This is a genomic window from Candidatus Poribacteria bacterium, from assembly GCA_026706025.1.
In the GTDB taxonomy this organism is placed as follows: Bacteria; Poribacteria; WGA-4E; order WGA-4E; family WGA-3G; genus WGA-3G.
Genome location: JAPOZO010000081.1, coordinates 1 through 57,671, shown reverse-complemented (window position 1 = coordinate 57,671; position 57,671 = coordinate 1). Strand labels below are relative to the sequence as shown.

Here is a 57,671-nt window from a genome sequence, read left to right as displayed (position 1 = left end):
GGACAGGCTCAGGGGTTGGTTTCAACGTCCATACAAGGACACCGGCAATCGCTGCAACGATAATGATTACCAGTATGTTGGTTAGGATACGCGATCCGGATCGATCGCTTGATGGTGTTGTTTGAGCCACAATAAAAACCTCCCTTGGAAATTACAAATATGTACGAGAGTTTCGCACATTTAGATTTTGGCCGATTGGTATTAATGAAGGGAACGTCAATCGCCCTGGTAGTGTTCTTGCGTTAATCACCAAATTTTGGACAATTCGTTTGTGTTTGTAGCGTTTTCAAGTGACTCGATATTTTTCTACGAGTTCCATATCCAGAGCAAACCCTGAGAAAAATATAACAAGCTCTGCTACAGATGCACAGACTAACAATCTATGCTACGGAAGAGGGTATCCAAGCGGCCCCTTGGTCTCTTTTAAAATTGTCCAAACTTTAGTTTAATCACTGGAGCATATTAAATTCCTTAGCAAGTGCAGCTGGCATGCCTCGTCTTTTATCAATAAACGTTACAAAGGTTAAAGCCAGTACCGCAAAAATATAAGGCAAAGCTGCCAAAATATAAGGCGAGATTGTAATCCCTGAAGCCTGTAGATTGAGGTGCAGCACAATTAACATACCAAAGAGATACGTCGTCAATAGCACACGTAAAGGATGCCATCCGGCAACAATCACTAAACCTATGGCAATCAGACCTTGGCCAGCAGTCATCCTTTCAGCCCATAGTTGTGTATAGGCTAAGGAAAGGTGTGCACCGCCTATCCCCGCGAGAAAACCACCTAGGATAACTGCAAGGGTTCGGCTTCGTTGAACGGGGACACCCTGAGCATAGGCTGCGTTGGGTTCTTCACCGACTGCCCGAACCTGTAGACCAAAACGAGTCTTGTAAAGTAGGAACCACACCGCAGCAGCAACAAATACTGTCAGATACACAAGGATATCATGCTGAAAGAGCACCTTGCCTAAAACAGGTAGATCTTTAAGGAATGGGATACCCCAGTTGTCTATTCCGGAAAAACGGACACCCACATAGGGACGACCGAGGAAGCCGGAGAGCCCCGTTCCCACGATGGACAGTCCGATACCGCTGACAAGCTGATTTCCATTGAGATAGATCGTTATGAAAGCGTGAACTGCTGCGAGTGTAGATGCTGCGAGTCCGGCGGCAAGTAAGGCGAGTGCCGGAATCCCGGTTTTCACTTGTACCACTACACCGACCATTGCCCCCATCAGCATCATTCCTTCAACCCCAAGGTTCATTACCCCGGATCGCTCTGAAAGCGTTTCCCCAATCGCAGCAAAAGCGATTGGTGTGCCGCTACGAATAGCACCAGCGAGTACTGCCAACAATAAGCCGCCCCATGCGATCTGATCGTTCATCTCGCCTCCTCTGCAAACGTTCTTTTGGTTCGCCAGAAAGACTCACCGACAAGAAAGGTCAGGAAAGCTAAACCTACAAAGATGTCCACTGTTGATGACGGAAGACCAGCAGTGAGTTGCAACGCATCAGCTCCTGAATAGAGCCCTCCTACAAAGAAAGCCACCGGTATGATAACTATAGGGTTATTTCTTGCCAACCACGCCACCAGAAACCCTGTATAACCATAGCCAGGGGAAATTCCAGGACGTAGGCGATTTTGAACGACAGACACTTCACCGAGTCCCGCGAGTGCTGCCATCGCTCCGCCAACTGCCATGAGTACTACGATATATTTCGCTGCATTAATGTGCGCGTATCTTGCTGTTCTTGGATTTGCTTCAATCAAACGGATGGATCTCCCCCAAGTGGTATATTGCCAAATAAAATAAACGATACCCACTGCAACGAAGCCTAGCAAAATACCGAGATGGATGTTTGATTTACCAAAGGTTGGGAGTACTGCCCACTCGGGGAAAGGTGCAGAATAGGGCCAGCCAAAGGCATTGGGATCTTTCCACGGCCCGTGAACCAAGTGTTCAACAAAAAAGATTGCTACGTAGTTTAGCATCAGGCTAACCAGAATTTCATTGACTTGAAAACGGGCCCGCAGGAGTCCGGGAATCATCCCCCACAACGCTCCTCCAACCATTGCGGCTATTATAATGAAAGGAATCATCATAACATGCGGCAACCATGGGGCATAAAGGACTAAAGCAGTAGCCGCGATGGCACCGCAATGGAGTTGACCTTCACCACCAATATTATAAAGTCCCGCTCTTGTTGGAATAGCGACTGCTAAAGCACACAAGAAAATCGGTGTCATTCGTGTAATTGCTTCTGTAAGTCCGAGGGGATTACCGAAGCCGCTTACGATAACTGCCCAGAAGATAGAAACAGGATTCTTGCCTACTGCACGAAGTAGGATGGCCATCAACAACGGAGCTACCAGCAACGAAACTATCGTAAAAACCCGCTGCCTATCCCAACGATTTATCCAGCCACTCGGTTGCATTCTGAAACTCCATGATAGGTTTTGGTTGTCCTGGCAAGGCCCCTTGTTTAGAGAACGTGTCTATTCCGCTCATTGCAAGACCAATTGAATTTCGGACATCAAGGGCAGCGTTAAAGGTCCCCACGATATGTCCCTCAAATAGCACAGCAATTCTATCGCATAAGACAAGTAGTTCATCCAAATCTTCTGATACGAGAAGGACAGCGGCACCTGCGTCTGCTTGCTGTGTTATCTCTCGATGCACAAAATCTACAGTCGCAACGTCTAGGCCCGCGGTGGGATTTACTGCGATAATAAGATTGGGGTGATTCGCCAACTCGCGAGCGAGCAATATTTTTTGAATGTTGCCGCCAGAAAGCGTCGAAGTTTTGACGTTAGGATCAGATGGTTGGATGCCGAATTTTTCAATCTTTTTTTTCGCTTCGGATTCTAATCGAGGCTTGTTCATTAGTGGCCCGAATGAGAAACCGTCCTGTCGAAAATCACGCATGTTCAGATTTTCTTCAACAGTAAGGGGCAGCGCGACTCCAACGCCTCGACGATCCCCTGGTATAAATCCAATTCGGTGGTCTTGGGTTGGCGGTAAATGGAGATCCCCATCAAATTGAGTTGTTCCTGTTAAAGCGGCAACCAGTTCGTCTTGTCCATTGCTGCTAATTCCAGCAACACCTAGAATTTCACCAGCTTGGATTTTGAAGGAGGCATCAGTCAGCCCGGCTGGACAAGATATTGGGGCAACCGTAAGGTTCCGAACCTCTAAGGCGAGCTCGCTTTCGTACCTATCATTCTTCTTTCGACGATCAGGCACACCTATTTCAAAGGGACGACCGACCATAAGTTCCGCCAAATCTGCTTCGCTTAGTTCGGCTGCTTCTTGTGTCGCGACAACTTGGCCACGCCGCAGAACGGTGACTCTGTCAGCGATTGCTTTCACATGGTCAATTTTGTGAGTGACAAGGAATATAGTGTGTCCAGACTCGGCAAACTCTTGCAGATGTACAAAGAGACGTTCAGCTTCTTTTGGGGCGAGAATAGAGGTCGGTTCATCTAAGACTAGGACCTTTGCACCTTCCAATAGCAATCGGAAAATCTCAACGCGCTGCCGCTCACCCATAGAAAGTTGTGAAACATTCACATCTGGGCGAATATCAAAACCTAAATGATCTGCTGAATCCATAAGATGCTGGTTCCACTGTTTTGACTTCAAAACCCAAGGTGTACTGGAGGAACCTAAGGCAAGGTTTTCACCAACAGTCAACGCCGGAATCAACGAAAAGTGTTGATGTACCATACCGATGCCAGCTAATTTAGCATCCTTAGGACTATGAAATACCATTTCTTGACCATCAATTTCAATCCGTCCGGTATTTGGAGTGTGGAAACCAGCGAGTATTTTCATCAAAGTAGTCTTCCCTGCCCCATTCTCACCCAGAATAGCATGAATTTCACCCGCCTTTGCTTCACAAGTGATTCCCTGATTGGCGATGACTCCGCCGGGAAATTGCTTGGTTATGTTTAGAAGACGAACGCTCATTTCACTAATGGAGATAACCGTTTTCTTAACATGTGGTAATTCCTTACCGTTAAACTCCATTACATGGGATTCACGTGGCGTTTCTTTTATAATTGTTTGCGGTTTAACACGGTTCATTTACTTTACTCCAACCAGCATTTTCCAGCAATTCATCAAAATCTCAAGCACATCTATATTTTAATTTTTACACTGTCCATATTGTAGCAAAAAACATGCCATAACCAAAAGCAATTGTGCTGCATATATGTAACAAGTAGAATCTTTTTATTAAGTCTGATGCAATAAGTCTGTTGTCACATAATGTTTTGAGGAGTCTACCACATGAAAATATAGAAATAATTAGGCGAAAATCGCATAAGCAACAAATATCAAGACGAAAACAGATATGTTATTTATGGTGTCTAATTTGATACCACAGATAACAAATTGGGAAATATGGGAGGATAGCAATAGGTAGGTAGGAAAATTTTGGCGCAAATATAGGGGCGATGAAGCGCCCTACTACGAACGCTTGTCTGTTATGACATAGGTATATAGGTTATCATCAGCTTTGCTATATATGAGTGGCTAAGATGCTCGCTCGACCTGTTCCATCAGTTGTACCAATTTTTGCGGGTCTTTGACCCCTTTCGAGGCTTCAACACCGGAACAGAGATCTATACCGTGCGGACGGATCGTCTCAATCGCGGTCTTGACGTTCTCTGGACGAATCCCACCTGCAAAGAAGACCGGTAACGGACTTTCCGCGATGAGTTCAGCGGCGATATTCCAATCACAAGTTTTGCCGGTACCACCATATCTCGGTTTCTCCAGACTCATGTCAACACTATCAAATAAAAGGAAGTCAGCACCGGCATCCCTATAGGCTTGCATCTCAGCACGGACAGCAGGCATATCCACATTCTCAGGACTCCCTGCAGGTAGATAAACCGACTTCCAGAGTTGACATGCCACAGTATTTTTAAGTGCTTCAACCTGTTGTGGCGACTCTTGCCCAAGAAGTTGAACGGCGAACGGGTGAACCTGCGACACCACCGCTTGGATGTCGGATGTCGTACGATTGTATAGTAAAAGAACGGTTGGGATAGGGCTCTCGCTTGCGATTTCGACGGCTTCGGCAGTGGCGCGTGTCCGTTCAGATACGGCAACATCAACTAACACACCGGCATAATCCGCGCCCGCGTCAGCGGCAAGTCGAGCATCATGGATAGAGGTTATGCCACAGATTTTGACACTGCAGCGGGATTCCTTAGACATTTTTTAATTTTACCTTGCGGTTAAGCGGAGTGGACTGGAACTTTGACGTTCTTTTCTCAAACTCGCTCTCCATTTCATTACGAGCTACGCGCTTTGGACATCTTTTAATTATTCCTTGCGTAGGATAGGATCGGGATTACAAATCCCTCCTACAAATACATGTTCTTACTCTTCAAAGATGGTTTGTCGGTCAGCATCCGAATAGCAGATGATCATCGTCACAGGTTGCCAACCGGTGTTGACAGCATTATGTTTGACATTGCGCGGAATACGCAACATCATGCCAGGTCTGAGCGGAATAACTTCATCTCCGAGCTTGTGGTCGCACTCACCGGAGAGTACATAGATGAGTTCCTCACAGTTCGGATGGTAGTGGGTAGGATTCCCTTCGCCAGCGTTAATGTAGACGACTCCGAAAGTCATCTCGGCTTCTGGGTCAATTTGGTCATTGCAGAGCCATTTAATCGCTCCCCAAGGGAATTCGAGGGCACCTGCCTCGTTGCTATTAGTTAAGGTTATTTCCATAACGACTTCCTTTCTATCTCCCGAATTTAATCATACCTCGAAACAAGCTAAACATTGCGTTGCATAATCCTGCAATCCTACCGTCGGTTCTTCTTGAAGATAGCCGACAGGTGCACAAATAGCTCGCAGATTGCGAATTTGCATATCAAGTGCCTGATGCGTATGCCCGAAGAGGACATGCGTGACCCGCGGTTCTTCCAAACAGAGCATCCCCAAGTGTTGACTTCCCATGAATGCGCGAAAGAAATCCCACGGCAATTCGCCACGGTACTGGATACACTCTTGGAACGGAACATGGTGTGTAACAACAATAATCCGTGACACATCGCCTCGAACGGCGGTAATCTGCGCCTTCAGTTCTGCCTCAAAACGTCGAGCAACAACACAATCCGTCCCTGACCACTTGGCATAGCGTTTATCGTTCCAGACTGCCCCCATCAATTCTTTCTCGGCATATTGGGCATCGGAGAAGTCATACCCGTCTGGTGCGAAACTATAATCGTACCAACCGATAGTCCCACAGAAACCGATCTGTTCATTGACAAAAGGTTCATCCATGAGCGGGTGAAACCCACACTCATAACAGAGTGTTGAAATAATCTCACATTTCCGTTCGCTTGTGACATCAGGTGTCTCAATTGCCCAGATGTCATGGTTGCCGGGGACAAATAATTTCTTACACGCTAAATCTGCAAGTTGAAATGCGTTAAGTGTTTCAGAAAGTTGAACTAAATGGCGGGCAATATCGCCCGCAAGCACTAATACATCAAGTTGTGCCGCCTTCACCGCGTCAATAAGATGTGGAAGGATTGCTCTGTTCAAAGGCGTAACGTCTGTGTGCAAATCTGAAATGAGTCCAATTTTCATTAGCAGCTCACACGGTGTTATAAAACAGAACCATTCAGTTTTTGAATTTTCGTCAATTTTATCGGAGCAGTCGCGATTCGGAGATCGCTCCTACAAATTGAATTACATTGATTCCTGTGTTAAGTTTTTGAAGACCTCGTCCAAAAAGATGCGGATACCGCTGTCAGCATCACCTTGGTACTGCTGACGCTGGCGTTCCAGTGCCTGCATTGAAGGGGCATCGCCGATCTTAGCAATTGCATCAACAAGTGTGAGTTGGATCGCGGGTTCGCTGGTAGTTTCCAACGCCTTAATCAGACGGTCCCGTGCCTTAACGCCGCCGATACCGCCGAGTGCGGAAGCCGTAATGTCTTTCGTGCTGGTATCCTCACTTTCAAAAGCAGTAATGAGTGCATCAACAGCAGGTTCACCTATCTGTCTGAGTGCTACACCCGCTTGGAAACGGATGCCCGGAATTTCTGCCGAATTTTCGAGAACAGCCACGAGTGGATTAATCGCAGAAACAGGTTTAAGGATTCCGAGTATAGCGAGGCAAGCGCGCCGAATTTCCTGTTCGGGTTCCACCGTAATTTGGATGTATTCCTGAGCGAGTTCTGAGAGCTGTCCTTCGTTAATTTTCTGGTAGAGTGCCTCGGATCTGTGTCTGAACTGGGTTCCGAAAGGTGCTTTGAGGGTAGCAGTATTTTCGGCTCGGTCTACGGTAAGCAAGCCAAGGATCGCAGCAGATTCCATTTGCTGCGCCTGAAGACTATCGGCAGGGAGTTGGTTCACATTCGCGCGCTGAAATTGCTGAAAGAGATCGTTGAGAACACTCAATTCGACGAGACGTTGTAAGCTGCTAATTGAGGATTTTCTGAGAGAGAGCTCAGTGCTATTCCTAAAAATATCGACAAGTGGTTCAATAGCGCGGGTATCACCCAATTCACCAAGCGCGTTTACAGAGGCAATTTTCACACCTATTAATTCAGTGGTTCGGAAAGTAACTTGCTGTTTAGAGAGTTTACCAACCGTTTCCTTATAATCATTAAGGCTATAAATTTTTCGTTCATCAACAATTTTTTCGACAACGTCTCCGACCTGAATATCGGCGTTTGCAGCGGGAGTCCCGGGCTGAATTTGTTTGACGCGCAGGGTGCCATTTCCTTCAACACTTAATCCGACCTTATCTCCGCGTCTACGGAGGGCAATGCGGAGCGGCGGTTTATCTTTCAGATGAAGAATAAGGTTATTGTCTTCTTCCAATCCCTTTTTCAGTGCGCTGTTAAAGTCGCTGGTGCTTCGGATAGGATATTCGGCAATCACATAAGAGATCAGTTCGCCTCTCTCAAGTTGGGCTTGATGTGCAGGACCATTCGGGGTGGTTTCTAAAACAACGACCCCGCTTGTCGACCAACGGTCTTTGAGGTCGCTATCTAACTGCTGTAACTGCATTTGCAGACGTTCATCGTAATACTGATTTTCACAACCGAGTCCTACTATGAGTAGGAAAAGTGGCACGCTAAACATCAAGTATCGGGGTTTGTCGAACCTTGTTATTCTTTTTAGCATACAGGCTTCCTTCCAATTTAAAAGCATGTTTCGACTTGCAAGCTGCGACTCGCGATTCAATTAAGAGGAATAGCAACATCTCGACTGCTCTGTTCTTTCAAAGCATCTAAGAGCGGTTCCACAACTTTCTCGTCGCCGAGTACCGCCAATGCGCGGATCGCATCAACGCGCAGCGATGACCCTTTGTTTTCCACAATTTTGACTAACACAGGCACAGCAGTCCCACCGATTTTCCCAAGGGCTTCCACAGCGAGTTGTCGGACCTCAGGTTCTTCTCGGTCGCGTTTCCACTTAGCGGAACCGGATTCAATAAGTACAGCGAGTGCGGGGATAGCGTCTTCACTACCGACCTCCCCAAGTGCCTTGACAGCATTCAAGCGGGTCTCCGTGCGTCCGTGTTCCAGAAGTTTCACCAAAATAGGCACAATCGTGCTGGGGTCATCTTTGCCAAGATGCCCGAGGACCCAATGCGCATTGTGTCTATCGCGATTATCACTGGACTTAATCGCTTTTTGGAGCTGGCTGAGGAGCCGTTTCCTATCACCTTGCTTATAGACACGTTTTAGCGCGTCAAGCGCAGCGTTTTGGATATCCAGATCATCATCGCGCAGCGTCTCAAAAACAAGTCTCTCAAGGTATTTACCTTTTTCTTCTTCATAGGCAAGGAACATCTGTTTACCACGCTCAGCGATCGATGCCGTCTCCCAATCAGGTGTATTCGGCTCGTAAAACTCCTGAGAGTTATAAAGCCCGAGCAGATAATGTGCTTCAGCGTTATCCGTCGGTTGCTGCAGCGCGAGTTTAAATTCTCGGACAGCGCGTTCTTCTTTCCGCCGTTTATCCGACTTAATCAATTCTTTGCCCTTCGCGAGATTTTCGTTCTGCGTGCCGCATCCAACACTAAAAAGAACGAGTACAAAAGCGAACCAGATTCTTTTCATATTCAATTCCCCTACGCGGTTCAAACTTCGCTTAATTAGAAAGTTTGTAGAGACAACTGTCCCGCAATTCCCACTGAAGGTTTTTGCAAATTCTCCGGTTTGTAGGCACAATGTGCGGGTGAGTGCCTTCTAAAGCGAGTGTGTTTCACAAAGTGTGCCTACAACGAAGCGAGATGCTTAAGTTCTTCTAACATTCTTAAGTATCAAGCAGCTCTTGCTGCTCACCACCTGCGTCGACAGCTTCGTTTTCCTCTCCATTTTCGGCTGTTGCTTCTTCATCTTCACCATCATCTGCTTCCGGTGCCGAGTCAAGTGCCTTCTGAAGAACAACAAGGGGTTTTTCAGTGAAACCCCAATCCTTATACCTCTCTATAACAGATGTCTCGGAAGACGGAAGTTCAATTTCGAGCGTTTTCACACCATTTTCTGCTGCTGTGACCTCAGCAGCCGCTATGAGGTGGTCAGCTACCCCCAATGGACGGAAAGGCGCAGACACAGCAAGACCACCTACTTCTGCGACTTCAGGATCAACGGCATCTCGCGTTATGGAAATTTGTCCAATCGGGTACCCGCCGACCTCCGCAACAAGTCGGTGTGTTTGACTCTCCTCCGCCAAATCTGCATCCAATTCTTTCGTAACCTGCGTCTTGGTTTTTTCAGGGAAACAATATGAGTGTAAATGCGTTGCATCTTCTTTTTCAGCCGATCGCACTTTAAGGGCACCAGCCAGATTGAAGTCTTGATTTGCCATGTAACTCTCCTTTGTTTTTATCAGGCTGCCGATATCTCCAGACCCTGTATGGCAGGACATCTGCATATCCGGCATCTATATATGTTATCGAACCATCTTACTACAGATTATCTTATACTACAAGTATTTTCTTAGAGGCACTCAGTTACCAACTGTCGGTTGTTGAGGTTGGCAACCTCTCCAGCGAAACGGGGTGTGCAAGTTCTGTTTCCAACACACTACCATCTGAAAACAGACTTACAAAGAAGGCAATATCTCATCTTCCACTTCAGTATTATCCAGATCCTCACGGACTACAGACGGCGACGCATTGACATCAACAACGTCTGCTGCCCTCACTTCATCGAGATTTTCCTGCCCGATTCGCAATTGTCGCTCGGCATCAACAACATCTCTGTTAATTTTTCCGATGCATCGGTTGAGTTTATCAACGAGAGCCGTATGTCCAGCCATAGCACGGCGAATTTGACGGAGTTGATCAATAACGAGTCGGAAGGTTCGGACAAAGTCACCAGCATCCAAACGGGCATATTTTTCTAATCTATCAAATTCACAACCGCGACTCCACGCCAGCATCGCAGTACAAAGGCGAAGTTCCAGCATCGGTGTAACTTCTGTCACGTTATGCTTAACCTCTAAATACTGGATAAATGAAATTTCAGAATTGACAGCATAGAGTATCTCTAATAAACGTTCATTCTTGAGTGGCTTAAAGTAACCGTCCTTACGCGGTTCAGAGACGATCGCTACCATGAGGCAGTTAATTTCGTCTTCCGTAAGTTTTTCAAAAAAACCGCTAAACAGCAATTGGGTCAACTGGACTTCATACCCATAAATATGCGCGGCGGTGCTCCCACGTGGCAGAAGCGTCTGCGCTTCAGTATAGCCCAATTCTTCAAGGACTTTAAGACGTGCGGCTATTTGCTGCCTCGGATCATTTTCAATAAATGTGGATCTCTTTTTAAGTTTCTGAAGTCGCTCTTCCTCTTTGCGGATAATCTTATATCTGCTTGTGCATGTTTGCAAGTGCTGACATTCTTCACAAATGCTCTGATCGCCACCCGTCCGTAAACGATTTATCTCCCGGTGAACAACTTTTAATCTCCTTACGCGCTCCTTTTTTCGTTTCTTTCCCCTTGTCTGCGATTTGATTTGTGACATCTCTACATGCAAACGCTGGAGATTTTTCTCTCGCTTCCGCTTTTGCCGATAATGCTTCTGAATTTGTTCAGTCCCATCAATACCGTCGTGAATGCATTCGGGCTCCGGTAGTATTTGTAGTTTCTCAGTTTTATCCTCAATCTGCTTGTTGAGTTTCGTCACACGTACACGATTTTGGTGGTTGCTTAAACTCATCGTGTAAACATCGTAAATATCATCACCATATTTCTGATAAAGATTAAGAATACTGGAATAGGAGAGATTAAATTGGCTCTCAATCGGCTCGACCTTATCAGCGACAACGGCTTTAATCTCAGCTGTATCAGCGTAAGCAGGAACAATTTGGGAGTAGACGTAACCGATCGTGTCAATACCGCGTCTGCCTGCACGTCCTGACATTTGGTGATACTCACGCGCCTTGAGATAGCGAAAACCGATACCATCAAATTTTTCAAGGCTATCAAAAACAACAGAGCAAGCGGGCATATTAATACCAACAGCAAATGTCTCTGTAGTAAAGAGGAGTTGAATCAATCCAGAAGTAAATAGCCGTTCTACGACCTCTTTGAGCGTGGGTAACATCCCCGCATGATGATAGGCGATCCCGCAGCTGACCAACTTACGAAACTCTGCGACCTTTTTTTCTGCAGCGATGTCAAACTGAACGCAAAGTTCGTCAAATTGCTTTACAATCTCCGCTTTCTGCTTTTTATTAAGCAACGCTACCTGCGATCCGAATACCAATGCGGATGCGTTTTCCTCACACCCTTTTCGGCTAAAACAGAAATAGAGGCATGGCAGCTGCTTCTCTTGATGGAGATATGGAATAAGCCGTGTCTCCGTAAAATCAGTCGGAAGCGGCTTTATAGGTTTATCGTCAGGCAGATCGGGTCTTCGTTTACGCGTTTCGCGGTGCGCTCTGTTGCGAAGCGTAGTGATATGCTTTATACCACCAATACCGTAACCTTTAAAATAGAGGTGATGTTCCAAGGGGACAGGACGCTCTAATTCCTCCACGATCTCAATATCAATATCTCGGACGCTCTGCATCCACTCCGCGAAGGGCTTAATGTTCGGAATCGTGGCACTCAGGCAGACAAATTTAATATGTTGGGGTGCGAAGATGATGCTCTCTTCCCAAACAGTGCCACGCTCAATATCGTTAATATAGTGGATTTCGTCAAAAATGACGTAGGAGACATCCTGTAACCGTTCAATGTCATCAAAGATGGTATTTCGGAAAATTTCGGTCGTCATCAATAGGACTTGGGCATACGGATTTAGCACCACATCGCCTGTAACAATGCCAATTTTGTCGCCGTATTCAGCATAAAAGTCCCGATATTTTTGGTTGCTGAGGGCTTTGATCGGTGCGGTATAAATAACACGGCGGTTTTCTTGAAGGCACTTTTCGACAGCGTACTCTGCGATAACAGTTTTGCCAGCTCCTGTAGGAGCAGTGACAATAACCGAAGTATCCCGATTAATTGCCGCGATCGCTTCCTCCTGAAACCGATCCAATTCTAACCCTTTGTAGCGCATTCAGTCCTTCCTTGCATTCGAGAGCCTCTCCGTGTAATGTCCAAGCCGTTTGAGGCGTAATATTATAAGTAATTTTAATAGATACAGCGTTTTTTGTCAAGGGGAAATTGTTTTTATTTTGGGAGTCGGAAACCATCAGCAGTCAGCGATCAGACGGACAGTTATCGGTGAGAATAGTTGTCAGAGTATTAGTCGTCAGTTTCCATGAGTTGTCAGTGAGCATGGTTCTTTAGGTTTTGTCTTGACATCCTCTAACTGCCGTGTTATCATGATATAGGTAGATTCAGAGCATGTTCCATATTTAAAGTCGGAGGAAAATCATGCAAGACGGTAAACGGATACAAAAGCGACACATTTGGACCCAGCGCGCCGTTGGGATATTGGTATGCGCTGCCCTCTGCACTGTTATCGCCTCGGCACAAAAGAGTGAAAATAAAAATGAGCAGGCAAGAACTTGGGCGGACCTTGGCGTAACATCGACACATCAGACCCAACTTGAAGCGTTATGGGAGTTAAAACGTCAAAAAGAGATTCAGTCAGTCAAAGACTTGAAAACCTTAAACCGCTTCGCAAAAGATTCACTTGTTGAAGATGCGGAGATTCAAGACACTCTGGACGCATTTCGGGCGAAACGCAAAGAAGCACAGGAACAAATCGAGAAGATCGAGGAAGAATTGCTCCAGACATTGCCGACGCAAGCTCAACTCCATTTAACGCTTTTCGGCATCTTGGATAACGGTGTCCCACGCAGAATAACGAAGTCGCAAACCAGCAAGAAAACAGAGACAACGTCCGAGCAGGGAAAATAAAAAAGTGGAGGATACCAGACTTGAACTGGTGACCTCTTGCATGCCATGCAAGCGCTCTCCCAGCTGAGCTAATCCCCCACACTCAAGATGCTTTAATTATACTACACATTTCCGAGAAATGCAAGAAAAATTTGCCTTTTTTTAGAAAAATGACGAAAAACCCGAAAAGCGATCCATTTTTCTCCTTCGCGCACCTTGATAATGATGAAATACAGCTTGCGACAGGCGCGCTCCTTATCGCCCAAAGCGAGTATCCCGACCTCAACATTGAGACGTGCCTCCGCCAATTAGATAAAATGGCAGAGGCTGTTCGGGAACAGATCCAAGGCGCAACGCTGCCGGAGCAGCACATCGCTGAACTCAATCGCTACCTCTTTGAAGAAATAGGGTTCACAGGAAATATTGATAACTACTACGCTTTAGGAAATAATTTTCTTAATGTTGTGTTAAAAAAGAAGACAGGTATCCCGATTACGTTAGGCGTTGTCTACATTGAAGTCGGCAGGCGCGCCGGACTCCCGCTCGTTGGTGTAAATTTTCCAAGTCATTTTCTTGTTAAATATCAACGTGAACATTTAGATATTCTGCTTGACGTGTTTGAAAATGGGATGTTCATGGACGACGATAGACTCCATGCAAAACTCCAAGCGAACTTCGGTGAAGAGGTACTATTAGAACGGAATATGTTAGCGGAAACCACGGATAAGGAAATTTTAGCACGTATTTTGCGGAACCTGACACGTGCCTATACACTCCTTGAGCAGTATGACAAAGCCCTCACAGCGGCTGAGCGCATCACATGGCTGTCGCCCAAAGCTGCGGGTGATTACCGTACACTCGGTTACTTATATTACAAGAATCATGCGTATGGCGAGAGTATCACCGCTTTTGAGACATATCTTCAACTTGCGGGGAAAACACCGGACACCGCAGCGGTCGAGCAAAATATACAACATCTCCAAAAACTGCTTTCTCGTCTGAATTAAATTAAAAATTATTAGAGGAATTTATGAAGCAATGTCATAAGTTCTAAATTATTTAACTTCATTAAGGCTCTTTTTAGATATAATTGATGAAAATCTTAGGTATTGATACTTCAACGCCAATTGGCAGCGTCGCCTTAATAGACGGCGATAACTTAGCCGCTGAACATACACTCAATATCGTCCAAGCACACTCTTCCAGACTCATGCCTGCGATCGACACGGTCTTAAAGTGGAGCGACATTACAACAGACGACTTAGACGGATGCGCTGTCGGCATCGGGCCCGGATCGTTTACGGGCATCCGTATCGGCGTTGCGACGATTAAATCGCTCTGTTATGCCCTCGACAAACCGATCGTCGGTGTCTCAACATTGGAAGCGGTCGCGTACAACCTCCGATGGACAAACGGCATCATTTGCCCGCTTCTCGATGCTCGCCGGAGTGAAGTCTACGGTGCTATTTTTCAAGGCGGCACGGAATGGCAACGTCTCAGCGAGGATCTCTGCCTATCACTTGATGCTTTCCTTGATCGTCTTGATACACACACTTCTCCAGAGCACACTATTAACTTCGCTGGTGATGGATTGTTGACGTATGGAGACGCAGTCCGTGAAAGGCTCGGCAAGCGTGCCGACTTTGCTGATGCTATTTTCAATGTTCCACGCGGTGCAACGATCGCGCATCTCGGCAGGCAACGTTTACAAAACGACGATGTTGACGACTACTGGACATTAGTGCCGAACTACGTTAGGGTTGGACTCTATTGACGGCAACACTTAAGGAGATTCACCATGCCATTTTCACATTTTCATAGATACTTACACACCGTGCTTCTCGTTGTGATGCTCTTGGCAGGCGTTGTTGCCGCTGCACACAGTTTAGAAGTCGGCGATCGCGTGTTCGGTTCTCAACTTGCGATAGATATCGGCTTCGCTGAGCATTGTCACGGCAAAGCCAATGTATACGTCATAAATTATGTGCCACCTATCTTAAAGTTGTATCCTCCGCCAATACTTGAGGAATTTAAGACAAAATATAACATAAGGGTCGCGTGGCGGCAAGCAGCCGAGGATGAAGAAACAGCACTGTTCATTATTGATAAATCGGGATACGTGCGCTGGAAGCACACCGATGAAACAACAAATCTAACAATAGACGCGTTGACAACAGAATTCGCCAAACTCAAGCGTAACACGCCTTTACCTATCGGCTCACCTGCCCCGGATTTTAACCTCACCGAAGCAGACGGAGAAACGGCATTCAGACTCTCTGATTATAAGGGAAAAAAGAATGTACTTGTTAGTTTGCTGCTTCAAACTTACTGACCGGTCTGTGCTAATTATACGGCGCAGTTTGCGACCCATCAAAAACTATTCGACGAAAAATACGATACCGTCGTTGTAACGATTAAACCGGAACCGATCTCAGTCATAACGAAATTTAAGGACACCGAAACAATGGACATCCCGTTGCTTGCGGATCCGGGTTCCTCTGTCCATGAGGCTTATGGCATCGTTAAACCTTATCACTTCCACCGTCGGGATATGTACCTGCCAGCAACGTTCTTAGTGGATAAAGCGGGTACCCTGAAATGGCTCTATATCGGCAAGCGAAATTCGGATCGTCCCGCTCGGGACCTGATTCTTGAACAACTCTCGCAGCTGCAGCATAGATGAACCGTATCCTTAAAAACACGTCCAGTCTCTTTAGTGCGCACCTTATCGGTCGCCTCGGCTCACTGGTGATAACAGTCTGGCTGATGCCACGTTATTTCACCGAAAGTGAACTTGGCGGCTATTTTGTTGCAATTGCGCTTACCAATCTGATTGCGATCCTAACAGAACTCGGCATACAAAACCCACTCATCCGAGAGATGACGCTACATCTCCATCAGACACGACACTATCTCGGGAACGCGCTCATCGTTCGCTGTATTCTGTCAATCATTGCATACAGCATCATGCTTATCAGCGGTATCTTCTTCTACACCCCCATAATTGTAGAGATGATAATTTTCTTAGGGTTAGCAGAGATCACCAATTCCATTGCGCAGCTGTACCGGTGCGTCTTCCGTGCATACGAGGAGATGAAATATGAGGCACTCACTGTGATTGCCGAGCGTGGCGTTTTTCTTTTCGTCAGCGGCGGGGCGATCCTCTTTGGATATGGATTGGTGACTGTCTGTCAAGTCATGTTAGCAGCGGGTTGCATTAACCTTATTTTCAGTGTTGGGTTCACCCGATTCCACTTCACGCCACTCCGTTTCCAACCAAGTCGAAAGACAGTAAAAGTGCTGATGCAGCAGGCACTTCCCTTTGCTATCGGTAATCTCTTCAACTTGCTCTATTTCCGTGTAGATGCGATCATGCTGTCAAAGTTAAGTTCAGAAGGTGTAGATGCTAACACGTGGTACGGGTTGGCGTATACCATTGTCAACGCCTTTACAATCCTGCCGGGTGCGTTCATGATGGGTGCGATGTTTCCAGTGCTGTCGCGTGCATGGGAGAGAGAAAAGGGGAGATTCCCGGGCGCATACACTTTCGGTATGCGATGGATGGTCCTATGCGGATTTCCGTTCGCGATTGGACTTTCAATATTATCATCCGAAATTACGGCAGTATTATTTCCGACTTACACATCGGCGCAAGTAGATAAAGTGGCAACAGCACTTCAGTGGCTCAGTTGGGCAGGTGGACTCCTCTTCGTAACGACCGCAGTGCTGGCAGTCCTACGCGCAACAGATAAACGGCGTGCCTTCTCAGTTCTCATGGGGACGACAGCATTCTTGAACATCTGCCTGAATTTATACCTGATTCCGCGTTTCAGCCATGTCGGTGCAGCGATCGCGATGGTCATCAGCGAAGCATACGTGCTTGTGGTTGGGATTGGCTATATCTCAAGAAATATAGTCACATTCCGCGAAACATTTCCCATAATACCAACACTTTTGAAAGCCGTCTGCCTCTCTGCTGTGATGGGTATCGGTTTGGTGTTGTTGAAAGGATTTTTGTCGGTTTGGGTGTTGATCCCGTTGGCGGTGCTGTTTTATGGTGGGGGGATCGCCGTTTTAGGCGAATTCCGGTCAAGATTTAGGTTTGATTAGCCTTTGGTGTTTAAAGCCTAATTGCTGGCATCACCACGGGGTTTAAAGTCTTTAGGAGTAATCATTAAATTTGCCCAATGCGCCCAGTCACAGGTTGCACTTTCGACGGAGTCGGTCACCAACTCCAATAACACAACTTCACCGGCAAACTCAGAAAGAGAGACTTGCGCGTCCACCCAACCCGGTGTGTTGAATGCGAAGTGTTCAAACCGCTTTTCTCCGTTCAGAAACACTTTAAAGAACAATCCATCAAGGCTACAACTTCTATCGGGCAGCCCCATTGAAAAATCGAAGGTCAATTCTTGGACATGTGGCAGAGACAGTAAGAACTGGAGAACGGTTTGTCCATTCGGGGGTGGATGTGCTGAAATCGTGTTTTTACTCACGCCAGCAGCAGTCAATTTCATTCGTTGACCTGAACCCCAAACACTTCCGAGTCGGAATATACCATTATACTGGAGCCCAGCAACAAATTGGGCATCCGTCAGGTTATAGACTCCATCCACTTGTTGTGGCGTATTGAAGAAAAAGAATACCTGTGCAGGCAGCTCGGTATCAAGAGAATATTGACTATCTCCTTGATACTCAAGCGTATCAGGAAAATTTTTTATCGGTTCATTGGTTAAGAAAAATCCTACTTTCGCAGGTGCGTTTGAAGGTTCGGAAACGATTTTGGGTACGCCCCACATCGCCCAATCCCACGCGCCATTTCCAACGGGACCGGGTGTCGTGGTAAATCGGAGCGTAACTTGTTGATTCCGATAAGATGACAAATCAAGAGTGATATGTTCCCATCTCTGTTCGTTATAATGTTTACGAAAAACCTCATCGCCCTGGATGGAGACAATGAATGTTACGCCATCGGAACCTTCAGAACCGTCCCGCAACCCGATGTCAAATTCTAAACGGATATCAGGACTATCCGGTAGTGAAAGGGTCCATTCCCCGAATGCATCCCCGCTGATACCTTGATACGGCGGATGGGCGTGGATCGCGGTTTTGTGAACCCCAGCGACAGAAGCCTCAGCAGGTTGGAAAGTGGCACCTCTCTGTCGTGACAATTCTTCCGAATTCAAGACAATGCCCGTCCGCACGAGATGAAACTGTGACAACAAATCGATTTCGTGAGAGGCATTCGTTCTTTCAAGACGAAAGAGGGCAGCATTTTCGGTCACACGCGATGCTGTTAGAGAAACATCTTCTGGTAAGGCATTAATATGCACTTGCGAAAAATCGCGGGAGGCATCATTTAAAAAATAAGGTTTTTTAGGATTTAATCCAAGGAGCGTTGTCTGATTGTAAGCATGCCAATGTAGAAGACTTCGCTCGGTTTCCACCTGTGCTACCCCAAAGATTCTTTCATACCCGATGCCATCCTCTGGTAGAACGAACGTAACCCGTCCGTCCGTTTTTTGAAGTGTTGCGACTTCACCGCCTTTGCCTATATATTGAAAAAGCGTTCCTGTTCCCCAATCCATTTCAAAATCAGGCTTGAAACCGAACTTTTGCCAAGCCCTGGCGAGCGAGAGTAACTGCTGTGTTCCGAGATGATCTTTCTCCAACTGTTCAGTTGACCAGAGACGAAGCGTCGGCAAAACACCCCAATTCTCATACAAACTTAGGTATTCTTGATAGAGCTCGGGACCGATATCCGGGTTTGGCAATCCCAAATGTCCATAGAGCAAAGTATGAGGAGAAAATAAGAATGTGCTGATAGGGTGCGGTTTAATATCCAGCGAGTATATCAGGCGTTGTGCAAAACTCTCACGGAAGAAGGTGACCTCGTGAAGTCCTTCACCACCGAAAACGACCTGCGGCATGGCTTCCGTCAATTCCGTATGCAGTTGGACGTTCCCTTGTGCCGAATTCAATCCTTCTATCAAACCGTTTGCGTCATTTTTAGCAATAAGGCTAACATCCAGATGGAAAGCATCAACCTGATATTTCTCCGATACGTCTATTAATTGGTGAACGAGGATTTTCCTAAATTCAGGACTCGCAGGATTAATAAAAGCGTGTCGCCCAGGTTCTTCAAGCCGATCCCAAAACCAACCGATTGGGTTGCCACTCCATCGGTCCCGAAATTGATACTTCTGAAGTTCAGCGTAGCGCGGATGATAGGGCGCGATCCCAGGGAAATTGGTGTGGAGCATCACCCGAAATCCGTGCTGATGCGCAGCTTCAAGAAAACTACTGAAGTTCTCGGATGCTGTATAATCTGGATAATTCGTATCGTAGTCGTCTTTCCGCCATTGTGTTAGATACAGCAACGTTTTTGTCGGATCAATCTGTTCTGCTAAGCTCTCCAGCAGGTTCGTATCCGAACCGTGATAGATAACAACCAAACCGATTTCGGAAACCCATGCAGGTATCTCTGTTAATCTTCTCGGATTGAAGGTCTCTTCCATCCAGTCTCGATAGTGTCGGGCAGGGACACGCCAATCACCTGCGTATGTATTCAATCGCCACACGACAGACTGTGCCGAGGTAAGGGCATCGAAAGGTGCTTGATTTTGGGTTTCAAAATTGAGTGCCAAACTCTCTATATCTTTTTCGTAGTGGAGCACTTTAAACTGAAAGGTTTCATCTGTCCCGCGAATATAAAAACCGCCTTGCTCTGATTGAATAATTGCGAGTTGTGCCTCCCAATGTTCAGGATAGTCGAAACTCCCGGAAGTGGTTGGAGACGCGGCATCAATGATTTGCCCACCTTGCGCCGGTAAAATGAGGTCAAGATTTCTTGTGTCTAAATTCCCACACCCCCATTGGATTCCATAGACACCTGCTGTGTCGGAAACGCCCTCTTGTTCAATCAGGAGGTCGTTCGTGTTTTCATCGACAGCTATGAACAGTCGAATCTCGTTTTGTCCCTGCCCAAATATGATTTCTGCTTTGAGGGGCGCGATTTTTCTTGCTTCTATTAGCGTCGCTTGGTCTGTCCAAAGAGAGTCGTTATTTCGCCGCAATAACCCGCTACGTCCGCTAATGCCTGTAGGTATATCACCGATGCCGAGCGGTAATGTATAGACTTCGTCTGTCAGTCTGTTGGAGAGTTGAGTGATAACGCCATCTATAAACTGGACTTCACAAGTATCTGTTTCAACAAAGACCTTATTGCCAGTAACCGTAATTTCGGCAGACAATGCCATTTGAGAATAAAGTATACAAAAGATCCCACTCAGAATAGTTATGGCACAAAGTCTCATACTGTCCCCTTCTAAATTCAAACATACAACCCCACCAGCACCTCAAAAATTTATGCATAGGTTTGTGTGAGTAACATCTCCTTTGCTAACTCCAAAGCCTGCATAGCCTGTGCCCGACTGACAGAAGGAAAATCCTCTAAAAACTCGTCTAAGCTATCACCTGCTTCTAAATAATCAATGAGGTTTTTGATGGGAACACGCGTGTTTTTGAAAACAGGCGTGCCACTCATGATTCGCGTGTTACAGGTAATGAGGTTGTTAACTGTTTGCCTTGTTTGTTCATCAAATTCCATGTGTGAGTTCTCCTTAAACAATACATTCATCTTACAACTGGCACCCAAAATACAGTGATTTAAGGATAGCACAAAAATACCTTATAGTAAATCCCATAATTATTTGCACACACGGTAACTCGTAGGGGCTGGGTTACCCAGCCCTACGAAGATGCGAAGTGTAAACACATTTTCCGATTTTACTATAATTGCCAACTTTCGTAAGAAAGATACTTTCAAGCGTATAGTCTTTCAAACACCTCAAAATAATTAGGGAACGTTTTGCTGACGCACTCTGGATTATTAATCTGGATCCCCGGTGTTTTTAAGCCAATGAGCGAAAATGCCATCGCCACGCGGTGGTCTTCGTAGGTATCAATCGCTGCAGGAGTGATAAGTGCGGGTGAGATTTCGAGCCCGTCTTGGTGTTCAACGACTGGCACGCCTAATTTCCGAAGCTCAGTCACCATCGCATGAATCCGATCAGTCTCTTGCCAACGCGTATGCTCAATATTTCGGATGGTTACTTTGCTATCAGCGAAGGGCGCAATCGCCGCGAGGGTCAAGGCAGTATCCGAAATCGTCCGCATATCGACATCAATCCCTTTTAATTCGCGCGGTCCGGTAACAGTAATACCTGTATCGGAAACGGTAGTGCGACAGCCCATCTGTTCTAAGATATGTACAAACTGGAGATCACCTTGTGCGGAATCTAAATTTAGGTGTTGGACAGTGACACGTCCACCAGTGAGTGCAGCGGCAGCAAAGAAGTAAGAGGCGTTAGAGGCATCCGGTTCTATGTTATAGGCCCGCGGCTGATACTGCTGTCCACCTTCAATCCGAAAAAACTTGTAGTCTTCGCTCATAACCTGTACACCAAACGCTGCCATGACAGATCGTGTGATGTCAACATAAGGCATTTCGCGGTTACCGACCACCTCAATCTCCATGCCGTTTTTTGCGTAGGGTGCGATGAGGAGCAGCGCCGTTAAGAACTGACTGCTCTTACTGACATCAAGGCGGGTCTTTCCACCGACAAGTCCATCTGCTTGAATAATAACAGGGAGATGTCCGTTCTCAAATTCGGTGCGCGCCGAGCCCCCAATTTGCCTGAGTGCGTCGAGTAGATCAGCAATAGGACGACCGTGACGCATCGGTTCATCGCCATCAATGACGAATTTTCCATGTCCGAGTGAAACGTAGGCGGTAAGTGAACGTGAAGTGGTGCCTGAGTTCCCGATATAGAGGTCCGCGCTGGAAACCGGTATCACGCCACCGTTTCCATGGATATCAAACCTTGCTTGTTTTTCATCGGCATCAATTTTGACCCCGAGTTTTCGCAGCGCCGCAGACATATAACGTGTATCGTCGCTAAAGAGTGCACCTGTCAACGTTGAAACACCACGTGCCATTGCAGCGACCAGTAACGCTCGGTTGGTATAACTCTTAGAACCGGGTACCGCTATCGTAGCATCAAGGGATTTGTGGATCGGTTGTATCTCAATCATTCACGCACTCCCAATTCTGTCAGCAATTCGCGGAGTTCCGCTTTCTCAGCATCAGTGAGCGGTAGTAGGGGGTTCGTCGTGCGTGCGCTGCAGACCCCCAAAATTTCCAGACACGCTTTCATACCGCTGACACCCTGTCCGTAGGTATACATTTTACTGAGCTGGAGCATCCATTTTTGTAACCGATGGACTTCATCAATATCACGTGCCTTCGCAGCGTTGTAGAGCGCGACAGATTCTTTCGGGGCGACGTTTGCAATTGAGACAACCCCACCATCCGCGCCGAATAGGAGCGCTGCACCGAGTGCGACATGTGAACCGAGAAAGATAGAAAAGTCCGTCCGCTCACCGAGCAGTGCTATGAGATTGAGGGAGTTCGTCCAATCACCGGTGCTGTCCTTAATTCCAACGATATTCTCACAGGTTTCTGAGAGTTCGACGACAACCTGCGGCTTAATGAAGGTTTTAACGGTGGAAGGGATATTATAGATGAAAACAGGGAGTTCTGTACTCGCGGCGACCGTCTGATAGAATTCGATCAGATCCGCATCAGCGGTGGAGGGATAATAGTATCCCGGTGTCGCAGCGACTGCATCAACGCCGAACTGCTCGGCGATTTCAATGTTTTGGATAACGCGTTGGGCACTTGTATCCATTACACAACAGATAACCGGGACGCGACCCGCAATTGCTTTGAGAGCGATATCCATTGTCCGCTCGCGCTCTGTATTTGTTAACGTCGTAAATTCGCCGGAACTTCCGAGTAGATAGATACCGTGAACACCGTTGTTAATCAGGCGGTTAAGTTGATTGACGAACCCGCGTTCATCGACGCGCTCTTTTTCGTCAAGTGGTGTTACTGTCGGTGTAAAAATGCCTTCAAATTGGATATTCATGAGTGTTCCCTATAAGGAGTAGTCGCAACCTTTCTTTAGAGTACGGGCTTGCAAGCAAGACCTTACAAACCAATCGGTTCAGATTCTGGTTTCAAGTTTAGCATGATCTGATTCAGATGTCAAGCACCGAAAAAAGGGTTCAGCGGTATTCAGTTATTGGTTCTCAATTAGCATTTGTCAGTGGTCAGCAGTGAAAAAACAACAATTAATTATCAGCGAGTCGTGAGTGTCGCTACCGGAAGATCGCTCCTACAGCAAGAACCTATCTGCGGAAGGTGAACATTAAGGAAGAACGGAATGGTTTTCTACCAATTTTGGCTTGCACGTTATGCCGAAATTGTGCTATCATTACGTTAAACTTACCCCGTGTAACAGTATAGGTTTGTGCGGCACGTTCCGCAACAGATAACGGATTCTAAACGGTTAGCGGTCAAATAGCGTCAAACACCGAAGGACAAGGCACAGATGAATATCCGCACACAACTGACGCTCAGGTACATAGGCATTGTACTTGTAGTGTTGCTTGCTATGTATTTCTTTCTTGCTACAATGCTCAAAGATTCGATGAGTACTCGGATTACCAGCGAATTGGAAATTCAGGCGGCATTAACTCGGGAATTCCTCATTGAAAAACTCCCTGCTAAAGACAACTTTACCTACGCCGCGATAGATCCGCTTATCAATAGACTCGGAAAGACCGGAAAGGCGCGGGTGACCTTCATCGACTTAGAAGGTGTTGTCTGGGGTGATACAGAACGCGATGGCGCAGCACTACGCGCGATGGATAATCACCTTAAACGTCCAGAGGTACAAGATGCCCTCCTATTCGGCAGCGGAATCCGGGACAGATACAGCAATACAACCCAGACAGAATTCCGTTACTACGCGATGCCAATATACAAGCAAACTTCACAAAATGGCGAAGGCACCCTGATAGGTATTTGTCGCGTCGCGCTCCCGATGGAAGCCGTTAATACAGCAATCGGTAACCTACGCCGGATGGTTCTGCTTGCAAGTGTGGCGGGTTTAATCCTCACGATTGTGTTTAGCGTTTTTTCTACCAAGATCATCACAAAACCAATTGAAAAATTAACACAGATGACCCAATCTCTTGCCGCTGGAAAGATAGCCTCGCGCGTCCCGGTCGATTCTAAGAATGAACTCGGGCAACTCTCACGGATTTTCAACCTCATGGCAGACAGGGTCCAGGAACAGATTGATCAAATTTCCGAAGAACATCGGCGTTTGGAAACCATCTTGACCGATATGGGTGAAGGCGTGCTGCTCGTCAACGGTGCGTTTGAAATCACTTATGCTAACCCTATGGCTATTTCTATGTTGTCACTTCCGAAGGCTTATGTCGGAAAAGCACTGATCGAAATCAATCGGATCCCCGAGTTACAAACACTGCTGCAGGTAGCAGAACGGACGGAAACCGCCGCATTTGCAGAGATCCGTCTCGGGAACCTAACAGAACCGGAAGCAGAGGTCACGGTTGTGCCTGTCGCCACCGGCGAAGAATACGTTGTCGTCATCCACGATGTGAGTAAGGAACGGCAGTTAGAGCGGATTCGCGCAGATTTCGTGGCGAATGTCTCGCACGAACTTCGGACACCGCTCACAACAATCCGAGGTTACGCCGAGACCTTATTGAGTGAAGATGCCACACGCACCAAGACCCAAGAGCAGTTTATCGTGAAAATCCTTAATCATGCGTCTCGGCTCTCAAGATTAGTCTCGGATCTGCTCGAACTCTCTCGGCTTGAGTCTGGTGATGTTGAATTGAAACGGACACCGTGCCACCTCAATACCTTTTATGAACCGATTTTAGACGTGTTTGAACCTATATTAGAGGAATCCGAATTGGTTTTAAAATGGGAGGTGCCTGAAAGTCTGCCTAAGGTTAGCGTAGATCACCAACTTTTCATGCAGGTGCTTGTAAATCTGATTGACAACGCGATTAAATATACACCCGATAGCGGTACAATCACGGTTTCAGCAGAGCTCCGGACGAGTGAAGCATTTGAAGGATCCAATATAACCGCGGCAGAAATTATCATGGATATAAAAGATACAGGTATCGGTATCCCAATGGAATCTCAACCGCGTGTATTTGAGCGGTTCTATCGTGTGGATAAAGGGCGTGCCCGCGAAATGGGAGGCACAGGATTAGGACTGGCAATCGCCAAACATATCGTGCTCCGCCACAACGGACGGATTTGGCTGGAAAGCACTTTAGGGGAAGGTAGCGTATTTCACGTTGCTATTCCGTTATAAGGATTGTTTTTGATGAAAAACATGGTGTTAATCCCCGCTGGCAACCTTGAGATCGGAAGCGTCAACGCTTTTTATATTGACACACACCCCGTGAGAAATCTTGAATACCAGCAGTTTCTTGTTGAAAATCCACAGTGGCAAAAATCGCATATTAAAGATAGGTTTCACGACGGGGACTACCTAAAGCATTGGGATGGCAATACCTATCCCGAAGGAAAAGCGAATCACCCTGTTGTCTACGTCAGTTGGTTTGCGGCGATGGCTTACGCTTTGTGGGCGGGGAAACGGCTCCCTACAGAAGCTGAATGGGAATACGCTGCACGCGGCGGGCTTGCGAATCAGAACCATCCGTGGGGTGATACGAGCGATACTACCAAAGCGAACTATGATAGAAAAGTAGGAGATACCACCCCTGTGGGTAAGTATTCACCTAACGGCTACGGCTTGTATGATATAACTGGCAACATTTGGGAATGGTGTCTTGACCTTTACGACGATGATTTTTTCTTCGCCACACCTCGCAAGAATCCGCGCGCAGGAACGAATGAGATTGGTTGGTTGACAGCCAATTTCACAGACATTGAAACGATCCCTATAAGGGCGTTACGCGGTGGGGGTTGGAGTGCCACCGAAAAAGGTATCTGCGTCACCCATCGCTTACTGCTTTCACCGACAAACACAATCTACGATTATGGCTTTCGTTGTGCGCAGTCAACGTTGGGAACGACTGCCGAGTCGGAACAAGACGCACCATAGTGGGCAGTATTGCAACTCAGGAAATCAACAGTATTGCCATAAATTCCGAAGGAATTATCAAGTCAATTTCTCTAATACGTGTATCAAGTTAATTTCTAATGTTTTCAGAAGTTTATCTTTAGGAGTCTTGACATGCGATTTTGGCTAATAATAGCTGTTTTCATACTCGCTGGCTGCGGTGGCGACGATGACAGCCTCAAAGACGTTGCGCCTGTTGTTGTGAGTGCCAATCCGCCGATTGGTGCGACGATTACCCCTAATATGGTTATCACCCTTACCTTTGACAACCCGCCTACTGATGTTAGGATAAGGAACGCTATAATCATCCCTTCTGGCAAAACAGCAACCATCACAGGCCCCTTCAAGCGAGGTCCTCTCTCACTTATGGTGTATTGGGCGGGTGGTAGCACGACGCTTACCTACCTTGTTTCTTCCTGTTGTCCCGTACCACCTGAAGTTACGGGTGGATCGGTCAGAGACGGGGAGATGGATGTTGATCCGGATGCTATCAACAGTGCTGGGAAGATTGAGATTCAGTTCGATGAAGAAGTAACGGGCTACTACATTGTACTTCAAACCGGATCTGGCGAAGACCTCGGATGGCTTGGAAAAGTTGAAGGTACGAAAGGGATCCTCGAACTTGTCAAGGGTAGAGAGCTCAGACACAACACCACTTATGTTATTGTCTGTAAAGTTGCTGATGTCAAAGGCAATGAAGTCGAGTTTAGAATCGTCTTTGGAACCAGAGAGAAAGCGTAGATTTGACGCTATTTACTAATTCTTCAGGTAACGGAACTTGGGTGCTGAGTGCGCTAAATTTTCCAGACTTCTTGTGTGTAAGCCATCTCCCAAAAGAGGTATTCATAACGACTACTCTGGAAAAAGTAGTTTTTAATCCGTTCTTTCTCAGAAACACTATACTCCGCTGCAAGGTCGTTGAGTAAACCGCGTAACCACTCACCTAACGACAGAAATTCAGAAGAGGCGTACATGTCGATCCATTCCTGATAGAGCGGTTCCGGTGAACCACCCTGTTGGGCAAGCGTTGTGCCGATTTCGGCGTAGCCCCACTGACACGGCAGAACACCGGCGACGAGATCCGCCAAAGTGCCGATTTCCGCTACGTTGAGTACATGTCGCGTATATGCATGTGTTGTAGGTGCCATCGGTGCGGCTTCCATCTCTGCGGCAGTGATACCAAATTTTTCGCAATATCCACGATGTAAGTCCATTTCAGTGTTCAACGTCTCGTTGACCAGCTGCGAAAACATCGCCATCGTCGCCTCGTCATGTGCCTTGATAACACCATACGCGAACACGCGGCTATAGTCGAGTAAGAACAGATAATCCTGAATCAGATAGAATTTAAACTTCTCTGTCGGGAGACTACCATCAGCCATACCGCGGACAAACGGATGTTTAAGATCCGCTTCCCAAATCGGTGCAGCAGCGCGCCTGAGTTCATCGGTAAATTTCTCATTTTGTGCCATACGTATTGTCAAACTCCTAAAAAAATATGCTATAATGTTTTTTGTATATCACACCTTAGTAAGAAAAGGAAACATCAATGTTTGAAAAACTCGGAATTGTAACCAACATCTGGGCTGAAGAGATAGAAAATGGTGCGCGCTTTGATGACCTCATGGTGGAATTCGGCGCGAACGAATTCAAGGATATGGAGGTCCGCGAAGGCGACTACCTCCGGAACTCCGACCTCGGGCAACTGATTCAAGAACTCGAAGCCGCGATGCCTGCGTACACCGATGCTGAATTCAGAGGTATCTGTGATGCTGTCTGGACTGAACAACCTTATGAATCCAAGCACGCCGCGCTTTTCAAGGCGATTGCCGCCTTTACCGAGAAAGCAGCCGGACTCACCCTGAGTTACGCCATGTCTCACCCGTGGCTTTCACAGCCAACTGACAGCGAGGCGGACACACAACAGATCATCAAGTCAAAAAAGTTAGCATATCTGCTCTGTCCAGAGAGACCGAGACTCCGTCTCGTTGACCTTGACACGGAAGGCGATATTGACGAGTCCGCTGCGATCACTAACTTAAAACACTACGCTGCGCTTCTACCGGACTATCCGATGATTTTCGCCGTAGAGAACGCTCGCCAAACCGCCACACTAACCCTTGAGTTAGCAGTCGCAGGCGGTGCGAAACTCACGTACGACGAGACGAACACCTACCGCGCTGATGGCACAACGGTAAATCCGCCAGCCGAATTCTGGCGTGCTGTTAAGATGACAGACCTCACGTCGGTGCATTTCAAACAGAAAACAGAAGTCGGGGTCCTTTCAGAAGTAGGCGACGGTTATGTCAACTTCCGTGCGATTGCGGAACACTTGAAAACACAGCACTACACCGGCGATCTGCTCCTCGAAAACACACCGACTGCCCATTCTTTGCAAGATGCCCTGCGGAGTCGAGCATATCTGCTGAGCTGCTAAAGTGGCAATCGAGAAAAAATAACGAAGCACGGATACTGCATCATATCAGACTAAAAAGGTGTACCTTGGGCTTCTCCGGTTTTTCCCTCTGTTTCATCGGAGGCTGCTGTCTCTTGATCTGCGGATTCTTCAGGTGTGGGGACATCGCTCTCTTGGGCGGCTGCTGTTAATTGTTTGATACGCTCACATAAGTCATTTAGTAGCTGCGGTGTTGTTTCCGCGGCTTTGAGTTCCGCCGAAAGCTGCGTCCATTGCAGCTCGGTCATATCGTTTCGGGACTCTACACTATATTTACGTTTGATGTAATCCCAGAGCGCTGCTTTTGTGATCCCTTTCTTTTCAAGAGGCTCTGCGAGATTACTCGCGATTGCGAAAGCGGCTTTTTGCGCCTGTGCGATATTTCCGGCAGCCTGCGGTATCTGATGTTGTGGTGCTGAATTTCCAGTTCCTGCCTTTCGATGCAGATAGAAGTTTAGGACTTCACGGATTACGGGTACAGGTATCAACTGTTTAATTGCATTCCGTTGTGCTTTGTGAATTGCTTTCGTGAACGCGAACGGATCGGGGCGCCCACCACTCATCTTCGGTTGTTCATACGCACCGTAGCGAGATGAACCGGTAATCGTATCAACTGCCTTGGCAGTTGCAATCCAAGAGTTCTCCTGCTCCTCGTATTTAACTTCTTCAACTTGGATACCGCCGCGGCGGTTGGCAGCTTCGTTAATACCGGCTAAGGTCAGCCCTTCAACGGTGCGTCCACCCTGTTTAAAAGAGTAGACATAATCCTGAATCGTCTGTCCAGTCATCAACTCAATGATAGCCTGATCATCGACTTGATCAACGACCTCATACTCAGCAGTAACTGGGACCATCTCTTCCTTTTTTTCTTCAGCCATAATATCCTCCGAGATTAAGAATCCGCGCGACATTTAGATGCCCGTTATGCCCAAGCGGTTTATTTTATCATACCATTTTATACCTGATTTGTCAAACATCGTTATTCATACAATAGAAGCATTCAGCCATCAGCCGTTAGCATTCAGCAAGAAGTGTTTAGCAAAATAGTTGGCGCACGTTGTGTAGTGTTTTTATCTGAAAAATTTTCATACCATTTTTCCTAAAAAGATACCACTCGTCTTCAAAAGATACCAAATGGTATCTTTTTTGGTTTTTTGGTACCTTTTTAAATGTGATTACAAACTCAGTCACTGTATAGGTTTATCTGTGTTTTTTGTATATTTCTGCTGCGAAAAAAAATATACCAGGGAAAGTTTAACTTTCTACTGACACGCGTTCAACTCGCCTATATTCTTAATTCAAATTTACATTACATATAATAACATATATAACATAGGAAAGCAAACTTATTTTTACTGGAAAACTTGATTTACATCCCCAATTCTGCTACAATAACAGTAAATTCAGTACCGGAGTATTGATGAACCATGGCGGCACCACTCCTCCAGATGCAGGCAATCACCAAAGATTTTCCCGGCGTGCGTGCCTTAGACAATGCCTCTTTTGAGGTGCGTTCTGGTGAAATCCACGCGCTCTGCGGCGAAAACGGTGCTGGTAAATCGACACTGATTAAGATTCTCGGTGGTATCTATCCGTACGGCACCTATACCGGTAGTTTGCGTATCAACGACACCGAGCATCAATTCCACTCTGTTCGCGATGCAGAACGCGCGGGGATCGCTATTATTCATCAGGAATTAGCCCTCATCCCGGAGATGACAGTTGCGGAGAACATCTATCTCGGTAGGGAACCGCGGCGATTTGGAGTCATTGATAGGCAGCGTCTCTATCATGAGGCGGGTGAACTCCTGTCGCAGTTTGAGCTGGAAATCCCGCTACAAAAATCCGTCTATGAACTCGGCATTGGACAGCAGCAACTCGTAGAAATCGCGAAGGCCTTAGGGCGTAGTTTGCAAGCCCATATTGAGCAGCGACGCAGCTGGCAATCTGGAAACGCCTTATTGCTCGTGCTTGACGAACCGACGGCGGCTTTGACGGAAAGCGAAGTGGACATTCTTCGTCAAATTCTGACGCAACTCCGAGAAAAGGGTGTAGCATGTATCTACATCACCCATAAACTCAAGGAAATATTTCAAATCGCCGATCGGGTAACAGTACTACGCGACGGTGAAACGGTTGCAACGCAATCCGTTAGATCCGCTGAATGTACCGAAGACCTATTAATCTCGCAGATGGTTGGCAGGGAACTAACGACCTTTTTTCCGAAACGGCGAGCGCATGTGGCATCTGAAAACCACTCCAACCCTGAGGAAATCGCACTACGTGTCGAAAATTTAAGCACCTATCCATCGGAACCACCACGACTTGAAAACGTCAGTTTTGAGGTGCGACGCGGGGAGATCCTCGGTATCGCAGGCTTGATGGGTGCGGGTAGAACGGAACTGATTAGCACTATCTTTGGAGCCTATAGCGGTAAATGGAGTGGAGAGATATTCATAGAAGGCACACGCCTTCAGATACACGCGCCGCGCGAGGCTATACAACAAGGGATGGCACTCGTCAGTGAAGATCGGAAACGTTATGGACTCCTCTTAGATGTGGATGTCACCCACAATATGACGCTGGCGAGCCTCGGTTTATCGGCAGACCTCACATCTTATGGGATAATTAACCACAACGCGGCATCTGAAAAAAGTGAACACTACGTGAATTCCCTCCAAATCAAGACATCCTCGTTGGAGGCACCTGTAAATCACCTCAGTGGCGGAAATCAACAGAAAGTCGTACTCGGTAAATGGCTGATGACGCATCCGAAGGTGTTATTCCTTGATGAACCAACACGCGGGATCGATGTCGGAGCGAAAGCAGAGATACACGCGTTGATGGCAAAACTCGCTGAAGAGGGGGTTGCGATTGTGTTTGTATCCTCCGAACTGCCGGAGATTTTGGGTATGAGCGACCGGGTTTTGGTGCTACATGAAGGCAAAATCACGGGTGAATTTACCAACGACAACCTGACGCAAGAGGAGATTTTGCGGTGTGCAGCTGGGGCTTGAGAACTGTATATTCCCAAATTCTCGGAAACCGTAACTACAATGGAATACAGAAACGAAAACTTTAAAACAGAAAGTCCAGAGGAGACGCAAGCACTCGGGAAAAAAATCGGCAAAACGCTTAAACGGGGAGATGTCATTGCACTCATCGGTGACCTTGGCACCGGTAAAACCTGTTTGACCCAAGGCATCGCGCGCGGCGCAGGCATCGCACCTGACGAGATTGTTAGCAGTCCTTCGTATATCCTGATTAACGAGTATCACGGGAAAGTGCCTATTTACCACATTGATCTATATCGCCTCGAAAACAGCGAAGAGATTGCGGAACTCGGACTCAGTGAATATGTGGAAGGCGACGGAATTTGCATCGTTGAGTGGGCTGAGCGGATGGCAGAAGTACTGCCCGATACCTGTATAAAAATCCACATAACGCTCGCCGACGCGAATACCTTACACGGCGATGATGAGACTTCCGAATCACTATTGGATAGTCCTGAAGATGAAAACATCCGACACATCGAAATCCAATATCCTATACCTCGATAGCGGCTCAGGCATTGGCGGTGGGCAACGGAGCCTTTTACTGCTGCTAAACCTATTAGATAAGGAACGCTTTACGCCTTTTGTCGGATGTCTCGGTGATAGTGCTTTTGCAGCAGAGATTGAAAAGACAGCGGCGAATGTGATTCCACTCTCTCTGCCTGCCGCACATAATAAAACCGATAAAGTGAAACGGTTCACTTTCCGGGACCTGCTTGAAGATTTTCGGCAACTCCGAGTCATCATTGAACTTCATCGGATAGTGAAGCGACATGCGATAGACCTGATCCATGCGAACTCTCTTTCGGTGGCACTGCTTGGTGGGATTGTTGCAAGAATAAATCGGATTCCTATCTTGATGCATAAGCGCTACGCAACTTCTTACGGGATTCTGGATCGGTTCTGCGAACGGCTCCTGCATCGCGTGATTCTGGTATCAGAGGCAACACGGTGGGATTTCGCACCCGCGGCAAAGCAGACACTCATCTATAACGGTGTGGATTTAGACGCATTTCAGGCAACATCAGAAGAGGTAGAAACACTTCGGACAGAACTCTTTTCCAATGAACCCAATGCTGCAGTCCTCGTTGGTGTCGTAACCCGGATTACACCGGAAAAAGGCATCCATTTTTTAGTCAGAGCAATGGGAGAACTTAAAAAACAGACGAATGCAAAATTGCTCATCGTAGGTGGTCCCTATTTCCAAAAAGATATTGACTATATGGACACACTTAAACAGGAGGTTGCAGACTTAGGCGTTGAAGATTCAGTTATCTTCACCGGATTTTTGTCGGATACGCGTATCGTAACAAGCCTACTGGACATTGTGTTGGTGCCGTCAATTATCCCGGAAGCATGTCCGCGCACCATTATTGAGGCAATGGCGGTCGGTAAACCGGTTATCGCAACGCCACTCGGTGGCAGCAAAGAACTCGTCACACCTGAGACAGGGATTTTAGTGCCACCCGAAGACGCATCAGCGATTGCTGACGCTATCGCAACGCTGGCAACCGATCCAGGACGATTGATAGCAATGAGAAAAGCTGCCCGCGATCGCGCCGTGCAGCTATTTAGCAGTAAAAAGAATACCGCTTTGACAGAAACAGTCTACACAGAATTGTTAACAGCATCAAGACGGACGCGCAAAATGAATATTGAGTGATGAAAGGGTGGAAGGAAAGGAAGGATGGAGGGATCTTCCGACGCTTCCAATCTTCCAGTCTTCCAATTCGGTAGGTAAATAAATGGATTTGGCGTAAGACCTAAACATATTAAGAGATTTCTTCACGGTCCAAAGGAGTTATCATAATGAGAGAAAAAACAGTCAGCCCAGCGCAGGGTGCCCAAGCGAGTCAAGGGCAAGTAAGACAGGTATCGCAGTTGTTTGGTGAAGCTATCGGTGATACCGGTGAATGGATAGAAATCCATCGCACCAGCGATGAATGGGAAGCGAAGCTGATTCAAACCACTTTGAATGCACAACAGATCCGATGCCGCCCGATTGAATTAAAAGAGGAACGCCAAACTGCACTCCTCGTGGATCCGGAAGATGAGGTATCAGCCTTGGAATTGGTCAGCCGTATCGGTGTAGCCGTTACGGATAGCGAAATGGCAGCGCAATCTGAAGAGGCAGCGGCGGCACTGAAGCAACGGGATATGGCTGTTGTGCAGGAGGACACAACCCAAGATTCTGAATCCGGCGATTCATCAGAACTCATAATGGCGGCGCGCGAAGACATCGGGAGTGTCGTCTATATTGCCGGACAGGGATATGAAATCCGTGTCGGGCCTGAACCTTACGTCACTGTGCCAGAGCACGATTGGGAAGAATTCACAGATTTCAGTGCGCAACGCCAAGAGTTTGTTATCCTTCTCCGCCACGAATACCCTGACCTTTTCGAGTGGATTCAAGAGGAGAAGTTGCTCGCAGAATTTATCCGACTCATTGAGATGACGTATCAGGAAGGCGCGCCTACGCCTGTTTCTCACAGGCAGGGAGGTGCTTCCGATGTTGAGGAACAGGATGCGACCCCTTACCATCCGCTTGCGCAATTAAGTCTGACTGTTGCGGTCGTTTCGTTGATCGCAGTGCTTTTCCAAGTGCCGTGGACGGTAAACCTCGTACTGGCTATCGCTACTATAGTATCTGCGGTTGTTGCTAAATCTCAGATTGATGCGAGTGACGGGAAATCGACAGGTATCCCGATGGCACTGAGTGCGATGGTGCTTGCGTGTCTTGTCGTTGCGTTTGCGTGGTGGCTGGAGCAGCGTCCGGAACCGGTGGAACCAGCGAATCCACCTGCCCGTGAGATGGTTGAGGATCGGTAGAGACAAGCCTGCTCTGGTTCAGCTTATATTCAGAAATTAGGAATAACATCATGAAAACAATGACTTACAGAGGATATACAGCGGAAATTATCTATAGTGACGAAGATGAGTGTTTTGTTGGTCATGTTGTTGACCCGGGCGATGATATCATAGGTTTCCACGGGGATACCGATGAAGAATTGCGTATTGCCTTTGAAAACGTAGTGGATCTTCATATCAGAGTCAAAGAGCAACCCGAAAATCCACCGCAAAAACACCTCGCGGGCAGATTATTATCCCGCCTGCGTCAAGCACTCCACCTATAGAAATTAAGGACATACAAAATGCGTCTCCAAGACCTATTTGAGAAATGGAATCTTACCGGTTTAAAGGTGGACCCCCCGGTGATGGAAATGGAATTCGATCTGTCAGTCACTGATAAAAACGCGGCGTGGGATCGCTATATTGAGTTGTTGACCCGAATCACCACACAACCGCTTCCTAATGAAGATGGTATTGAGAAGACCGCCTTAGACAGTGTTTACACTTTTTTCGCGTTGAAAGGCAGCCATGTCAGAAAAAAGCCATCAACCTCAAATTGGTACTGAAACGACCTCGCTCCTGCTGCCGCTTGCCATCGGTATAGTGCTGATTCTGCTCAATGCCTACTGGATTGCATTGGTCAGCGGTATCCACCACTCCTTGAATCCTGCTTACGCCTCCCTGTTTATTACCCCAATTGTCAACCTCTTTTTTCTCGTATTACTCAATACACTGCTAAAGCGATTTCATCCACAACTCGCTTTGCGTCGCGCCCAACTTCTCATCGTCTATCAGATGCTGGTTATGCTCTGTCTTGTCTCTGGACACAACCCGATGGACTTTATCTTGGGAATTCTCGCACATCCCTTCTGGTTCGCCACCTTTGAAAACGAATACGCTGCCCTTTTTCATCGGTATATCCCACCGTGGTTCACAATTCAGGATAAAAGCGCGCTCTCCGGTTTCTTTGAAGGCAACTCAACCTTATACACAGCAAAACACCTCTCCGCATGGATAGGTCCCACGCTGCTGTGGTCGTTTGTTACGTTTGTCCTCTTCTTCATCTTAATGTGCTTCAATAGCATCCAGCGTTTGCAGTGGAGTGAGCGGGAACGGCTCAGTTACCCGATTGCACAGCTCCCGATAGAGATGACCACGCCACGGTTTTTCTCAAGCAGATTGTTATGGCTTGGATTCGGCATCTGTGCGGCGGTAGAACTCCTCAACGGACTCCATTTCCTTTATCCTTTTGTGCCCGGGGTGCCTCTTAAAATACCCGACTTCGGCGCAAAAATCTTTACGACGAAACCTTGGAGTGCTATTGGTTGGCTACCGCTCTTCTTTTACCCTTGGGTTATTGGGTTGACCTTCTTTGTGCCACTTGAGTTATCGTTTTCGGTCTGGTTCTTTTTCCTGTTTACAAAATTCCAGTTGATTTTAGGGAGCATCGGTGGCTGGAAATCGTTACCGGGCTTCCCTTACTACAATCAACAGGGCATCGGTGCATGGCTGACCCTTGGGATTCTCATCCTATGGGTAAGTCGCAAGCACCTGAAAACGGTGTTTACGCTCGCTTTGAAACCTTCGACTTCCACAAACGAGCCGTTTCAATATCGCACTGCGCTGCTCGGTATCTTGATAGGCACTGTGATTCTCGTTTTCATTTTCCAGCAAGCTGGCATGTCCGTCGGAATTCTGCTCGCCTTTTTATCCCTCTACTCTCTCATGTCTATCGCTATAACTTATGCGCGAGCGGCGGTCGGTGTGCCTTATCACGAGGTGATTTGGACGCACCCCCAATTGATGCTCGTCTCGGCTTTAGGGGTTCGACGGATTGGCGCGGCGAACTTGACTCTTCTGTCTTTTTTGTATCCTTATGTTCGGGATAATGTTTCGCACCCGATGCCGAGCCAGTTGGAAGGGTTCAAAATTGCGGAACGCGCGCCGATCTCCCAGAAAAAGATGGCGATTGCGATGATCATCGCGCTATTGGTTGCCACCCCCGTTTCGTTCTGGGCATATTTGCATCTCATATATCAACACGGCGCGATTCGGACAGAGGGATATATTATCGGTATCGGCTTTGAAACCTTTGAACGGATGCTGTTACCGTGGTTGCAACAACCGCATGCTACAGACAGCACTGGCTTGAGTTTCACGGCGTTTGCCTCGCTGTTCACGTTGGGCCTCATGTTTCTGAGAAGACAGTTTATCTGGTTTCCTTTTCATCCGGCGGGCTATGCGCTCGGTTTATCCGCAGGGATGGTGTGGGTCTGGAGCGCGGTGTGTGTCGGTTGGTTCATCAAAGCGATCTTGCTCAAATTCGGAAGCTTGCGAACCTACCGGAAAACGGCTCCATTCTTTATCGGATTGGTTTTGGGGGACTTTTTGACCGGAACGTTCTGGAGTTTAGTGGGTGCAGTTCTTGAGATACCTGTGTATCGGGTCTGGTATTAAAGTTGTAGGTGAACTGGAATTTTTAAGTTGACACTTCAGCGGGTATATGGTAGTGTTATGAGTTAAAGAAGCACACGCACGGTTAGAGTATGAACGTACGCTTAAACAAAAAGCATCAAAAGACATTGGAGGCGATTTTTAGCACACAAGTCCCTGCTACGTTGCAATGGCGGCGTATTGAAGCCCTTTTCATGGCACTTGGTGCTACAAAAAAGGAAGGAGGCGGATCGATTGTGACTTTTAAACTGAAAGATGAAGATGCCCTTTTTCATCGGCCTCACCCTCAAAAAGAGGCAAAGCGATATCACATCCGAAAAGCGAGAGAATTTTTACAACAGGTAGGAATCACACCATGAAAACGATGACGTACAAAGGCTATACCGCAGAAATTATCTATAGCGATGAAGATGAATGTTTTGTCGGCCATATTGTCAATATTGATGCGATATCAGGTTTTCATGGTGATACTGACGCTGAGTTGCGCGATGCCTTTGAAAACATGGTAGAACTCTATATTGAGACACAGGAAGAACCGGAGAACCCACCACAAAAACACTTTGCGGGGAGATTGCTGTCGCGTCTACGTCAAGCACTGCACCTATAGAAATAGAATTTTTGTTGCCATTATAAAAATAAAACCACGAAAACAGGGAATATACCGGTGAAGATATGCCTTATCGTTTTTGCTAAGAATCCAGTGCCGAACCAAGTCAAAACGCGACTCGTGCCGACGCTTTCACCAGAACAAGCGGCAGTACTCTATACTGCGTTCCTTACAGATTGGTGCGAGACGCTTGCTGACCTCCCTGACGTGGATCGCGTCATCGCGTATACACCACCAGAGGCACAACCCGATTTACAAGCCTTAATCGGAGATGATGTTATCTACATCCCACAAATAGGAGCAGACCTCGGGGAACGACTGACTTCAGCAACACAGTGGGCAGCTAAACAAGGATACACAAAGATATTATTCGTCGGATCCGATAGTCCAACTTTACCGATTTCGTACATATCTCAAGCGATCACACTACTCGATTCACGGGATACTGTCATTGGACCAAGCACAGATGGCGGCTATTACCTCATCGGTTTTTCAGTAGAGACTTTGGCAACCACAATACCGCACGTATTTGAGGACATCGCATGGAGTACGGCGGAAGTTTTTCAACAGACAGTGGCGCGTATTCATGCAGCAGAGGCAACTCTTGGACTCCTACCACCGTGGTATGATATTGATAGAGCCGAGGATTTAGCATTTCTGCATACCCACGTATCGGCGATGCGACTTGCAGGCGACAGCGTCCAAGCAGTCAGAACAGAATCTTTATTGACAGAACTGTTTTCATAAAAAGAAAGGAACTCAATAATGGGACAATTAGATGGGAAAGTTGCGATTGTAACGGGTGGAAACCGAGGCATCGGTAAAGGGATTGCGAAAGGTCTCGCCGCTGAAGGTGCGAGTTTGACTATCGCTGCAAGGAATGCCGAACTTCTTGAGGAAACCGCTAACGAACTCCGGGCAAACGGCACAAAGGTGTTGGCTGTGCCGACCGATGTAACGGACGAGGCACAGATCAAAGCACTCTTTGAAAAATCAATGGCGGAATACCGGCGTTTGGACATCCTTGTGAACAATGCGGGTGCATTCGATGCCGGTCCCATAGATGAACTCTCAACAGAGGCGTGGGATTGGGTTGTCGCTGTGAACCTCAGCGCGCCGTTTCTCTGCACGCGCGAGGCATTCGGGATTATGAAGGCACAAGGTGAAGGTGGACGTATCATCAACATTGGCAGTATCTCGTCGCATCGGGTGCGTCCGCTCACTGCGCCCTACAGTGCCACTAAATTCGGTATCTGGGGTCTGACACAGGTAACAGCACTTGAAGGCAGACCGCACGGGATTACGGCGAGCTGTTTGAAACCCGGCAACACTTATGTCGAACGCATCCAGAACCGTCCACAGGCACCGACCGAGCCGATGATGGACGTTGACGCTCTCGCACAAGCTGCCGTTCTGATGGCAACACTTCCACCGAATATAAATATGTTAGAAGCAACTGTCTTACCGGTCGGTCAACTCTATATTGGTAGAGGATAACACGCAGCCGGAGAAAATCATGAAAGTGAATCGGGATCAATTCATGGAAGAAGGGTATCTCGTTCTACGGGGAGTGGTTCCACCAGAAGAACTGGATGCACTTCGGGAGAGTTATGAACTGATGGTATCACGCCAGCGGGAGATCTGGGCGCAGGAACGGGCAGCGAACGATCCACCCGGCGGCGTATGGGAGACTTCGCCACAACCGCGCTTACTACTCGGACGCAATCCTCTGGCAGGACTTGTTGACGAGAAAACAGCAAACACTGTCGAGATTTGGGCACACGAAAACATGCAAGGTGCCAGCACTGAGCTGCTCGGCGAGGAAGATGCTGGTGTTACCGAGATGATGCTCATGTGCAGCCCAGTTAAAGACTGCGGACCCGCCACTTGGCATCGCGACCATCACCCAATTGATACTGCACCGCTACAAGGCTACATTGACGATATTGTGGAGACGGGACCACGCTATGTGCAGTGGAACCTTTCACTTTATGACGATAGTGTACTTTGGGTACTCCCCGGCAGCCATCTGCGCGTCAACGCTGAAGCGGAAAATCAGCAATTGCTGGCAGATCCGAAAGTCCCGTTACCGGGTGCCGTTCAGACGCATCTTAACGCAGGCGACGGAGTCGTCTATATCCTGCCCATTTTGCATTGGGGCAGCAACTACAGTCGGAAGATGCGGCGCACGATCCACGGTGGATTTGCAAATCACACCTATTACGAAGCATTTGACTACATAGATTACCTGTCGCCAGTAGTGCAAGACAAATTCCATCGGTGGAATTCGCGCAGCGAACAGATGCGAGTATGGACAGAAAATGCACTCCGAGCAGCTATCAACAAGAACGCCGATGCTTACCACACGGCACTCAATAATTTGCATCCGGGCAGAGGCGAAAAAGGAAAGATGCTCTCAACCGTTTTTCTTTGCAAAGCCGCCTGTTTCGTTGCGATGGCGCACGGAGATGAACTTGCAGACATTCCGGATGATCTTAAGAACCGCGGCAAAGGTTTTCACGCCATTACCCTTAATTGGGGACCGCCGTTCGCCGAACGGTTCACACAGAAAGAAGCGGCCATTTTGTGGGAACGTTTTCAGCCACTTGACGCGCTTCTCAAGACCGACGAAGAGTTGTACTTACCGGGTTTCCAATCCGGTCCGATGCACTACTATTTCAATGAAATGCCTGCCAATTTCGGTGTTGCAGATTTCATTGAAACATGGGAACTACAGCCGTGAACCGAGCATTCCGCTGAGATAGAAATACGCCTCTTCAGTATAACGGGGTAGGTTCTCAGGGTCTTCGACCTCCAACTCCAAAGTCAGGTCGCCTTGGTAGTCCACCTCTTGGAGTGTCTCGATAATCTCTTTGAGGTTGAGTTCACCGCGCCCGATACCGACGGATACAGCACCAAGATGATCCTTGAGGTGTACTGCATAGAGGCGCGACGCGAATTGACGAATCGCGGCAAGCGTATCCACACCGGATGAGTGGAAATGCCCAGTATCGATGCAGACACCGACCCGTTCGTCGGGAATAGCATCTAAAACCGTTTGGAAATCCTCCGCTTGTTCAAGGACATTCCCATGATGCGGTTCAAGCGTTAACTTGATCTGACTCTCTGCTGGCATGCGTTGCAACACCTCACGCACACAAGCAGTTACCCTATCCAATGCACCGGGATCTGTCCTACGTTGCGCGCCACTCGTTGTTAGATGTGTTGCCCCGAGTCCTTCGGCGATTTCGACACATCTTGCGATTGCGCCTGCGCGTGCGTCAACATCGGTATTGTCCTGCCCACCCCAGCCGGGTGGGTAGAGTCCGGCACACTTCATGCCGGATGCGTCAACTTTTGCTTTCATGCTGTCTATGTCAAAAGCGAGGGCAGCGTCAACGCTCCAGATAAGCGGTCCATGAATTTCCATGAGGCGATAGCCGATTTCCGGCGCGTTTTCTAAGGTTGCGGCGACCTCATCCTCGGCGTAGCCACGGTAACAGATAGAAGCACAAATAATATCCATCAAATCCCCTTTCTATTTAGCCAAAAACCATCAAGGAACTATAGCGTCTGATCAATCATCAAAATTTTCGGTGTGGAAACCCCTGTCTTTAGGGAGGGAATGAAACACCGCTCTTTTTTAGTTAGTGACAGGTTTTGACTACCGATGCCCCTGTCAAACATCGCTGCGCTATTAATATCGCCACGCAGAAACGACCTGTAGTCAGCGGTTTAACTCGTGGCGTGGACGTTTGGCATACGCTTCGCACAAGCCCCGTCCTTTAGGGTGGGGTTACTGACTTATTAATCGCACGTATTCATCGTGTGTTCCGATCCAAAACCAGAAGAAAGTGCCCCTCTTTCGGATGCAAGCGTACGATACTTAGGCCCGACCCTTGCCGACCAATAACTACGAACTTTCTTCAAGGTTAAAGATGGATGCGCTGGGTTCTGTTTTAGGAGTGCAAAACTTTTGTCAGCGAGCTGCTGAACATGATAAGGAAGGTCCTGGTAGTGTTTCCGAAAACGCTGGGTTTTTACGTGTTTTATATATCTTCGCATTTACCTGCTCGAAAATCAATGAGTGCCTCCTCCGCGAATCGTTCAAGTTTCCCTGCCTTAGCGTCTTCCTCAAATTGCTTATCCCACACTTCCGCTTCTACCCTATATGTCTCTAAGCGCTCGTGAAGTTCAATTTCTAACACTTTTAATAATTCTTTTTTCGTCTTTCTCTGACACTTTACCTCAGGAAGTTCTTGTATCCATCCAATCCATCCATCCACGCTTTGCTCTATATGGACTGTATAGGTTTCGTCAAATCCCTCCTCATGGACTTCAATAGTATGAACCTGACTCATGTGTAACTCCTTTTATATAGCAGTTCAAATATATCCAATTATATCGTATAAGAAGACCAGCTGTCAAACAATTCTCTTGAAAAATTGAGTAGACAAGATATAATAAACGGTATAATCAGTAGACTTGGAGTACACTAAAAGTGATTCAGCAAATCGAAATAACTTTACCTGAATACCCGCGTGGTTTTCATCTCGTTACAGATGAGATTATGAAATCGCTCGGCGAATTGCCGAGAGAAGGTATCCTGCATCTATTCATCAAGCACACCTCAGCAGGATTGACGATCAACGAAAACGACGATCCGACGGTTCGCGAAGACTTTGCCAACAGTTTTGATCAACTCGTCAAAGAGCGCGAACCCTTCTATAAACACACGATCGAAGGCGACGACGATATGCCAGCACATATTAAAGCGTCGCTCGTCGGTTTCACCGTCTCCGTTCCGATTACGAACCATCGCCTCAATTTAGGCATATGGCAAGGTATTTATCTATGCGAATTTCGGAATCGCGGGGGTAGTCGAAACCTAACGGCAACGCTCTATTATTAGTCTCTAAATGCGCCGGAGTATACTATAACGTACTATAGAGTTCGGCATGCCGTTTCAGCACGGCATCTGAATCCGGTGGATTGATCACCTCAATGGAGATAAACCCGCTATATCCGTCTTTTGCGAGAAGCGTGAGTGAATCCCGTTCGGTATCTGGCATTGGACCGTCATCTCCGAAATTGACGTGTGCGTGTCGGACTTTGCCACGTAGATGGACATACGCCACATCGACCGGCTCTCCATGCCGGACGTGGTGTGCTGCATGCCAATTTACATAAGTGTTTTGCGCTTCAGCGCGATGCAGTGTCTCCGCAACGTAACTACCGATGAGGTTACCGTGTGTCTCCAAACAGAGTGCAACGCCTGCGTCGCCCGCCAATCCGTCGCATTCGCGAATGCCATCCGCTTCCCAATCCAAAGTTTGAGAAACTTCAACTGGCGTGCTTGGCACTCTATCCCCAAAGATACGGATATTCGCCGCGCCCATGGTTGCTGCAAGCTCGATGTAACGCTTGAGGAGTTCAACCTGTTCGGTGCGTTTGTTCGCGTCTGGATCAATGAATCGGACACCGGTTGCGATGCAGGAGAGATCAATCCCGCTATCAACGAATTGGGCGCGTACCTCTCGAAGTTGTTGTGCGGTTGAATCCAATTCGACTCCGTGTCCATGATCCCACTCGACTCGGAGTTCTAAGTGTTTGTAGTCATACTGTTTCGCTTTGTCAATCAGTTCCGTCAACGTCAAGGGCGGACAGACAGACGACATAAATCCAAATTGCATGTAAAACCTCCAGTTTTTAGGTTAACCTCGAATATCAATAGATGAACTGTTTGCACTGCCGTTTCCACGTTTCCTAACGTTAATTTTAACAGGCAAACGCCTCGTTAATTCCTGAATGTGGCTGATGAGAAAAATGTTACGACCCTGCATGCGAAGTCCTTCCAATGCCCCAATGGCAGTATCAAGTGTTTCGGCATCAAGCGTACCGAACCCTTCATCAAGGAACAGTGAATTGAGCTGTGCGCGTCCACGACTGAGTTCCGAAAGTGCGAGTGCCAAAGCGAGACTCGTCAGGAACGATTCCCCGCCAGAGAGCGTCTCAACAGGACGTTCTTCATTCGCATTCCAGCGATCTACGACAGACAAGTTACCGATACCCTCAACTTTAAGTTGGTAACGCTCTGAGGTGAGGTATTTCAACTGTTCATTTGCTAAACTGCCCATCTGCTTGAACATAATCTCCAGTGCGAAATCGCGTAAATCATTGGCAGGGATTGTCTCCTGTAACCTTTTCCAACGCGCCAATTCTGTCTCAGCTTCCGCTACTTCAATCCCGAGTTCCTCACGTTCTTTTAGTGCCTTTTTCAAGTTGTCAATACTCTGTTGTTGCGCGCCAATCTCTTGCTGTGTCTCTTGAAGCTGCGCTTCGATTTCTTTTAGTTGAGTCTCAATCTGTCCCAGTGCGTCCGGATTAAATGGTGTTTCCTCAAACCGAGTTTGCAACTCCGTAATCTCTAAGGCGAGTCGCTGGATTTCAGCTGCATGTGCATCAATTTGGTCTGTGAATTCCTGTATCTGGTCATCGTCCCGAAATGCACAGTCATGCGCCTCTGGTGAGTCGAACCCTGCGTCTTTTAACTTGTCAAAATAGGTTTGGCGTGCCGCTTCAAACTTTTGATCGGATTCCTCGCGCTGATTCTTACAAATTTCGTAAGCAGTCTCCTTTTGGGTGAATAAACTTCGGCTGTCCTGCAATCGTTGCGCGGCTTGATCGCTCTCGGTTTCTTTCGCCTGTAACTCTGCCTCTAACTTGTCAATAGCCTCATTGATTTCGGTTCCTATTTCCAATCCACCGGTCTTCTCGCGAACGGCATTCAACAACGTTTCCGCTTCGCGTTGATACTCATCTATTTCGGCTTGTAACTCCTTGTGAGACTTCCGTAGACTCTCAAGACTGCTCTGACCTGACTCAATTTTGATGTTAAGTACCTGAAGTTGCGCCTCAGAGGTGTCGCGCTCATCGTTACGCACCTCAACGGTCTCAATCTTATCTTGAAACTGATCCTTAGCTTCCTTCGGCGTAACGCCATGAAAAGTGTCAGGCAGGAATTCCCAAAAACGGGTCTTGATAGATTTGATGTCCGCTTCCAAATCCTTAACGTCATCACTGACTTCCTTTAACTGCTTGTCAGTTTCGCTCAAGACCTTCTTCTCATTAGCGATATTGTTTTCACAAACTCCGAGTTGTTGCAATGCCGTTTGATAATCATGCGACGCTTGCGTATGTGTTTGTTTGGCTTCTACGAGGTCTGCAATAGCGGTATCTGCCTCGTTAATCCGCTCAGTTGCCCAATCCGGCGAAACATCAGTGTCCGGATAGATCTTCTGCCACTCTGTGAGAAGTTGTGCCATCTCACTTCGGAGTTCCTCTATTTCCGTATCACAATTTTTAATTTGTTCAGAATTGTTATGTCTATTCTGTTTAGTTTGCGTCTGTTTCGTCGTTAAAGCCTGCATTTGGTCTTGCGCGGTTTGCGCGTCGGTTTTTGCATCTGCTAATGCAGCTTCAGCATCTTGTAGCAAGTTTTCATTTTCATCTTCCACAACATCGGCATATGGATGTTCCATAGCACCACACACCCGACACGGTTCGCCAGCGTGGAGGCGTTGCCGGAGCTGATTGATTGGATTCGCTAAAAGCAGGGATTCCCGCTCCGTTTCGCAACGTTGAACGACTTCATTGGCTTGCTGACACACTTCGGTTTGATTTGCTAAGTCGGCCTCAATCTGTTCGAGTTCAGCATTCAACGTCTCTACAGTCTCATTTAAGTCGTTCAGTTGGTTTTCAGTATCTGCCAAATCATTTTTCGCTGCTTCATATTTCTGTGCGATGGGTTGTGCCTTAGCCGCTTGCTGCTTTCTGGCAGCCCATTTCTTGTCGGTACCAGTTGCGAGTAGTTTATTCAAATCATTTTTGGCGTTTTCTAATGCAGCCTCTGTCTCTGTCTTTTCAGCGAGACGTTCTTCGCAAGTTTCGGACAACTTTTCAATTTTACGCTTTAACGACGACACTTTTTTTTCCTGCTGCAATTTGCTCGCCGATGCTGTCTCCAACTGCTTTTGATGTGCTGTCAATTCTGCCAGCAAACCGGTTGCATCGTTAAGACGTTGTGGGCTATTCGTAGGCAGGCGATTTGCATGTAAGAAGGTTTGTGCTTCGTCAATCCGTTCCTGCAATTGGATTTTCTCAGTTTGCTTTTGGGTTAATTCGCTTTCCAATGTATCAATCTGTTTGCCCAAATCCGCCAAGTCTGGAGTCCGTTTCTCTGCCGCTGTAAACCGATCTTCTGCCCATTCTACATCTGACTTCGCTTCAGTGTAAATTTCCACTCGCCGATCACGCTCAGTGGATGCATCCTGATACATCTTCGCTTTTTCGTCAAAAACGGCTTGATCGGTTTTAGCTTGTTCCACTGCCTCCATTTTCTCTGTTTCAGCCGAACTTAATGCCGCTGTTGCCTTTTCAAGTTCTGATTTCGTAGTATCAAATGCCTGTTTTTCTGGGAGAAGACGTTGGGCAAGATTCGCATTTTCGAGTTCCACCCGAACTGCATCAATCTCCGCCTGCTGGGCTAAAAGCTCATCTTGTCGCTTTTCTGAAGATTGGAGTTTCTCAAAGTCCTCCGTCCTTTTTGTTTCCCGGGCTTTTTCTTTTTTTGCCTGCTGAATCTCTTCGCCTAATTGTTTGGCTTCCTTTTGTAGTCTATCAAGTTCGACTTCAGCATCTATGAGCTGCTCGCGAGAGGCCTCTGGAATTTTATTTAATTTATCGTAGACTTCGGCGTTTGCTGCCTCAACTTTGCTAACTTTGTCATTTAAAACCTTTTTCAGTACATCGTAGATACTGATGCCTGCGGTTGCCTCCAAAATTGTGCGTCTCTTTTCGTCAGTTGCTTTCAGAAATGCCGCGAATTCTCCCTGTGCCAACATGACGGACCGTCTGAAGGCATCAAAATCAAGTCCTAAGATAGATTCTACCTCCTGAGCGACTTTGGTGGTGATTAACTCGTCGGAATCATCAAACAATTGCCCTTTAGGAGAACCTTTGCGTTTAATAGACCACGTTGCATGGTAACGCGTGCTGTTCGCCTCAAAATATACTTCAGCAAAACCCTCCGTTTCGCCATGGCTAATCAGATGCCTCGGATGTTGGTTTGTAGTTCCACTCAGGCGTGGTGTTTTACCATAGAGCGCGACACACATAGCGTCCAGCAGGGTAGTTTTCCCAGAACCGGTTGGACCGGTAATCGCCACCAATGAAGCATCATCCAACGGCGACTTCTCAAAATCAATCTCAACTTCTCCACGAAAACTATTTAGACCCTTAAGTTTCAATTTACATATTTTCATTCGGATTCCTCAACCATCTGGACTAATTCGCTGAAAGTCTGCGTCAAGATTTCATCGGGTGGATTACCATCGTAGTTTACTCTGTGAAATTGCTCGAAGATTTCCTCGGGACGCTTCATATCCTCAACGGGAATTGTCGGTCCCTGCTTTGTCTCTGGCAGCTCGACTTCAACGCTCAGGACATCGCCGCCACGGTCACTGAATGCTTTCCGAATTTCATCACTGATACCGACCCTCGGTGCATCTAATTTCAGTTTGACTTGGATATACTGTCCACGCCACTCGCCTGTCATTGCTTGTGACAAAACAGCGACTTCATCACCCTCTACAGTGCGTAATTCTTTGAAAATAGGAATCTCAATTTCTTCATCTCGGATGAGCGTGGCATCACCAGATAACTCCAATAGATATACCTTTTTGCGATACCCCGTTTCGTTGAACCGTAGTGGAACCGGCGAACCTGAATACCGGATCGGATAATTGGCACCCTTGATCGTCTGTGGTCTATGAAGGTGTCCGAGGGCAACATAACTCACATCCTCAGGAAAATCACTTGCGTGGACAGCGGTCGCGCCACCAATCTGTACATTCCGTTCAGAGTCGCTTATTTTTCCGCCTTGAACGAAGAGGTGCCCCATTAAAATCTTCGGGAGTCCCACAGGCATGGCAGCAACGCAATCGGCATACAACGCTTTGAACCTCTCACGATACCGTTCGCTCTTTTCTATTTCCGTTTCATAAGAGACATGCGGTAGCTCGGTTTCATAAAGGTACGGAACAGCAGCGACCATGACGCGTGGGTTGTCAGGTGGGAAGGGAAAAACGCATTCCGCGGGTTCTGTGACAAGTCCGACGACGTAAATTTTGCCCATTTTGAGAAATTCCCGTGGTGCCTCTAAGTGTCGAGCGGAATCGTGATTGCCAGCAGTAATCACTGTGTATGCATCGGTCTCGTTAAAGAGGCGGTAGAGGAATCGGTAATAGAGGTTCGTTGATTCCGATGAGGGGAGTGCCGTATCAAAGATGTCGCCTGAAACGAGGAGAAGTTCAACTTGATGTTCTTGGATTGTATCGAGAAGCCAATCCAGAAACGCTTTGTGTTCATCAGTGCGTTGACGTTCGTGGAGCCGTTGACCGATATGCCAATCGGCAGTGTGCAGTATTCTCATATTTTCGTGCGGTTACCATCCCTTGGAAATTGTTGTAAGGATCTAATATGTATTATCATAGCAGATACGAAAACCTCGTTTCAAGCAAATTAATTCGTTGCGAAAAAAAAAGGGACGTGATAGATTAAAACTAATGTTTGACGATTGCAATACTGCGGAAAATAAGGAGTTAGCTCTATGAAAAACAACGGACGGATTTTAACCGCAGAACTCGAAGAGATGCAAGTCTATGGGGAAACACGAGTCGGATGGGATGCGCACACACCTGTCAATGAAACCGTTGATGCGGATGGAAACCCACCCCCGGACCACAGAGGGTTTGGCGTAGCGGATCCGGATTCTCCGAAACGTCGGGTCTACGATGATCCGGAAGTCGAGGCACTCCGTGAAAAACTACGCGAACACAACGGTATCCGCGGACTTGAAATCTGCGATCCGCATGAAGTCAAGAGAGCCGCTCGTATCTTCCATCGGGACGGGTTCGTTGTGGTGCGCGATCTGCTCACGCCAGAGCAACTCGCTCGTTGGAGAGACGGCTGCGCTGAGGCTCTCCGAGACATCCTTTCTATACCAGGATCTGGTAGTAGAAAATATGTGGCTGAAACCGGACGGTTGCCACATCGGTATAGCTACGGTACCTCTTCCGCTTCGAGACAGATGTTGCACCATCTGGCTTGGGCAAGCATGATTGACCTACCGACAACTACGCCGATTGTCACAGAGATTTTCGGATCTTCAGATTATCGCGTGTGGGGCTCTGGTGGCGATCTCTGTCTCCCCGGTGCTATAGAGTACCAACATCTGCATCTTGACGGTAGAGATCCACAACACCTCTCCGAAGCACGGATCGCCCAAGCGGAACGTCTCGGCGTTCAACTCCATAGAGATGACAACGGTAATCTTGATGTCCCGTCCCAAAAATTGATTATGGAGATGACGCCGCCGATGGTTACCATCAACTTCATCATGTGCGACCTCACTTGGGAAAACGGGCCGATTCGACAAATTCCGGGAACACACACGTTACAACAGAACCCGCCGCCGCCCGGGGACGAACCGGATTGGATGAAACATTCAACGCTCGTTGGTGCGACTGCCGGTTCCGGCGTATTCCGAGATAACCGGGCATGGCACGGCGCAACGCCAAATTTGTCAAAAGAAATTCGGGCACTCCCAAATGTTGAGTATATGGCACCGTGGCGTACACAGCACGGCTTCAGTCGGATTATGCCTCACGAAATTTGGGAAACTCTGACACCGGACGCTCAGAAATTGTGCGACTGGATCAAGGCTGAACCCGGAGTCTGGCCTCCAGGTGCGGGTATTATGCACCCACTGGCAAGCCAGCGCGAAGCCGCAAAGAAATCATAGAAGGAGATAACAGATGTTAAACTGGGGAGTTATGGGGGCAGGCGGTATCGCCTATGTCTTTTGCAACGGAATGCGTTTCACAGACTCAGGAGAGATTCTTGCAGTTGCCAGTCGCACCCAGGAACGCTTAGACAGACTCGCTAACGATTTCGGCATCCCTCGCCAATACAACGATTACGCCGATCTGTTGACAGATGACGATATTGACGCTGTCTATATCGCGACGATTCACCCGCTGCACGCGGAGTGGGCGATAAAATGTGCCGAAGCGGGAAAACACCTACTGGTTGAAAAACCGATCAGCATGAGCCATGCGGAAACCGCCGCGATGGTAGACGCTGCACGCGAAAACGATGTCTTCCTCATGGAGGCTTTTATGTATCGGTGCCACCCACAGATCGCCAAAATGGTTGAACTGATACAAGATGGCACAATCGGTAATGTCCAAGCCATTCGTGCGACTTTCGGTTACCGTTCAGGTTTCAACCCTCAGAGCCGTCTCTACAACCGTGAAATGGGGGGTGGTGGTATTCTTGACATCGGGTGTTATACCGCCTCAATGGCACGGAAAGTCGCGGGTGCAGCGGCGAATAAACTTTTTCTGGATCCGATTTCTGTGAAAGGGAACGGTAAAATTGGTCCGACAGGTGTAGACCACATTGCGGCAGCGACCCTGAAATTTGAAAATGACATTATCGCCGAGATCATTTGTGCCGTTGAATGCAATTATGGGAGTAACGTCATTATTTACGGCACGGAAGGCACGATAACGATTCCGAATCCGTGGCTGCCATCATCGCCGTGCCGTGGTGCGAGAACGCCGTTGCCATCAGATACAACCTTCCCCGCAACACAACTGATCGTTCAATCGTCCCAAAACCGAGAAACAACTGAAATAATAGTCCCTGCCGACAGAGATCTATTTACCTACGAAGCGGATACGGTAGCAGCGCATGTCGCTGATAGACAGGCACCGGCGATGTCTTGGGAGGACACACTCGGCAATATGCAGTTGCTCGACGCTTGGCGCGAAGAGGTGGGCATCGTTTCGTAACAAACCATTTCTTCGGATAAAATGTGAGGCAAACAGTGCAACTCCTTCTAATCCTGATGATAATCTGGTGTGCTGCACTGATCTGGTGCAGCTTCAAAGAGACAAGGCGATTCTTACCCTTCGTCTTTACGGTGGTCTGTGTTTCCGGAGGTATCATCTTTTTGGCGTGGCAGGCACTCGCGGATGAATTCTTTTCTTTTCGGTTCTGGAAATTTAAATGGCGCAGCTATGAAGAGCACTTCAGGACCCTTTCCGGTCTTATCATATTCCTGACGATTGTTTATGGCGCGCGCGTCCTTGGGACTCGGATAGACAAAAAGACGGACACGAGACCTTAGCAAACATCAATACGACGCTTGACCAGCACGCCGCACCCTGTCATTCTCAAAATCCTTCAATCGAACCACGAAGGCGAACTCGTCACCATCATCGGCGATCACATCGACTAAAAATCGAGCCAGCGGAATTGGAAGATACGGAGATTGGAAGTTAGAGGACATTCCAGCATCCATCTGTTCCCTCCATGCTTTTCCCATCAATATCTCTATTATGCGTAAGTCCCGTTATTGCAAGGTGTGTTGTATTTACTAAGAAGATCAAGTTCGATCGCCCTACGAGAAAACGTGTTCTCTTCCACCAAAACACATAAACAATCCACGTTATTTTGAACTGCACACGGCCATTTTTCGTGGCTCGCAGTAAGTCTATTTCTAAGTGACTGTGTTTGACCGATATATAAAGGATAATATTTTATATCACCCTGTTGATTACGTGCTTCCTTTGTAAAAATGTAAACACCACCAACATCGTTGAATGTTTCCGTTCCAAGTGTATAGGCTTCAAAAACATGCTTCCGTCCAGAAGCTCCTTGAAATTCTACATTTGTAATTTTTGGCATTTTATTTTCCTTTTCCCGACATATCTATTCCCAGTTATAGGGGAAGGGAAGTCAGACCGACGAGTAACGTAGGAGTCAAATTGTTACTTACTTAGGATTCCTCTTGAATATCGACTATTTGAGACCTGCTAATTATATTTGGATTTATATCGTAGCGTTTTATTAGGTCTTCAAAATGAATGTTAAAATAATCATTGACGGTTGGGGATATTACTATCTTTTTCAGTAATGTATGTAAGTTAACTTTGATAGGGATTCCCTTAGGTGCGCCATTTATTGGGTTTTCGTAATCTCGCAATAATGAGGCATCAGTCCTGAACATTTCGTCACTATAAAATGGTATTTCAGATGTATAAACACGCCCCAAAAATTCTTCACAGACATCCTCAAATGAAATTATTGCTCTGACTTCGTGTTCGTCCTTATATACATCCCTTTTGTGCAAAAAGGGAGCATAAAATAATTTGAGTACGTTATCAGGATCATTTAAGTCTATTGACGGAAAATCTTCATAACCTCCAATATCCTCCGTCAGATAATCCTTATATTTCACCTTACCTATATGGATATTGTATTCATCAGATTCCAAACTTTCGATGAGGTCGCCTACAGTGGTTTGAATCGCTATTGATGTTGGACTTTTGTCTCCATATTCTGCCCACATCGAATGACTTTCTTTTCCCCTCTGAAACCATGAGTTACAATACATGAGATGGCTTAAAAAGTCCCTTAGTAATTGTTCAAATACACGACCAGATTCCGTTTTTTCCTGCTCTGGGTCAAGTTCCCTTAACGACTTTCTCGTTCTGTAGAATGCCTCATCGTCACATATTAGTGTGTTCTTTTCATCTAATAAGGATATTTTGCAGATTTCATCTAAGGATTTATTTGATAGTGTTCCTTCAAATTTGTCATTATATGAATAGACGTTCGGAAAATAAAGTGTGTTACTATTGAGCATTGCCAAAAACTTATCAATATGCATGTATCGCCATAAAGGTTTTGTATGGTATGGAGTCTCAAAGTAGCAAGGACTGTCTTTGTAGGGCATTATGTATACTTTACTTTATGTACGAGTGAATGATGTTTTGGACATCCAATTCTTGCATTTGGGTGGATAGGATACCTACAAAGAAGTAGGTAAATGCATTCCTATCCGATGGCTAACGATAGGATACCACATTTTTTCAAAAGAGTCAAGTTTTTGGGTGACCCTTGGAGTGAGCGATAAAAAACTTGAAAGTTTTTCCGATTGATTATATACTCTCTATAGCAATAGTAATATTTCGCGACAAAAGGAAACGGATGCATGAATATCCTCGTCCTACACGGACCGAATCTACATCTCTTGGGGAAACGCCAACCCGAGATCTATGGACACGAAACCCTGTCAGACATCAATACGATGCTCGACCAGCACGCCGCAGCCTCGTCGCACCCAGTCGTTCTTAAAATGTTTCAATCTAATCACGAAGGTGAACTCGTCTCCATCATTGGGGACCATATCGACTGGGCAGACGGTATCTTGATTAATCCGGCAGCCTATACACACACGAGTGTCGCCATCCGAGACGCGCTCTCTACTGTCGCAGTACCTGTCATCGAGATCCATCTCTCTAACATTTACGCCCGCGAGGCATTTCGGCATCATTCTTATATCTCGGCGATCGCAATCGGTGTGATTGGCGGTTTCGGATCCCATAGTTACAAACTGGCACTTGAAGCCATGATCCACAACCTGCAACTAAAAATGGAGCCATCAGCCTAAACACCAAGTCTCTATGGAATAGAACTTACGCATTTATTCATAAAGTCTCTGATAAGGAGAATCAAAAAACGCAGCCTGAAACGAAGTGAAAGGCGACTCGAATACGAAGAACGTCAAAGTACAAACCTCGTTGTTTATCCGCAAGGAAAATTAAAAATATGGCAAATAACCGATTCATACCGTTTAGTCGTCCTTGGATTGATGATACTGAAATCGAAGCCGTTAGCCAAGTGCTCGCCTCGAAATGGATCAGCACGGGAAACAGAGTCCGCGAATTTGAACGCGCCTTCGCCGAATACCTCGGTGTCAAGCACGCCATCGCTGTCAGTTCTTGTACCGCGGCGTTGCATCTGAGCCTCGTCGTAGCCGGTATTGGCAGCGGCGACGAAGTTATCACAACGCCTTACACTTTCACCGCGACTGCTGAAGCGATTCGATATGTCGGTGCAAAGCCCGTGTTTGTGGACATCCATCCGGATACATTGAACATCGACACAAGTAAAATTGAGCAGGCGATAACACCCCGTACAAAGGCGATCCTTCCGGTTCACATCGCTGGTATCCCGTGCGACATGGATGCGCTGCAGGACATAAGTCAAAACCACAATCTCACGCTCATTGACGACGCCGCGCACGCCATTCCAGTTGAATACAAAGGACAGCACATCGGTGCTATCGGTGACCTGTCTGCCTTTAGTTTTTATGCAAATAAAAACCTCACCACAGGCGAAGGCGGTATGATTACCACCAACAGCGACGCATTCGCTAAACCGCTTCGCACCATGCGGCTCCATGGAATTGATAAAGACGCTTGGGCACGTCAATCGCAGCGCAATATTTGGCGTTACGACATTGCGACTGAAGGTTATAAATACAACATGACCGATATCCAAGCGGCGATGGGGTTGTGTCAGCTCATGAAACTCAACAAACAGCATGAACGCCGCCGAAATTTCGCACAGATCTATCAAACGGAACTGGCAAAATTTTCGGAGATAAGCACCCCCGTAGCACCGAATGATTCGCGCGAGCATGCATGGCATCTCTACATTATCCAGCTCAACACCGGCAACCGAGACGAATTCGTGGAAGCCCTACGTGAGGCGAACATCGAATGCAGTGTCCACTATATTCCGTTACACCTCTTCGATTTTTATCAGGAACGGTACGGCTACCGTGTCGGCGATTTCCCGTACGCTGAAGCGGCATTTGAACGCGTTGTGAGTCTCCCACTTCATCCAGGGTTAACCGAGAAGGATATCCACATTGTGATTGATACAATCGGGAAAACTTTGGCATCATAGTCGGGCAGCGGAATCTTCTATTCTAAGGTTCAACACGCACATTGGATACACGATGGAGACACCTATCCCTACGGCCCCCAAACTCTACCAAATCATCCCCGCCGAGGTCTGCTTCTCGTGTGATGTCTGTTGCAGGTTCTTAGAGGCGGACAGTCCGCTCGCACCTATCTTCACCGAAATGGAGAAAGAGAACGCCGTAGCACATGGTGCCGACCCAACACACTTTCGTCCGCAAGCAGATGGCGCAAGTGCGCAAATCCAACTCAAACGCCACAACGATTTCTATATCTGTGCTTTCTTTGAACCAGAGACAAGCCATTGCACGATCTACTCAATCCGTCCGCTTGATTGCCAACTCTATCCGTTCGCGCTCATGTTCAACGAAGATGGAAGTGAGGTAGTACTCGGCGTGGATACGCTCTGCCCATTCGGTGAGGAACACCTCGAAACGGAAACATTCCAGCAACAGATCCGCAATGTCATTGATTACATTGAATCCGAAGAGGTTACCGCACAAATTACAGCGAATTGGAGCCTTATCGGTGACTATCAAGAGACTGTGACGATCGTGCATAAACTCGGTAGAAGCGATCTCCTTGTCGCGATGTTTGAGAAAAACTAACAGATGCGACTTCAACCACTTACACTTAACGACACACCGATTTTTGACCTACGCGCGCATCGCCCCTGTACGCGTCTGTCTCATTATGCCTTCGCACCGCTTTATGTCTGGCAAGAACATTTTCAGTTTTATTGGACACTGCTCTCGGATTATCTCTGTATCTTCGCAAAACAGGGCGACGACTATTTCATGCCGATACTGCCGATGCCGTGTGAGACCGGAAACCCTACCTACCTAAATGTTATTTGCCAAGCATACCAATTCATGTTAAAATCCAATCGGAATCGGCACATCACTCGCATCGAAAATGTGCCACAAAAGATGATTGTTTTCTTTCAAAAGAATGGGTTTCGTGCCACCTTGAAAGAGACGGAATATCTCTACGAAACAGAGGCACTTGCAGGGCTGCGAGGGGATCGCTACAAACAACAACGCCACGCATACAACGGCTTCGTAGCGAAATATCCGTCAGTAAAGTTGCGTCCGTATACCGCAGCCGATCAGGGTGCGTGTCTCGCGCTGTATAATAGATGGCGCGAGATGCGGTCGGCAAAGTCCGACGATCCAATCTATAATGCGATGCTCGACGACTCACAGTCGGCGCACCGAATTGGGATTTCACGTGCGAATGCGCTCGGACTTCTTGGCAGAGTTGTCCGCATTGATGGGGAAATTAGAGGCTATACCTTCGGCTATCCACTAAACGCGGAGACGTTCTGCGTGCTGTTTGAGATTACTGACCTCGGCACAAAGGGGTTGGCACAGTTTATTTACCGCGAATTCTGTAAGGAATTGATGGATACTTACAGATGGATTAACGCCATGGACGATTCTGGGTTAGAGAACCTAAAGCGCGTTAAACGTTCCTATCATCCTTGTCAACTGCTTCTGTCATACAATATCCACCTCACCGAACCGCAAGGAAAGTAAAAAAATGAAATCGGCACTCATCTTTCTCAACGGCTATTATGACACACGGCATCTCGACTTCTACCGTCAAGAGATTGTAACCGCGGTGGAAGACCGTTTACCGCTTATCTGTGCCGATGGCGGAATCCGTATATTTGAAGAATTAAATCGGGGTGTAGACACGCCGCTTGTTCCAGATATCCTCATTGGAGACATGGATTCGGTTGATGATCGGGGTCACAAACCCCTCCCACAAGCAAAACAGATTGTTCAGGAATGGATTGGACAAACGGACAAAGACTATACCGATGGACAACTTGCTGTGGACTATGCCTTGGCAGAATACGGATGCCGACACATTATTATTTATGGGGGTTTACCGCGCCCGGAAGGATATGAAACAGATCAGTTTCTTGGTAACCTAAAACTGATGCGTTTCGGACATTACCGAGTGTCTACAGACGAACATTACAGTGCCGAAATGCGAGACCCGAAACAGACGATTCACTATGTCTTATCAACCCTCCGATTAACCCGAAAAAATAGTGCGTTGCAACGCGTCTCGCTTATCGCTGAAGTCCCAAACGTCATTGTGGAAAAGAGCGAAAATTTGCGTTGGGATTTGACATCGCTACATATCCACCCCGACCTAACAAACGCGCTCCGCAACGAGTTCGTGGAAGGTGCGGAATGGGCATCCCTCCGCTTGGTTGAAGGGTCTACTCCTGTCTACGTGATTCACAACTGGTAGGCAAGCACTTTCTTGAGCGTTTCTGTGTCCAGATTCGCACCGCTCATCACCATCACGACGTTTTTCCCTGCTAATTTATCTGTGAGTTTATGTGCAGCTGCAAGTGGTGCTGCTCCCGCACCTTCCGCCAAGTTGTGCGTCCACCGTAACGCGGAACGGATACCCTCTGCAATTTCCGACTCGCTGAGCAAGACCATGTCGTGAATGCCTTTTTTGATAATGGAAAACGGTATTGAGAACGGCACACGCGTCGCGAGTCCATCTGCGATTGTATCGCAAGAATCCGTCTCCATACGCTGTCCAGCTTGCCATGAGCGATAGATAGCGGGGGCATTTTCCGCTTGTACACCAATGACCTTGACCTTCGGATTGATCGCCTTCGCAACGGTAATAGCACCACAAGAACCGCTTCCACCACCGATCGGCACGATAATCGCGTCCACATTCGGTAGACTTTCAAAAATCTCAAGCGAATAGGTACCGACACCGTGGAAGAGTGCTGGTTCCATGCAAGGGTGAACATAGTAAAGCCCACGTTCAACTTGGAGTTTTTCACACAACACAAGTGCCTCGTCAAAATCGGCACCGTGTTCAATCAGTTCTGCTCCGAACGCTTGCATCGCACTATTCTTTTCAGGGTTATTCCCATGCGGTACAACGACGGTCGTCTTGACACCAAACTGTGCTGA

The 57,671-nt window shown here is 47.3% G+C and carries 56 protein-coding genes, 1 tRNA gene and 2 pseudogenes (1 of these 59 running past the window's edge); 31 read left to right on the top strand and 28 right to left on the bottom strand.

Annotated elements, in window-relative coordinates; all coding sequences use genetic code 11:
* From OXH00_20475 to OXH00_20425, 11 genes are all read right to left on the bottom strand, one after another.
* Window positions 1–130: the 5' end (the start) of a BMP family ABC transporter substrate-binding protein gene (locus OXH00_20475; GenBank protein ID MCY3743395.1), read on the bottom strand. The gene continues 1,049 nt to the left of window position 1, outside the view; only the first 130 of its 1,179 coding nucleotides appear in the window; its start codon is at window positions 128–130; the stop codon falls past the left edge of the window.
* Window positions 131–449: 319 nt separating this feature from the next.
* Window positions 450–1,385 (bottom strand): ABC transporter permease, encoded by a 936-nt coding sequence (locus OXH00_20470; protein MCY3743394.1) that lies wholly within the window; start codon window positions 1,383–1,385, stop codon window positions 450–452.
* Window positions 1,382–2,356: an ABC transporter permease gene (locus tag OXH00_20465; GenBank protein ID MCY3743393.1), complete on the bottom strand. Its 975-nt coding sequence runs from the start codon at window positions 2,354–2,356 to the stop codon at window positions 1,382–1,384. Before OXH00_20465 ends, OXH00_20470 begins: the two co-directional genes overlap by 4 nt.
* 46 nt (window positions 2,357–2,402) lie before the next feature.
* On the bottom strand, window positions 2,403–4,088 hold the full coding sequence (locus tag OXH00_20460; GenBank protein ID MCY3743392.1) for an ABC transporter ATP-binding protein: 1,686 nt from the start codon (window positions 4,086–4,088) through the stop codon (window positions 2,403–2,405).
* Between the two features lie 450 nt (window positions 4,089–4,538).
* Window positions 4,539–5,228 (bottom strand): phosphoribosylanthranilate isomerase, encoded by a 690-nt coding sequence (locus OXH00_20455; protein MCY3743391.1) that lies wholly within the window; start codon window positions 5,226–5,228, stop codon window positions 4,539–4,541.
* Between the two features lie 165 nt (window positions 5,229–5,393).
* The gene (locus tag OXH00_20450; protein ID MCY3743390.1) at window positions 5,394–5,753 is read right to left on the bottom strand and encodes a cupin domain-containing protein; all 360 of its coding nucleotides are present in this window, start codon (window positions 5,751–5,753) and stop codon (window positions 5,394–5,396) included.
* Window positions 5,754–5,783: 30 nt separating this feature from the next.
* Window positions 5,784–6,620, bottom strand: coding sequence for a metallophosphoesterase (locus tag OXH00_20445; protein MCY3743389.1), 837 nt, complete (start codon window positions 6,618–6,620; stop codon window positions 5,784–5,786).
* A 102-nt stretch (window positions 6,621–6,722) separates the two neighbouring features.
* Window positions 6,723–8,168, bottom strand: a complete 1,446-nt coding sequence (locus OXH00_20440; GenBank protein MCY3743388.1) for a hypothetical protein — start codon at window positions 8,166–8,168, stop codon at window positions 6,723–6,725.
* A 56-nt stretch (window positions 8,169–8,224) separates the two neighbouring features.
* Window positions 8,225–9,109, bottom strand: coding sequence for a HEAT repeat domain-containing protein (locus OXH00_20435; GenBank protein MCY3743387.1), 885 nt, complete (start codon window positions 9,107–9,109; stop codon window positions 8,225–8,227).
* A 196-nt stretch (window positions 9,110–9,305) separates the two neighbouring features.
* A complete protein-coding gene (locus OXH00_20430; protein MCY3743386.1) occupies window positions 9,306–9,860 on the bottom strand; it encodes a GNAT family N-acetyltransferase in 555 nt (184 codons plus the stop codon).
* Window positions 9,861–10,097: 237 nt separating this feature from the next.
* Complete coding sequence (locus OXH00_20425; GenBank protein ID MCY3743385.1) at window positions 10,098–12,563, bottom strand: DEAD/DEAH box helicase; 2,466 nt, start codon at window positions 12,561–12,563, stop codon at window positions 10,098–10,100.
* A 320-nt stretch (window positions 12,564–12,883) separates the two neighbouring features.
* Here OXH00_20425 and OXH00_20420 point away from each other — a divergent pair, with 320 nt between their 5' ends.
* Window positions 12,884–13,372: a hypothetical protein gene (locus OXH00_20420; protein MCY3743384.1), complete on the top strand. Its 489-nt coding sequence runs from the start codon at window positions 12,884–12,886 to the stop codon at window positions 13,370–13,372.
* 5 nt (window positions 13,373–13,377) lie between these two features.
* Here the strand turns inward: OXH00_20420 and OXH00_20415 are convergent.
* Window positions 13,378–13,450, bottom strand: a tRNA-Ala gene (locus tag OXH00_20415).
* 71 nt (window positions 13,451–13,521) lie between these two features.
* Between OXH00_20415 and OXH00_20410 the strand changes: the two genes are divergently transcribed.
* The 5 genes and pseudogenes from OXH00_20410 to OXH00_20390 all read left to right on the top strand — a co-directional run bounded on the left by OXH00_20410 (window position 13,522) and on the right by OXH00_20390 (window position 17,461).
* Window positions 13,522–14,358 carry a transglutaminase-like domain-containing protein gene (locus OXH00_20410; protein ID MCY3743383.1) on the top strand — a complete coding sequence of 279 codons (837 nt, stop codon included), beginning with the start codon at window positions 13,522–13,524 and terminating at the stop codon, window positions 14,356–14,358.
* 86 nt (window positions 14,359–14,444) lie between these two features.
* Entirely contained in the window at window positions 14,445–15,125 is a 681-nt protein-coding gene (gene tsaB / locus OXH00_20405) for a tRNA (adenosine(37)-N6)-threonylcarbamoyltransferase complex dimerization subunit type 1 TsaB (protein ID MCY3743382.1), read from the top strand.
* 24 nt (window positions 15,126–15,149) lie between these two features.
* Window positions 15,150–15,683 (top strand): hypothetical protein, encoded by a 534-nt coding sequence (locus tag OXH00_20400; GenBank protein MCY3743381.1) that lies wholly within the window; start codon window positions 15,150–15,152, stop codon window positions 15,681–15,683.
* A 15-nt stretch (window positions 15,684–15,698) separates the two neighbouring features.
* Window positions 15,699–16,034 (top strand): annotated as a pseudogene (locus tag OXH00_20395) (redoxin domain-containing protein).
* Window positions 16,031–17,461, top strand: coding sequence for a flippase (locus OXH00_20390; protein MCY3743380.1), 1,431 nt, complete (start codon window positions 16,031–16,033; stop codon window positions 17,459–17,461). The pseudogene OXH00_20395 and the gene OXH00_20390 overlap by 4 nt, the downstream one beginning before the upstream one ends.
* Window positions 17,462–17,478: 17 nt before the next feature.
* On the opposite strand, the gene OXH00_20385 is transcribed toward OXH00_20390, so the two are convergent.
* The 4 genes from OXH00_20385 to OXH00_20370 all read right to left on the bottom strand — a co-directional run bounded on the left by OXH00_20385 (window position 17,479) and on the right by OXH00_20370 (window position 23,343).
* On the bottom strand, window positions 17,479–20,667 hold the full coding sequence (locus tag OXH00_20385) for a DUF6259 domain-containing protein (GenBank protein MCY3743379.1): 3,189 nt from the start codon (window positions 20,665–20,667) through the stop codon (window positions 17,479–17,481).
* 50 nt (window positions 20,668–20,717) lie between these two features.
* A complete protein-coding gene (locus OXH00_20380) occupies window positions 20,718–20,960 on the bottom strand; it encodes a DUF433 domain-containing protein (protein MCY3743378.1) in 243 nt (80 codons plus the stop codon).
* A 215-nt stretch (window positions 20,961–21,175) separates the two neighbouring features.
* Window positions 21,176–22,447: a 3-phosphoshikimate 1-carboxyvinyltransferase gene (aroA, locus tag OXH00_20375; GenBank protein MCY3743377.1), complete on the bottom strand. Its 1,272-nt coding sequence runs from the start codon at window positions 22,445–22,447 to the stop codon at window positions 21,176–21,178.
* Window positions 22,444–23,343 carry a dihydrodipicolinate synthase family protein gene (locus OXH00_20370; protein MCY3743376.1) on the bottom strand — a complete coding sequence of 300 codons (900 nt, stop codon included), beginning with the start codon at window positions 23,341–23,343 and terminating at the stop codon, window positions 22,444–22,446. Before OXH00_20370 ends, aroA begins: the two co-directional genes overlap by 4 nt.
* A 465-nt stretch (window positions 23,344–23,808) precedes the next feature.
* Between OXH00_20370 and OXH00_20365 the strand changes: the two genes are divergently transcribed.
* From OXH00_20365 to OXH00_20355, 3 genes are all read left to right on the top strand, one after another.
* On the top strand, window positions 23,809–25,620 hold the full coding sequence (locus OXH00_20365; protein ID MCY3743375.1) for an ATP-binding protein: 1,812 nt from the start codon (window positions 23,809–23,811) through the stop codon (window positions 25,618–25,620).
* Between the two features lie 12 nt (window positions 25,621–25,632).
* On the top strand, window positions 25,633–26,376 hold the full coding sequence (locus OXH00_20360; protein MCY3743374.1) for an SUMF1/EgtB/PvdO family nonheme iron enzyme: 744 nt from the start codon (window positions 25,633–25,635) through the stop codon (window positions 26,374–26,376).
* Between the two features lie 132 nt (window positions 26,377–26,508).
* Entirely contained in the window at window positions 26,509–27,135 is a 627-nt protein-coding gene (locus OXH00_20355) for an Ig-like domain-containing protein (GenBank protein MCY3743373.1), read from the top strand.
* A gap of 53 nt (window positions 27,136–27,188) precedes the next feature.
* Here OXH00_20355 and tenA read toward each other — a convergent pair whose 3' ends face one another.
* Window positions 27,189–27,866 (bottom strand): thiaminase II, encoded by a 678-nt coding sequence (gene tenA, locus OXH00_20350; protein ID MCY3743372.1) that lies wholly within the window; start codon window positions 27,864–27,866, stop codon window positions 27,189–27,191.
* A 77-nt stretch (window positions 27,867–27,943) separates the two neighbouring features.
* Between tenA and OXH00_20345 the strand changes: the two genes are divergently transcribed.
* The gene (locus tag OXH00_20345) at window positions 27,944–28,831 is read left to right on the top strand and encodes a hypothetical protein (GenBank protein ID MCY3743371.1); all 888 of its coding nucleotides are present in this window, start codon (window positions 27,944–27,946) and stop codon (window positions 28,829–28,831) included.
* Between the two features lie 50 nt (window positions 28,832–28,881).
* On the opposite strand, the gene OXH00_20340 is transcribed toward OXH00_20345, so the two are convergent.
* Window positions 28,882–29,727 carry a hypothetical protein gene (locus tag OXH00_20340; GenBank protein ID MCY3743370.1) on the bottom strand — a complete coding sequence of 282 codons (846 nt, stop codon included), beginning with the start codon at window positions 29,725–29,727 and terminating at the stop codon, window positions 28,882–28,884.
* A 549-nt stretch (window positions 29,728–30,276) separates the two neighbouring features.
* Here OXH00_20340 and gguA point away from each other — a divergent pair.
* The 12 genes from gguA (at window position 30,277) to OXH00_20280 (ending at window position 40,556) form a co-directional block, all read left to right on the top strand.
* Window positions 30,277–31,866: a sugar ABC transporter ATP-binding protein gene (gene gguA, locus OXH00_20335; GenBank protein MCY3743369.1), complete on the top strand. Its 1,590-nt coding sequence runs from the start codon at window positions 30,277–30,279 to the stop codon at window positions 31,864–31,866.
* Window positions 31,867–31,905: 39 nt separating this feature from the next.
* Entirely contained in the window at window positions 31,906–32,409 is a 504-nt protein-coding gene (gene tsaE, locus OXH00_20330; GenBank protein MCY3743368.1) for a tRNA (adenosine(37)-N6)-threonylcarbamoyltransferase complex ATPase subunit type 1 TsaE, read from the top strand.
* Window positions 32,363–33,565: a glycosyltransferase family 4 protein gene (locus OXH00_20325; protein MCY3743367.1), complete on the top strand. Its 1,203-nt coding sequence runs from the start codon at window positions 32,363–32,365 to the stop codon at window positions 33,563–33,565. Before tsaE ends, OXH00_20325 begins: the two co-directional genes overlap by 47 nt.
* Window positions 33,566–33,711: 146 nt before the next feature.
* Window positions 33,712–34,731 (top strand): hypothetical protein, encoded by a 1,020-nt coding sequence (locus OXH00_20320; protein MCY3743366.1) that lies wholly within the window; start codon window positions 33,712–33,714, stop codon window positions 34,729–34,731.
* A gap of 50 nt (window positions 34,732–34,781) precedes the next feature.
* On the top strand, window positions 34,782–35,036 hold the full coding sequence (locus OXH00_20315; GenBank protein ID MCY3743365.1) for a toxin-antitoxin system HicB family antitoxin: 255 nt from the start codon (window positions 34,782–34,784) through the stop codon (window positions 35,034–35,036).
* Window positions 35,037–35,054: 18 nt separating this feature from the next.
* Window positions 35,055–35,318: a hypothetical protein gene (locus OXH00_20310; protein MCY3743364.1), complete on the top strand. Its 264-nt coding sequence runs from the start codon at window positions 35,055–35,057 to the stop codon at window positions 35,316–35,318.
* The gene (locus OXH00_20305; protein ID MCY3743363.1) at window positions 35,281–37,209 is read left to right on the top strand and encodes a hypothetical protein; all 1,929 of its coding nucleotides are present in this window, start codon (window positions 35,281–35,283) and stop codon (window positions 37,207–37,209) included. The genes OXH00_20310 and OXH00_20305 overlap by 38 nt, the downstream gene beginning before the upstream one ends.
* A gap of 89 nt (window positions 37,210–37,298) precedes the next feature.
* On the top strand, window positions 37,299–37,565 hold the full coding sequence (locus OXH00_20300; GenBank protein MCY3743362.1) for a type II toxin-antitoxin system HicA family toxin: 267 nt from the start codon (window positions 37,299–37,301) through the stop codon (window positions 37,563–37,565).
* A complete protein-coding gene (locus OXH00_20295; GenBank protein MCY3743361.1) occupies window positions 37,562–37,813 on the top strand; it encodes a toxin-antitoxin system HicB family antitoxin in 252 nt (83 codons plus the stop codon). The genes OXH00_20300 and OXH00_20295 overlap by 4 nt, the downstream gene beginning before the upstream one ends.
* 57 nt (window positions 37,814–37,870) lie before the next feature.
* The gene (locus OXH00_20290; protein MCY3743360.1) at window positions 37,871–38,560 is read left to right on the top strand and encodes a TIGR04282 family arsenosugar biosynthesis glycosyltransferase; all 690 of its coding nucleotides are present in this window, start codon (window positions 37,871–37,873) and stop codon (window positions 38,558–38,560) included.
* Between the two features lie 18 nt (window positions 38,561–38,578).
* Entirely contained in the window at window positions 38,579–39,310 is a 732-nt protein-coding gene (locus tag OXH00_20285) for an SDR family NAD(P)-dependent oxidoreductase (GenBank protein MCY3743359.1), read from the top strand.
* Window positions 39,311–39,329: 19 nt separating this feature from the next.
* Window positions 39,330–40,556 (top strand): phytanoyl-CoA dioxygenase family protein, encoded by a 1,227-nt coding sequence (locus OXH00_20280; GenBank protein ID MCY3743358.1) that lies wholly within the window; start codon window positions 39,330–39,332, stop codon window positions 40,554–40,556.
* On the opposite strand, the gene OXH00_20275 is transcribed toward OXH00_20280, so the two are convergent.
* From OXH00_20275 to OXH00_20265, 3 genes and pseudogenes are all read right to left on the bottom strand, one after another.
* Window positions 40,545–41,339, bottom strand: coding sequence for a sugar phosphate isomerase/epimerase (locus tag OXH00_20275; protein ID MCY3743357.1), 795 nt, complete (start codon window positions 41,337–41,339; stop codon window positions 40,545–40,547). The genes OXH00_20280 and OXH00_20275 overlap by 12 nt on opposite strands.
* A gap of 270 nt (window positions 41,340–41,609) precedes the next feature.
* A pseudogene (locus tag OXH00_20270) lies at window positions 41,610–41,866 on the bottom strand (hypothetical protein).
* Window positions 41,863–42,174: a hypothetical protein gene (locus OXH00_20265; protein MCY3743356.1), complete on the bottom strand. Its 312-nt coding sequence runs from the start codon at window positions 42,172–42,174 to the stop codon at window positions 41,863–41,865. The pseudogene OXH00_20270 and the gene OXH00_20265 overlap by 4 nt, the downstream one beginning before the upstream one ends.
* A gap of 140 nt (window positions 42,175–42,314) precedes the next feature.
* On the opposite strand from OXH00_20265, the gene OXH00_20260 reads away from it, so the two are divergent.
* Window positions 42,315–42,725, top strand: a complete 411-nt coding sequence (locus tag OXH00_20260) for a secondary thiamine-phosphate synthase enzyme YjbQ (GenBank protein MCY3743355.1) — start codon at window positions 42,315–42,317, stop codon at window positions 42,723–42,725.
* Between the two features lie 22 nt (window positions 42,726–42,747).
* On the opposite strand, the gene OXH00_20255 is transcribed toward OXH00_20260, so the two are convergent.
* Genes OXH00_20255 through OXH00_20245 form a run of 3 tightly spaced genes read right to left on the bottom strand, consistent with a single transcriptional unit; the run spans window position 42,748 to window position 48,305 of the window.
* A complete protein-coding gene (locus tag OXH00_20255) occupies window positions 42,748–43,506 on the bottom strand; it encodes a sugar phosphate isomerase/epimerase (protein ID MCY3743354.1) in 759 nt (252 codons plus the stop codon).
* A 21-nt stretch (window positions 43,507–43,527) separates the two neighbouring features.
* Window positions 43,528–47,136, bottom strand: a complete 3,609-nt coding sequence (locus OXH00_20250) for an AAA family ATPase (GenBank protein ID MCY3743353.1) — start codon at window positions 47,134–47,136, stop codon at window positions 43,528–43,530.
* A complete protein-coding gene (locus tag OXH00_20245) occupies window positions 47,133–48,305 on the bottom strand; it encodes an exonuclease SbcCD subunit D (GenBank protein MCY3743352.1) in 1,173 nt (390 codons plus the stop codon). Before OXH00_20245 ends, OXH00_20250 begins: the two co-directional genes overlap by 4 nt.
* 177 nt (window positions 48,306–48,482) lie before the next feature.
* Between OXH00_20245 and OXH00_20240 the strand changes: the two genes are divergently transcribed.
* From OXH00_20240 to OXH00_20230, 3 genes are read left to right on the top strand one after another with little or no spacing between them, the layout of a single operon-like run.
* Window positions 48,483–49,676 carry a phytanoyl-CoA dioxygenase family protein gene (locus OXH00_20240; GenBank protein MCY3743351.1) on the top strand — a complete coding sequence of 398 codons (1,194 nt, stop codon included), beginning with the start codon at window positions 48,483–48,485 and terminating at the stop codon, window positions 49,674–49,676.
* Between the two features lie 13 nt (window positions 49,677–49,689).
* Complete coding sequence (locus OXH00_20235; GenBank protein MCY3743350.1) at window positions 49,690–50,730, top strand: Gfo/Idh/MocA family oxidoreductase; 1,041 nt, start codon at window positions 49,690–49,692, stop codon at window positions 50,728–50,730.
* Between the two features lie 23 nt (window positions 50,731–50,753).
* A complete protein-coding gene (locus OXH00_20230; protein MCY3743349.1) occupies window positions 50,754–51,068 on the top strand; it encodes a hypothetical protein in 315 nt (104 codons plus the stop codon).
* A gap of 6 nt (window positions 51,069–51,074) precedes the next feature.
* Here OXH00_20230 and OXH00_20225 read toward each other — a convergent pair whose 3' ends face one another.
* The 3 genes from OXH00_20225 to OXH00_20215 all read right to left on the bottom strand — a co-directional run bounded on the left by OXH00_20225 (window position 51,075) and on the right by OXH00_20215 (window position 52,679).
* Window positions 51,075–51,266, bottom strand: coding sequence for a hypothetical protein (locus OXH00_20225; GenBank protein ID MCY3743348.1), 192 nt, complete (start codon window positions 51,264–51,266; stop codon window positions 51,075–51,077).
* An 11-nt stretch (window positions 51,267–51,277) separates the two neighbouring features.
* Window positions 51,278–51,628, bottom strand: coding sequence for a hypothetical protein (locus OXH00_20220; GenBank protein MCY3743347.1), 351 nt, complete (start codon window positions 51,626–51,628; stop codon window positions 51,278–51,280).
* A gap of 91 nt (window positions 51,629–51,719) precedes the next feature.
* Window positions 51,720–52,679, bottom strand: coding sequence for a hypothetical protein (locus tag OXH00_20215; GenBank protein MCY3743346.1), 960 nt, complete (start codon window positions 52,677–52,679; stop codon window positions 51,720–51,722).
* 258 nt (window positions 52,680–52,937) lie between these two features.
* On the opposite strand from OXH00_20215, the gene aroQ reads away from it, so the two are divergent.
* The 5 genes from aroQ to OXH00_20190 all read left to right on the top strand — a co-directional run bounded on the left by aroQ (window position 52,938) and on the right by OXH00_20190 (window position 56,982).
* Entirely contained in the window at window positions 52,938–53,396 is a 459-nt protein-coding gene (aroQ, locus tag OXH00_20210) for a type II 3-dehydroquinate dehydratase (GenBank protein ID MCY3743345.1), read from the top strand.
* 158 nt (window positions 53,397–53,554) lie between these two features.
* A complete protein-coding gene (locus OXH00_20205) occupies window positions 53,555–54,700 on the top strand; it encodes a DegT/DnrJ/EryC1/StrS family aminotransferase (protein ID MCY3743344.1) in 1,146 nt (381 codons plus the stop codon).
* Window positions 54,669–55,322 carry a YkgJ family cysteine cluster protein gene (locus OXH00_20200; protein MCY3743343.1) on the top strand — a complete coding sequence of 218 codons (654 nt, stop codon included), beginning with the start codon at window positions 54,669–54,671 and terminating at the stop codon, window positions 55,320–55,322. The genes OXH00_20205 and OXH00_20200 overlap by 32 nt, the downstream gene beginning before the upstream one ends.
* A 3-nt stretch (window positions 55,323–55,325) precedes the next feature.
* Window positions 55,326–56,252: a phosphatidylglycerol lysyltransferase domain-containing protein gene (locus tag OXH00_20195; protein ID MCY3743342.1), complete on the top strand. Its 927-nt coding sequence runs from the start codon at window positions 55,326–55,328 to the stop codon at window positions 56,250–56,252.
* Between the two features lie 4 nt (window positions 56,253–56,256).
* Window positions 56,257–56,982 (top strand): hypothetical protein, encoded by a 726-nt coding sequence (locus tag OXH00_20190; protein ID MCY3743341.1) that lies wholly within the window; start codon window positions 56,257–56,259, stop codon window positions 56,980–56,982.
* On the opposite strand, the gene OXH00_20185 is transcribed toward OXH00_20190, so the two are convergent.
* Window positions 56,970–57,671, bottom strand: a 702-nt coding sequence (locus OXH00_20185) for a pyridoxal-phosphate dependent enzyme (protein ID MCY3743340.1), incomplete at its 5' end; no start/stop codon positions are given. The two genes, OXH00_20190 and OXH00_20185, sit on opposite strands and share 13 nt — an antisense overlap.

Bases quoted from the DNA above. Each gene is read 5' to 3' on its own strand.
- OXH00_20225 (MCY3743348.1), bottom strand. From the start codon at position 51,266: ATGGGAAAAGCATGGAGGGAACAGATGGATGCTGGAATGTCCTCTAAC.
- OXH00_20220 (MCY3743347.1), bottom strand. From the start codon at position 51,628: ATGCCAAAAATTACAAATGTAGAATTTCAAGGAGCTTCTGGACGGAAG.
- OXH00_20390 (MCY3743380.1), top strand. From the start codon at position 16,031: ATGAACCGTATCCTTAAAAACACGTCCAGTCTCTTTAGTGCGCACCTT.
- OXH00_20385 (MCY3743379.1), bottom strand. From the start codon at position 20,667: ATGAGACTTTGTGCCATAACTATTCTGAGTGGGATCTTTTGTATACTT.
- OXH00_20400 (MCY3743381.1), top strand. From the start codon at position 15,150: ATGCCATTTTCACATTTTCATAGATACTTACACACCGTGCTTCTCGTT.
- aroA (MCY3743377.1), bottom strand. From the start codon at position 22,447: ATGATTGAGATACAACCGATCCACAAATCCCTTGATGCTACGATAGCG.
- OXH00_20305 (MCY3743363.1), top strand. From the start codon at position 35,281: ATGTCAGAAAAAAGCCATCAACCTCAAATTGGTACTGAAACGACCTCG.
- OXH00_20310 (MCY3743364.1), top strand. From the start codon at position 35,055: ATGCGTCTCCAAGACCTATTTGAGAAATGGAATCTTACCGGTTTAAAG.
- OXH00_20460 (MCY3743392.1), bottom strand. From the start codon at position 4,088: ATGAACCGTGTTAAACCGCAAACAATTATAAAAGAAACGCCACGTGAA.
- gguA (MCY3743369.1), top strand. From the start codon at position 30,277: ATGGCGGCACCACTCCTCCAGATGCAGGCAATCACCAAAGATTTTCCC.
- OXH00_20240 (MCY3743351.1), top strand. From the start codon at position 48,483: ATGAAAAACAACGGACGGATTTTAACCGCAGAACTCGAAGAGATGCAA.
- tsaE (MCY3743368.1), top strand. From the start codon at position 31,906: ATGGAATACAGAAACGAAAACTTTAAAACAGAAAGTCCAGAGGAGACG.
- OXH00_20285 (MCY3743359.1), top strand. From the start codon at position 38,579: ATGGGACAATTAGATGGGAAAGTTGCGATTGTAACGGGTGGAAACCGA.
- OXH00_20295 (MCY3743361.1), top strand. From the start codon at position 37,562: ATGAAAACGATGACGTACAAAGGCTATACCGCAGAAATTATCTATAGC.
- OXH00_20440 (MCY3743388.1), bottom strand. From the start codon at position 8,168: ATGCTAAAAAGAATAACAAGGTTCGACAAACCCCGATACTTGATGTTT.
- OXH00_20235 (MCY3743350.1), top strand. From the start codon at position 49,690: ATGTTAAACTGGGGAGTTATGGGGGCAGGCGGTATCGCCTATGTCTTT.
- OXH00_20300 (MCY3743362.1), top strand. From the start codon at position 37,299: ATGAACGTACGCTTAAACAAAAAGCATCAAAAGACATTGGAGGCGATT.
- OXH00_20280 (MCY3743358.1), top strand. From the start codon at position 39,330: ATGAAAGTGAATCGGGATCAATTCATGGAAGAAGGGTATCTCGTTCTA.
- OXH00_20455 (MCY3743391.1), bottom strand. From the start codon at position 5,228: ATGTCTAAGGAATCCCGCTGCAGTGTCAAAATCTGTGGCATAACCTCT.
- OXH00_20325 (MCY3743367.1), top strand. From the start codon at position 32,363: ATGAAAACATCCGACACATCGAAATCCAATATCCTATACCTCGATAGC.
- OXH00_20445 (MCY3743389.1), bottom strand. From the start codon at position 6,620: ATGAAAATTGGACTCATTTCAGATTTGCACACAGACGTTACGCCTTTG.
- OXH00_20380 (MCY3743378.1), bottom strand. From the start codon at position 20,960: ATGGAATTTGATGAACAAACAAGGCAAACAGTTAACAACCTCATTACC.
- OXH00_20315 (MCY3743365.1), top strand. From the start codon at position 34,782: ATGAAAACAATGACTTACAGAGGATATACAGCGGAAATTATCTATAGT.
- OXH00_20355 (MCY3743373.1), top strand. From the start codon at position 26,509: ATGCGATTTTGGCTAATAATAGCTGTTTTCATACTCGCTGGCTGCGGT.
- OXH00_20425 (MCY3743385.1), bottom strand. From the start codon at position 12,563: ATGCGCTACAAAGGGTTAGAATTGGATCGGTTTCAGGAGGAAGCGATC.
- OXH00_20470 (MCY3743394.1), bottom strand. From the start codon at position 1,385: ATGAACGATCAGATCGCATGGGGCGGCTTATTGTTGGCAGTACTCGCT.
- OXH00_20370 (MCY3743376.1), bottom strand. From the start codon at position 23,343: ATGAATATCCAATTTGAAGGCATTTTTACACCGACAGTAACACCACTT.
- OXH00_20250 (MCY3743353.1), bottom strand. From the start codon at position 47,136: ATGAAAATATGTAAATTGAAACTTAAGGGTCTAAATAGTTTTCGTGGA.
- OXH00_20365 (MCY3743375.1), top strand. From the start codon at position 23,809: ATGAATATCCGCACACAACTGACGCTCAGGTACATAGGCATTGTACTT.
- OXH00_20255 (MCY3743354.1), bottom strand. From the start codon at position 43,506: ATGCAATTTGGATTTATGTCGTCTGTCTGTCCGCCCTTGACGTTGACG.
- OXH00_20195 (MCY3743342.1), top strand. From the start codon at position 55,326: ATGCGACTTCAACCACTTACACTTAACGACACACCGATTTTTGACCTA.
- OXH00_20360 (MCY3743374.1), top strand. From the start codon at position 25,633: ATGAAAAACATGGTGTTAATCCCCGCTGGCAACCTTGAGATCGGAAGC.
- tsaB (MCY3743382.1), top strand. From the start codon at position 14,445: ATGAAAATCTTAGGTATTGATACTTCAACGCCAATTGGCAGCGTCGCC.
- aroQ (MCY3743345.1), top strand. From the start codon at position 52,938: ATGAATATCCTCGTCCTACACGGACCGAATCTACATCTCTTGGGGAAA.
- OXH00_20320 (MCY3743366.1), top strand. From the start codon at position 33,712: ATGAGAGAAAAAACAGTCAGCCCAGCGCAGGGTGCCCAAGCGAGTCAA.
- OXH00_20340 (MCY3743370.1), bottom strand. From the start codon at position 29,727: ATGGCTGAAGAAAAAAAGGAAGAGATGGTCCCAGTTACTGCTGAGTAT.
- OXH00_20345 (MCY3743371.1), top strand. From the start codon at position 27,944: ATGTTTGAAAAACTCGGAATTGTAACCAACATCTGGGCTGAAGAGATA.
- OXH00_20410 (MCY3743383.1), top strand. From the start codon at position 13,522: ATGACGAAAAACCCGAAAAGCGATCCATTTTTCTCCTTCGCGCACCTT.
- OXH00_20450 (MCY3743390.1), bottom strand. From the start codon at position 5,753: ATGGAAATAACCTTAACTAATAGCAACGAGGCAGGTGCCCTCGAATTC.
- OXH00_20420 (MCY3743384.1), top strand. From the start codon at position 12,884: ATGCAAGACGGTAAACGGATACAAAAGCGACACATTTGGACCCAGCGC.
- OXH00_20190 (MCY3743341.1), top strand. From the start codon at position 56,257: ATGAAATCGGCACTCATCTTTCTCAACGGCTATTATGACACACGGCAT.
- tenA (MCY3743372.1), bottom strand. From the start codon at position 27,866: ATGGCACAAAATGAGAAATTTACCGATGAACTCAGGCGCGCTGCTGCA.
- OXH00_20215 (MCY3743346.1), bottom strand. From the start codon at position 52,679: ATGCCCTACAAAGACAGTCCTTGCTACTTTGAGACTCCATACCATACA.
- OXH00_20430 (MCY3743386.1), bottom strand. From the start codon at position 9,860: ATGGCAAATCAAGACTTCAATCTGGCTGGTGCCCTTAAAGTGCGATCG.
- OXH00_20205 (MCY3743344.1), top strand. From the start codon at position 53,555: ATGGCAAATAACCGATTCATACCGTTTAGTCGTCCTTGGATTGATGAT.
- OXH00_20265 (MCY3743356.1), bottom strand. From the start codon at position 42,174: ATGAGTCAGGTTCATACTATTGAAGTCCATGAGGAGGGATTTGACGAA.
- OXH00_20465 (MCY3743393.1), bottom strand. From the start codon at position 2,356: ATGGCCATCCTACTTCGTGCAGTAGGCAAGAATCCTGTTTCTATCTTC.
- OXH00_20275 (MCY3743357.1), bottom strand. From the start codon at position 41,339: ATGGATATTATTTGTGCTTCTATCTGTTACCGTGGCTACGCCGAGGAT.
- OXH00_20435 (MCY3743387.1), bottom strand. From the start codon at position 9,109: ATGAAAAGAATCTGGTTCGCTTTTGTACTCGTTCTTTTTAGTGTTGGA.
- OXH00_20245 (MCY3743352.1), bottom strand. From the start codon at position 48,305: ATGAGAATACTGCACACTGCCGATTGGCATATCGGTCAACGGCTCCAC.